The sequence below is a fragment of the Pseudomonas sp. NPDC087697 genome (assembly GCF_044743155.1).
In the GTDB taxonomy this organism is placed as follows: domain Bacteria; phylum Pseudomonadota; class Gammaproteobacteria; order Pseudomonadales; family Pseudomonadaceae; genus Aquipseudomonas.
Map to the genome: position 1 here is coordinate 14222 of NZ_JBIUVW010000043.1, position 44645 is coordinate 58866.

The 44645-nt window shown below is 58.8% G+C and carries 48 protein-coding genes and 3 pseudogenes; 23 read left to right on the forward strand and 28 right to left on the reverse strand.

Translation table 11 applies throughout. From position 1 onward, the window contains the following. The first annotated feature begins 332 nt into the window (after positions 1–332). From ACIPIN_RS23505 to ACIPIN_RS23520, 4 genes are all read left to right on the forward strand, one after another. Positions 333–1541 (forward strand): ammonium transporter, encoded by a 1209-nt coding sequence (locus ACIPIN_RS23505; RefSeq protein ID WP_401122769.1) that lies wholly within the window; start codon positions 333–335, stop codon positions 1539–1541. 178 nt (positions 1542–1719) lie between these two features. Further along, a complete protein-coding gene (locus ACIPIN_RS23510) occupies positions 1720–1956 on the forward strand; it encodes a glutaredoxin family protein (RefSeq protein ID WP_401122772.1) in 237 nt (78 codons plus the stop codon). A 123-nt stretch (positions 1957–2079) separates the two neighbouring features. Further along, positions 2080–2400 carry a transcriptional regulator gene (locus tag ACIPIN_RS23515; protein WP_401122775.1) on the forward strand — a complete coding sequence of 107 codons (321 nt, stop codon included), beginning with the start codon at positions 2080–2082 and terminating at the stop codon, positions 2398–2400. Positions 2401–2493: 93 nt separating this feature from the next. After that, positions 2494–3384 (forward strand): pseudouridine synthase, encoded by an 891-nt coding sequence (locus ACIPIN_RS23520; RefSeq protein WP_401122778.1) that lies wholly within the window; start codon positions 2494–2496, stop codon positions 3382–3384. Between the two features lie 138 nt (positions 3385–3522). Here the strand turns inward: ACIPIN_RS23520 and ACIPIN_RS23525 are convergent, their stop codons facing one another. Then, on the reverse strand, positions 3523–3744 hold the full coding sequence (locus ACIPIN_RS23525) for a YgdI/YgdR family lipoprotein (protein WP_401122781.1): 222 nt from the start codon (positions 3742–3744) through the stop codon (positions 3523–3525). 77 nt (positions 3745–3821) lie between these two features. Then, complete coding sequence (mobA, locus tag ACIPIN_RS23530; RefSeq protein WP_401122783.1) at positions 3822–4424, reverse strand: molybdenum cofactor guanylyltransferase MobA; 603 nt, start codon at positions 4422–4424, stop codon at positions 3822–3824. Positions 4425–4505: 81 nt separating this feature from the next. On the opposite strand from mobA, the gene moaB reads away from it, so the two are divergent. Together moaB and glp are read left to right on the forward strand one after the other, a co-directional pair. Further along, positions 4506–5045 (forward strand): molybdenum cofactor biosynthesis protein B, encoded by a 540-nt coding sequence (gene moaB / locus ACIPIN_RS23535; RefSeq protein ID WP_054596381.1) that lies wholly within the window; start codon positions 4506–4508, stop codon positions 5043–5045. Then, on the forward strand, positions 5029–6255 hold the full coding sequence (gene glp, locus ACIPIN_RS23540) for a gephyrin-like molybdotransferase Glp (protein WP_401122786.1): 1227 nt from the start codon (positions 5029–5031) through the stop codon (positions 6253–6255). The genes moaB and glp overlap by 17 nt, the downstream gene beginning before the upstream one ends. 70 nt (positions 6256–6325) lie before the next feature. Here the strand turns inward: glp and ACIPIN_RS23545 are convergent, their stop codons facing one another. Continuing rightward, positions 6326–6634: a hypothetical protein gene (locus tag ACIPIN_RS23545; protein WP_401122789.1), complete on the reverse strand. Its 309-nt coding sequence runs from the start codon at positions 6632–6634 to the stop codon at positions 6326–6328. A 194-nt stretch (positions 6635–6828) separates the two neighbouring features. Between ACIPIN_RS23545 and ACIPIN_RS23550 the strand changes: the two are divergent. Continuing rightward, positions 6829–7029 (forward strand): annotated as a pseudogene (locus tag ACIPIN_RS23550) (lipid kinase YegS); the annotation flags it as partial. Here the strand turns inward: ACIPIN_RS23550 and ACIPIN_RS23555 are convergent. The 3 genes from ACIPIN_RS23555 to ACIPIN_RS23565 all read right to left on the reverse strand — a co-directional run bounded on the left by ACIPIN_RS23555 (position 7013) and on the right by ACIPIN_RS23565 (position 9553). Next, positions 7013–7672: a response regulator gene (locus tag ACIPIN_RS23555; protein ID WP_401122792.1), complete on the reverse strand. Its 660-nt coding sequence runs from the start codon at positions 7670–7672 to the stop codon at positions 7013–7015. The pseudogene ACIPIN_RS23550 and the gene ACIPIN_RS23555 overlap by 17 nt on opposite strands. Further along, a complete protein-coding gene (locus ACIPIN_RS23560) occupies positions 7669–8562 on the reverse strand; it encodes a sensor histidine kinase (protein ID WP_401122888.1) in 894 nt (297 codons plus the stop codon). Before ACIPIN_RS23560 ends, ACIPIN_RS23555 begins: the two co-directional genes overlap by 4 nt. Positions 8563–9082: 520 nt before the next feature. Next, positions 9083–9553, reverse strand: coding sequence for a hypothetical protein (locus ACIPIN_RS23565; protein ID WP_401122795.1), 471 nt, complete (start codon positions 9551–9553; stop codon positions 9083–9085). Positions 9554–10119: 566 nt separating this feature from the next. Here ACIPIN_RS23565 and ACIPIN_RS23570 point away from each other — a divergent pair. Together ACIPIN_RS23570 and ACIPIN_RS23575 are read left to right on the forward strand one after the other, a co-directional pair. Next, the gene (locus ACIPIN_RS23570; RefSeq protein ID WP_071554432.1) at positions 10120–11055 is read left to right on the forward strand and encodes a chemotaxis protein CheV; all 936 of its coding nucleotides are present in this window, start codon (positions 10120–10122) and stop codon (positions 11053–11055) included. A gap of 101 nt (positions 11056–11156) precedes the next feature. Continuing rightward, entirely contained in the window at positions 11157–11963 is an 807-nt protein-coding gene (locus ACIPIN_RS23575; protein ID WP_401122798.1) for an MOSC domain-containing protein, read from the forward strand. A 69-nt stretch (positions 11964–12032) separates the two neighbouring features. Here ACIPIN_RS23575 and ACIPIN_RS23580 read toward each other — a convergent pair whose 3' ends face one another. From ACIPIN_RS23580 to ACIPIN_RS23615, 8 genes are all read right to left on the reverse strand, one after another. Beyond that, the gene (locus tag ACIPIN_RS23580) at positions 12033–12317 is read right to left on the reverse strand and encodes a pyrimidine/purine nucleoside phosphorylase (RefSeq protein ID WP_007940055.1); all 285 of its coding nucleotides are present in this window, start codon (positions 12315–12317) and stop codon (positions 12033–12035) included. Between the two features lie 80 nt (positions 12318–12397). Continuing rightward, the gene (locus tag ACIPIN_RS23585) at positions 12398–12940 is read right to left on the reverse strand and encodes an exonuclease domain-containing protein (protein WP_401122801.1); all 543 of its coding nucleotides are present in this window, start codon (positions 12938–12940) and stop codon (positions 12398–12400) included. A gap of 70 nt (positions 12941–13010) precedes the next feature. Next, positions 13011–14972, reverse strand: coding sequence for an acetyl-CoA carboxylase biotin carboxylase subunit (locus ACIPIN_RS23590; protein ID WP_401122804.1), 1962 nt, complete (start codon positions 14970–14972; stop codon positions 13011–13013). Between the two features lie 109 nt (positions 14973–15081). Further along, complete coding sequence (locus tag ACIPIN_RS23595) at positions 15082–15879, reverse strand: enoyl-CoA hydratase/isomerase family protein (protein ID WP_401122807.1); 798 nt, start codon at positions 15877–15879, stop codon at positions 15082–15084. Beyond that, positions 15876–17033, reverse strand: coding sequence for a citronellyl-CoA dehydrogenase (atuD, locus tag ACIPIN_RS23600; protein ID WP_401122810.1), 1158 nt, complete (start codon positions 17031–17033; stop codon positions 15876–15878). The genes ACIPIN_RS23595 and atuD overlap by 4 nt, the downstream gene beginning before the upstream one ends. A gap of 38 nt (positions 17034–17071) precedes the next feature. Continuing rightward, positions 17072–18688 (reverse strand): geranyl-CoA carboxylase subunit beta, encoded by a 1617-nt coding sequence (gene atuC / locus ACIPIN_RS23605; protein ID WP_401122813.1) that lies wholly within the window; start codon positions 18686–18688, stop codon positions 17072–17074. Between the two features lie 3 nt (positions 18689–18691). Next, positions 18692–19561, reverse strand: a complete 870-nt coding sequence (locus ACIPIN_RS23610; protein WP_401122815.1) for an SDR family oxidoreductase — start codon at positions 19559–19561, stop codon at positions 18692–18694. Between the two features lie 12 nt (positions 19562–19573). Then, the gene (locus ACIPIN_RS23615; protein WP_401122818.1) at positions 19574–21364 is read right to left on the reverse strand and encodes an acyclic terpene utilization AtuA family protein; all 1791 of its coding nucleotides are present in this window, start codon (positions 21362–21364) and stop codon (positions 19574–19576) included. A gap of 179 nt (positions 21365–21543) precedes the next feature. On the opposite strand from ACIPIN_RS23615, the gene ACIPIN_RS23620 reads away from it, so the two are divergent. Next, a complete protein-coding gene (locus ACIPIN_RS23620) occupies positions 21544–22167 on the forward strand; it encodes a TetR/AcrR family transcriptional regulator (protein ID WP_123428864.1) in 624 nt (207 codons plus the stop codon). A 141-nt stretch (positions 22168–22308) separates the two neighbouring features. Continuing rightward, positions 22309–23064 (forward strand): substrate-binding periplasmic protein, encoded by a 756-nt coding sequence (locus ACIPIN_RS23625; RefSeq protein ID WP_401122820.1) that lies wholly within the window; start codon positions 22309–22311, stop codon positions 23062–23064. 43 nt (positions 23065–23107) lie between these two features. On the opposite strand, the gene ACIPIN_RS23630 is transcribed toward ACIPIN_RS23625, so the two are convergent. Then, positions 23108–23656: an RNA polymerase factor sigma-70 gene (locus tag ACIPIN_RS23630; RefSeq protein ID WP_401122822.1), complete on the reverse strand. Its 549-nt coding sequence runs from the start codon at positions 23654–23656 to the stop codon at positions 23108–23110. Between the two features lie 150 nt (positions 23657–23806). Here ACIPIN_RS23630 and ACIPIN_RS23635 point away from each other — a divergent pair, with 150 nt between their 5' ends. Together ACIPIN_RS23635 and ACIPIN_RS23640 are read left to right on the forward strand one after the other, a co-directional pair. Beyond that, positions 23807–23914, forward strand: coding sequence for a phosphopantetheine-binding protein (locus ACIPIN_RS23635; protein ID WP_401122890.1), 108 nt, complete (start codon positions 23807–23809; stop codon positions 23912–23914). A 198-nt stretch (positions 23915–24112) separates the two neighbouring features. Then, positions 24113–24937, forward strand: coding sequence for an alpha/beta fold hydrolase (locus ACIPIN_RS23640; protein WP_401122825.1), 825 nt, complete (start codon positions 24113–24115; stop codon positions 24935–24937). A gap of 106 nt (positions 24938–25043) precedes the next feature. Here the strand turns inward: ACIPIN_RS23640 and dsbG are convergent, their stop codons facing one another. From dsbG to dsbD, 3 genes are read right to left on the reverse strand one after another with little or no spacing between them, the layout of a single operon-like run. Beyond that, the gene (gene dsbG / locus ACIPIN_RS23645) at positions 25044–25811 is read right to left on the reverse strand and encodes a thiol:disulfide interchange protein DsbG (RefSeq protein WP_401122828.1); all 768 of its coding nucleotides are present in this window, start codon (positions 25809–25811) and stop codon (positions 25044–25046) included. After that, positions 25787–26653, reverse strand: a complete 867-nt coding sequence (locus ACIPIN_RS23650; RefSeq protein WP_401122831.1) for a prolipoprotein diacylglyceryl transferase family protein — start codon at positions 26651–26653, stop codon at positions 25787–25789. Before ACIPIN_RS23650 ends, dsbG begins: the two co-directional genes overlap by 25 nt. After that, positions 26653–28389, reverse strand: coding sequence for a protein-disulfide reductase DsbD (gene dsbD / locus ACIPIN_RS23655; protein ID WP_401122834.1), 1737 nt, complete (start codon positions 28387–28389; stop codon positions 26653–26655). The genes ACIPIN_RS23650 and dsbD overlap by 1 nt, the downstream gene beginning before the upstream one ends. A gap of 153 nt (positions 28390–28542) precedes the next feature. Between dsbD and ACIPIN_RS23660 the strand changes: the two genes are divergently transcribed. The 3 genes from ACIPIN_RS23660 (at position 28543) to ACIPIN_RS23670 (ending at position 31192) form a co-directional block, all read left to right on the forward strand. Continuing rightward, complete coding sequence (locus tag ACIPIN_RS23660; RefSeq protein ID WP_262117143.1) at positions 28543–29223, forward strand: response regulator; 681 nt, start codon at positions 28543–28545, stop codon at positions 29221–29223. Continuing rightward, a complete protein-coding gene (locus ACIPIN_RS23665) occupies positions 29220–30545 on the forward strand; it encodes an ATP-binding protein (RefSeq protein ID WP_401122838.1) in 1326 nt (441 codons plus the stop codon). Before ACIPIN_RS23660 ends, ACIPIN_RS23665 begins: the two co-directional genes overlap by 4 nt. Before the next feature lie 161 nt (positions 30546–30706). Continuing rightward, complete coding sequence (locus ACIPIN_RS23670; protein ID WP_401122841.1) at positions 30707–31192, forward strand: GNAT family N-acetyltransferase; 486 nt, start codon at positions 30707–30709, stop codon at positions 31190–31192. A gap of 163 nt (positions 31193–31355) precedes the next feature. Here the strand turns inward: ACIPIN_RS23670 and ACIPIN_RS23675 are convergent, their stop codons facing one another. The 5 genes and pseudogenes from ACIPIN_RS23675 to soxR form a co-directional block, all read right to left on the reverse strand. Continuing rightward, positions 31356–32183, reverse strand: coding sequence for a class I SAM-dependent methyltransferase (locus ACIPIN_RS23675; protein WP_401122844.1), 828 nt, complete (start codon positions 32181–32183; stop codon positions 31356–31358). A gap of 124 nt (positions 32184–32307) precedes the next feature. Then, positions 32308–32505 (reverse strand): annotated as a pseudogene (locus tag ACIPIN_RS23680) (metal ABC transporter substrate-binding protein); the annotation flags it as partial. Continuing rightward, a pseudogene (locus tag ACIPIN_RS23685) lies at positions 32501–32614 on the reverse strand (metal ABC transporter permease); the annotation flags it as partial. The pseudogenes ACIPIN_RS23680 and ACIPIN_RS23685, both read right to left, overlap by 5 nt. Before the next feature lie 278 nt (positions 32615–32892). Continuing rightward, a complete protein-coding gene (locus ACIPIN_RS23690) occupies positions 32893–33351 on the reverse strand; it encodes a VOC family protein (protein ID WP_401122847.1) in 459 nt (152 codons plus the stop codon). Between the two features lie 209 nt (positions 33352–33560). Beyond that, the gene (gene soxR / locus ACIPIN_RS23695) at positions 33561–34019 is read right to left on the reverse strand and encodes a redox-sensitive transcriptional activator SoxR (RefSeq protein ID WP_401122850.1); all 459 of its coding nucleotides are present in this window, start codon (positions 34017–34019) and stop codon (positions 33561–33563) included. A 92-nt stretch (positions 34020–34111) separates the two neighbouring features. Here soxR and ACIPIN_RS23700 point away from each other — a divergent pair, with 92 nt between their 5' ends. The 5 genes from ACIPIN_RS23700 to ACIPIN_RS23720 all read left to right on the forward strand — a co-directional run bounded on the left by ACIPIN_RS23700 (position 34112) and on the right by ACIPIN_RS23720 (position 38802). Next, complete coding sequence (locus tag ACIPIN_RS23700) at positions 34112–34477, forward strand: antibiotic biosynthesis monooxygenase (RefSeq protein ID WP_401122853.1); 366 nt, start codon at positions 34112–34114, stop codon at positions 34475–34477. Positions 34478–34588: 111 nt separating this feature from the next. Next, on the forward strand, positions 34589–34858 hold the full coding sequence (locus tag ACIPIN_RS23705) for a hypothetical protein (protein ID WP_401122856.1): 270 nt from the start codon (positions 34589–34591) through the stop codon (positions 34856–34858). A gap of 97 nt (positions 34859–34955) precedes the next feature. After that, on the forward strand, positions 34956–35570 hold the full coding sequence (locus ACIPIN_RS23710) for a LysE family translocator (protein WP_401122859.1): 615 nt from the start codon (positions 34956–34958) through the stop codon (positions 35568–35570). 195 nt (positions 35571–35765) lie between these two features. Beyond that, positions 35766–36935, forward strand: coding sequence for a cysteine desulfurase family protein (locus ACIPIN_RS23715; RefSeq protein WP_401122862.1), 1170 nt, complete (start codon positions 35766–35768; stop codon positions 36933–36935). A gap of 58 nt (positions 36936–36993) precedes the next feature. Beyond that, positions 36994–38802, forward strand: coding sequence for an aminopeptidase P family protein (locus ACIPIN_RS23720; RefSeq protein ID WP_401122864.1), 1809 nt, complete (start codon positions 36994–36996; stop codon positions 38800–38802). A 15-nt stretch (positions 38803–38817) separates the two neighbouring features. Here ACIPIN_RS23720 and ACIPIN_RS23725 read toward each other — a convergent pair whose 3' ends face one another. After that, the gene (locus ACIPIN_RS23725) at positions 38818–39732 is read right to left on the reverse strand and encodes a LysR family transcriptional regulator (protein ID WP_401122866.1); all 915 of its coding nucleotides are present in this window, start codon (positions 39730–39732) and stop codon (positions 38818–38820) included. Between the two features lie 114 nt (positions 39733–39846). On the opposite strand from ACIPIN_RS23725, the gene ACIPIN_RS23730 reads away from it, so the two are divergent. Continuing rightward, positions 39847–40845, forward strand: a complete 999-nt coding sequence (locus tag ACIPIN_RS23730) for a zinc-dependent alcohol dehydrogenase family protein (protein ID WP_401122868.1) — start codon at positions 39847–39849, stop codon at positions 40843–40845. Here ACIPIN_RS23730 and ACIPIN_RS23735 read toward each other — a convergent pair. Together ACIPIN_RS23735 and ACIPIN_RS23740 are read right to left on the reverse strand one after the other, a co-directional pair. Further along, a complete protein-coding gene (locus tag ACIPIN_RS23735) occupies positions 40842–41432 on the reverse strand; it encodes a 2-hydroxychromene-2-carboxylate isomerase (protein WP_401122871.1) in 591 nt (196 codons plus the stop codon). The two genes, ACIPIN_RS23730 and ACIPIN_RS23735, sit on opposite strands and share 4 nt — an antisense overlap. Before the next feature lie 36 nt (positions 41433–41468). Then, complete coding sequence (locus ACIPIN_RS23740; RefSeq protein WP_401122874.1) at positions 41469–42209, reverse strand: SDR family oxidoreductase; 741 nt, start codon at positions 42207–42209, stop codon at positions 41469–41471. Positions 42210–42300: 91 nt separating this feature from the next. Between ACIPIN_RS23740 and ACIPIN_RS23745 the strand changes: the two genes are divergently transcribed. Further along, positions 42301–42870 (forward strand): TetR/AcrR family transcriptional regulator, encoded by a 570-nt coding sequence (locus ACIPIN_RS23745; RefSeq protein WP_401122877.1) that lies wholly within the window; start codon positions 42301–42303, stop codon positions 42868–42870. A 12-nt stretch (positions 42871–42882) separates the two neighbouring features. Here ACIPIN_RS23745 and ACIPIN_RS23750 read toward each other — a convergent pair whose 3' ends face one another. Both ACIPIN_RS23750 and rhtA read right to left on the reverse strand, forming a co-directional pair. Continuing rightward, positions 42883–43164 carry a hypothetical protein gene (locus tag ACIPIN_RS23750; protein WP_401122879.1) on the reverse strand — a complete coding sequence of 94 codons (282 nt, stop codon included), beginning with the start codon at positions 43162–43164 and terminating at the stop codon, positions 42883–42885. Between the two features lie 169 nt (positions 43165–43333). After that, positions 43334–44221 (reverse strand): threonine/homoserine exporter RhtA, encoded by an 888-nt coding sequence (gene rhtA / locus ACIPIN_RS23755; protein ID WP_401122882.1) that lies wholly within the window; start codon positions 44219–44221, stop codon positions 43334–43336. Positions 44222–44645 lie beyond the last annotated feature (424 nt).

Consider the following 44645-nt stretch of genomic DNA (forward strand, 5'->3'; position numbering starts at 1 on the left):
TGCTGGGGGGGGGGGGGTTCAAAATTTTGGGCCCCCCCGGGGGGGGCAAAAAATATGCCCCCCCGCCCCCCTAATGCCTGGTACAGCTTTTGCTATGTCGTGGTGCGTCAAACAGTGCTGTTGCGCTGAAACTGGGCGTGCTTCGCGAAAACCTTAACCTAAATAATAGAAACTCGCGCAAACACCCGAGCAATGATTGACCTCAATGAGTTTTTTGCGCCAAAACGGTTCGCCGGAATAAGGGTGGACGCCAAGGCTGGTGTCAACTTGGTGCGTAAATTGGCTCGGTGAACTGCTTTGGTGCTTTTGCGACTTTAAGGTCTGCCAACTCCATGGAAAATTTGCAAAGTGCTGTGGACAGCCTGGTCCATAGCTCCAATACGCTGTTCATTCTGATCGGCGCTGTCATGGTTCTGGCCATGCATGCCGGTTTCGCTTTTCTGGAAGTCGGCACGGTTCGGCAAAAAAACCAAGTCAACGCTTTATCGAAAATCCTCAGCGACTTTGCCATCTCAACGCTGGCCTACTTCTTTATAGGCTACTGGATTTCATACGGCGTCAATTTCATGCAACCGGCTGCGGTGATCAGTGCGGATCACGGTTATGGACTGGTGAAGTTTTTCTTCCTGCTGACCTTTGCCGCAGCCATCCCGGCGATCATCTCCGGGGGGATTGCCGAGCGCGCCCGATTCGTTCCGCAGTTGTGCGCGACGGCGTTGATCGTCGCCTTCATTTATCCGTTTTTTGAAGGTGTGGTCTGGAACGGAAACTTTGGTCTGCAGGCCTGGTTGTTGGCGCGTTTTGGTGCCAGCTTCCATGACTTTGCGGGATCTGTGGTGGTGCACGCCATGGGCGGTTGGCTGGCGCTGGCGGCGGTATTGTTGCTCGGTCCGCGCAATGGTCGGTATCGCGACGGGCGCCTGGTGGCCTTTGCGCCGTCGAGCATTCCGTTTCTGGCATTGGGTTCGTGGATTCTCATCGTCGGATGGTTCGGCTTTAACGTGATGAGCGCGCAAACCCTGCAAGGTGTCAGTGGTCTGGTGGCCGTCAACTCGTTGATGGCGATGGTCGGCGGTACGGTTGCCGCGTTGATTGTCGGTCGTAACGATCCGGGGTTCCTGCACAACGGCCCTCTGGCCGGGTTGGTAGCGATCTGTGCGGGTTCTGACTTGATGCACCCGGTTGGCGCACTGGTGACCGGAGCCATTGCCGGGGCCTTGTTTGTCTGGTGTTTCATCGCGGCGCAAAGCCAATGGAAGATCGATGATGTACTCGGCGTCTGGCCGTTGCACGGTCTGTGTGGCGTTTGGGGCGGGATTGCCTGTGGGGTATTCGGTCAGAGCGCCTTGGGTGGACTCGGTGGGGTGAGCCTGATCAGCCAGTTGATCGGCACCGCGCTCGGTGTAGCTGTGGCACTGATCGGAGGCTTTGCGGTGTATGGCGCGATCAAGCTGTTCCATGGCCTGCGCCTGAGCCAGGAAGAGGAGTATTACGGGGCGGATTTGTCTATCCACAAGATCGGGGCGGTCAGCCAGGATTGATTGCCTTCAGCGGATCGGCCGGGCTCGCGCAGAAGTTTTCTGGTTCTGCGCGAGCAAGGCCACAACGTCTTGTTACCCAGACAGCTCAAATTGGCTGTCCGCATGGGCGGTCCCGTCGCTCGACGAGTTTTCATCCCAGGCCTAGAATGATTACCCAATCCTCGTTGGTCTGTTCGTCATGTCCCCTGAATGCCAGTTGTTCAGCACCCTTGGTTGTCATCTCTGTGAACTTGCCGAAGCGGAACTGATGCCGCTGGTCGAGCACGGTTTGTTGGTGGAACTGGTCGACATTGCAGACAGCGAAGCGTTGTTTGAAGCCTACGGTTTGCGCATTCCGGTTCTGCGCCGTGTTGATACGGGGGCCGAGCTGGGTTGGCCCTTCGACGCCGAACAGGTCGTGGCATTCCTGCGTTAGACCCCTTCTCGTTTTTAGCGGCAGTCGTCCCGCCTGTCGCGATCCCCAGGTAATGCGTTGGCGTAACCCCGATTATTCGTCTACTGTATGCGCATACAGCTATTCGCGTTAGAGGGATGAAGCATGGTCAATGTTGAACAATTGAAAGCCAGCGTGAACCGGATGTCCGCCGATCTGGTACGCGAGGCGGTGCTGGAGTTGCGTCTGGATGGCCTGGTTACCGAAGGGAAAACGCCATTCAACAAATTGCACTTCAACACCTGCTTCGCTGAAATCGAAGCCTTGTTTCAGCGTGCGGGTTATCACCGTCAACTGGATGTCGTGGGTTATCAAGGGTTGTTGTATGCGCTTTATGATCCTGGCCGTTGGGAGGCTGTCGATGTATTGCGCTGGCTGAAGGAGTTTACCGACGCAGCGGCGCAGCGAGAGTCGCTGACCGCGTGACAATCGTGAGAACCGCTCGTGCGGAATCTCTCCTAGGATCGCTCAGGCCCTTGTTGGATAATGTACGCCTGCACTAAGGGCCAGAGCTTTCGTATGTCCACCTCATCTTTTTCCGCCGCACAGAATCAGGCTAGCACGCTGTACCTGCCGCCGGGCGTCTGGTTGACCGTGCTCGATTGTCTGTGCGAGCACTTCAGCGCCATTGGTCGCGAGCAATGGCTGGACAGGATCGCCCGTGGTCGTGTCCTGGATGGTCAAGGTCATGCGATTACTGTGGACCTGCCTTACAAGGAAGGTCTGCGGATTCACTATTTCCGGGAAGTTCCCGACGAAAAACCAATCCCGGTGCTAGAGACGATTCTGTATGCCGACGAGCATCTGGTGGTCGCGGACAAACCACACTTTCTGCCGGTGACCCCGGCGGGCGAATACGTCGAACAGACATTGCTGCGGCGCTTGATCCGTCGCCTGGATAACCCGCATTTGGTGCCTTTGCACCGCATAGACCGACACACGGCCGGGCTTGTGCTGTTTTCTGCCAACCCCCAGAGTCGTTCGGCGTATCAGTCGCTGTTTCCGACACGGCAGATCGAAAAACGCTACGAGGCAATCGCCCGCGCTTTGCCTGAGGTCTCGTTTCCGATGGTGCATAAAAGCCGCCTGGTCGATGGTGAGCCCTTCTTTCGCATGCAAGAGGGGCCCGGTGCGAGCAATACCGAGACTGCGATTGAAGTCATAGAGAAAAACGCTGATCTCTGGCGTTATGCGCTGTATCCGGTGACTGGAAAAAAGCACCAGTTAAGGGTTCACATGACTGCTTTGGGGGCGAGTATCTGCAATGACCCATTTTATCCTGATGCGTTGAAAGACGTTGAAGATGATTACGCCAATCCATTGAAGTTACTGGCCAAAGGGTTGTGTTTTATCGATCCGGTGACCGGGCTGGAGCGAAGTTTTGAAAGTGAAATCACCCTGCAGTGGTAAGTCCCCTACAGTGGTGATTCCGGAGTTTACGCGCGGCGCTCAGTGAGTGGCCTGGGCTGAGCAAGGTCTGCTTCTGCCAGAAACGATAAAACCCGCACAATGGCGGGCTTTATATGTACCAGGCTGTCGCCGTTAGGCTTACAGGTCTTTAACGGTGCGAACCTGATCTTTGTTGACTCGGGTTTGCTTGCCATCCAGCTGTTCGAATTCGTAAAAGCCTGACTTGGAATCGTATTTGGGGGTGTCGACAGACTGGATCTCGCGACCGTCGTTCAAGGTGATCACCGTAGGCGATGAGCAACCGGCAAGGGTAGCGAGGCCCAGTGTGAGCATGAGAGTGGCGAGGGTCCGTTGAGTCATGTGATGTCTCCGAATATGAATTCTTTTGAGTACTGGACTTGAGACGTATGCCTGGCGTGCAAGTTCCTTGGTTGGCGTCATTCTGGCACGCTACCGTGCAGGCTTAACAGCTCCGGTGTATTCAGGTTGGCCAGGCGTCGATCATTTTCGGGGCATTGCAGGGCGATGGCTCCGAGGTTTCGCATGATGCGTCCGGGGCTGCGCTCACCCTCGTTCCAGGCGTTTTCAAACTCGCCTGCCAGTGCTACAGGGATAATGCACAGCAACGGTTCCCAATGCTCGCCCTGGCGTAGCATCAAGGGTTTGTCCGGCTGTTGGCGGGCGGCTTCGCGCATGGCCGTGAGTAGTTCGGAATCAATACGCGGTACGTCACAGGGCAGGATCATCAGATGGGGATGTCGCGCGACCGCCAACCCGGCACGGATCCCAGCCAATGGGCCCGGGAAGTCACTATTGTCGTCATGGACCAACTGGTCGGCGTAAGGCGCGTATTTTTCCAGATTGCGGTTGCAGGAAATGATCAGGTCATCGCTTAAACCGCGAGTCTGGCGGTATAGATGTGCAATCAAAGGCAGGCCTTGCCACACCAGCAGCCCCTTGTCCTGACCACCCATGCGCTGGCCACGTCCTCCCGCCAGAAGCAGGACAGAGCAGGGTGGTAACGGGATGTTCGAGGTCATGGCACATCTCCATAGGTGCGGTGAAAAAATGAGGCGCTGTGATATAACACCGGGCTGTTTCTCCTACAACTGGACGAGCCTATGAAAGCCAAGGCTGATGTACCTTTCGCCCCGCTGAACATTGCGGTGTTGACTGTCAGTGATACCCGCACGCTGGAAACCGATACCTCGGGACAAGTCTTCGTTGACCGCCTGAGTGCCGCCGGACATAACCTGGCCGCACGTATTCTGCTTAAAGATGACCTCTACAAAATTCGTGCGCAAGTCGCAACCTGGATCGCTGACGACGTTGTGCAAGTGGTGCTGATTACCGGTGGTACGGGTTTTACCGGCCGTGACAGTACACCGGAAGCCGTCAGTTGCCTGCTGGATAAACAGGTCGACGGATTTGGTGAGTTGTTTCGGCAGATATCGGTTGCTGACATTGGCACCTCGACGGTGCAGTCCCGTGCGCTGGCAGGGTTGGCCAATGGCACGCTGGTTTGCTGTTTGCCGGGTTCCACCAATGCGGTGCGAACCGGTTGGGACGGGATTCTCGCTGAGCAACTGGATTCGCGGCACCGCCCTTGCAACTTCGTAGCTCACCTGAAACAGGCGGCACCCTGTGAATCCCGTGGGTAAGCCAGGCAAGACGGGCAGTTTGATGCCGGTCGAAGTGGCGCTGGCACGCTTGCTGGAAATGGCTGAGGCGTCGCCAATCCTTGAGCGCGAGCGATTGCCATTGGCTGCGACCCAGGGCCGTGTTCTCGCCGAGGATCTGCTGTCGACCCTTGATCTGCCGCCATGGCCTAACAGTGCCATGGACGGTTATGCCTTGTGCCTTTCCGACTGGACTGGTGAGCCTCTGGTGGTCAGCCAGAAGATATTTGCCGGGCAAGCCCCGGAGCCATTAGCGCCGGGTACCTGTGCACGGATCTTCACCGGCGCACCGGTGCCAGCGGGTGCAGACTGCGTTGAAATGCAGGAAAACGCCGAGGTTCAGGCAGACCAACGGGTACGTTTTAGCGAGCCGATGCACGCAGGGCAGAACATTCGCCCGCAAGGTCAGGAGACCACGGTGGGTGAGCAGGTGTTGACCGCCGGTACGCGCTTGGGTCCTATCGAACAAGGTTTGGCGGCCTCACTGGGGTGCGCAGAACTTGAAGTCGTGCGCAAGGTACGGGTTGCAGTGTTGTCCACCGGGGACGAATTAGTCGAGCCTGGGCAGGCCCTTGGCCCAGGGCAGATTTACAACAGCAATCGGGTATTGCTGTGCAGCTGGTTGCTGCGTTTAGGCTGCGAAGTGATCGATGCGGGGATTCTGCCAGACGATTTGCAGGCCACTCGCAATCGTCTCGCCGAATTGGGGAATGTCGACCTGATCCTTTCTACCGGCGGTGTATCGGTTGGCGAGGCGGATTTTTTGGGTATTGCGCTGCGTGAAGAAGGTGAACTGGCGTTGTGGAAGCTGGCCATCAAGCCAGGGAAGCCACTGACGTTTGGGCATTTTCGAGGTGTGCCGGTGATTGGATTACCTGGCAATCCTGCGTCGACACTGGTGACCTTCGCCCTGTTGGCACGTCCCTATCTGTTGCGTCGTCAAGGCGTAAGAGAAGTCCGGCCCTTGCAGTTTCAGGTTCCGGCAGGATTCGTCTGGTCCAAAGCTGGCAATCGCCGGGAATATCTGCGCGGCCGTCTGGAGCATGGGCGGGCAATCATCTACAAAAACCAGAGTTCGGGTGTTTTGCGCAGTGCAGCCTGGGCTGAGGGGCTGGTTGAAGTGCTGGAAGAGTGCACCTTGGCCGAAGGTGATTGGGTGAATTTCATCCCGCTGAGTGAAGTGCTGGGATAAGCCCTTTGCGCACTACAGACTTGCCAGGCCCGTTATGGATTACCTCGGGCCTGGCGTCTCGTGGCGCAGGTTATGAGTTAAGCAGCATCACGAGCTGATCGAAGCGGCTGTTGGCGATCCAGCCCAGCAGGCCAATGATCACCGCCGCAGCGCCTGCTGAGTAAGCAATCCTGTGCTTGATGGATTTGACGTCGTTTCGGACCTCTTCCATATCTCTGCGGATGTACTTGAGGTGGGTCTCCAGCTCTACAACGCGCGGTTCCATGTCGTTCCCTCCAGATGTGTTGATGGTGCAATTGCATTCAGTCGGGTGAGCGGGGTGACCGCCCTTGGGTGGCGAACCTCGGTTGACTGGAAATCGGAAGTCATGGCTTTGCATTAAGTGCATGGCTCCCTGCCCGATAGACACTGGTCATAATACGTGCACATCCTTGTGTGTTTTTTGCTGTTGCCTGATAACTGCAGTCACAAGGTGTACCAATACGAAATGACCGTCAATTGGGCTTATTCATCACGACTTGTAAGAAAAAAGTCGGCATGTAGGACTCTTCTGAAAGCACGTCTATTGTCGGGGGCATCGACAACATGTTCGTGCGGGCGCGCTTGCCGTGGGTCGAGATCAAGGTTTCGGAGGGGCTGTATATCAACCTTGATGGCGAGCCCATACAAGGTGACAGCTTGCGCTTTTCGATGCGTCCAGGCGCTTTGCGCGTACATCTGCCCGAGGGATCGCCGTTACTGGGGCGATCACTCCAGCCTAGTCGTCGAGACTGATGATTTGCTCGCGCACGGCAAACAGCACCAGGCCCGCGACATCGAAGATCTGCAAGCGCTTCATGATCTGAGAACGATGGGTTTCCACTGTTTTGATGCTCAGGCCTAAACCGCTGGCAATCTCGCGAGTGGATTTGCCACGCACGATCAAGCGCAGAATCTCTAGCTGACGTGCCGTCAGATTATGGTTGTCGACCGGTTCTGGCTGGCTTTTCTGGGCACGAATCAGTGCCTGGTTGATCACGGTGTGAGCGATGGCCGGGCTCAGGTAGCGTTCGTTGTTGCGTAAGGCTTCAAGCGCGTGTTCCAGTTCCGTGGCGGTGGTGTCCTTGAGCAGGTAGCCATGAGCGCCGGACTCCAGGGCTTGCATGATCAGCCCCGGGTCGGTGTGCATCGACAGTATCAGCACCTTGCTCTGCGGGCGTACCGCCTTGAGTCTTTGCAGAGCCTCAAGCCCGCCGGTTTCCTTCATGGATATATCCAGCAGGATGATGTCGGGGCTTAGCTTCTCGACCATTTCGAGCAGCTGTGCACCATCATTGGCTTCACCAATGACGGCGTAACCCGGAATATCCAGAACCAGCGCACGTACGCCGGCTCTGATCAGCGAGTGGTCATCCACCAGAAGCAAGTTACAAGTCAATGTTGAACCTTATTCGTACTGGCTCGTTCGAGCGCGCGGGGCGCCCAAGGGAAAAGTGCTTCGATCTGCGTACCTTTGCCGGGCTCACTGATGACGCTCAGGGTGCCGCCCAGTTGTTCGATCCGCTCTGACATTCCGGCCATTCCGCGCTGCCCTTCACGACCAGGATGGATGGCTGGAGAAAAGCCCAGTCCGTCATCGCTGATAAAAAGCGCAAGCCCTTGGGGCAGGCGTTGCAAACGGATCAACAGATTTTTGGCTTGGGCATGGCGCAGCATGTTGGTGACGGCTTCCTGAGTAATCCGAAACGCCGCCACCGCCATTTCTTCCGGAATACCGGTCAGACGCTGCTGGCATTCAAGGCTCCAGTTCACGGCAGTGTTTGCCAGTGTCTTGAGCAAATGCGCACGCAAACTGGCTTCCAGGCCAAGGCTGGTGAGTTGTCTTGGATTGAGAATGGCCGACACATCGCGAACTTTGGTAAGGGTTTCTTCCAGTGTGTCGCAGAGCACGTTGCAATGGCTTTGCAGTTCTTCGGGCAGACGTCGCTTGAGCCATTCACTTTGAAGCTTCGCCGCCGTCAGTAATTGGCCAATATCGTCGTGGAGTTCACGACTGAGCCGATGGCGTTCATTTTCCTGTACTTCCAGCAAACGGTCGGCAAGTTCCTGAGGCTGGAACTTGATCGATTTGCGCGAGTTGCGATGCTGCACCCAGACACCGGTGGCTGCCGCCAGATTCAGTACCAGCAGCGCAATTGGAAAGTGGCTGGACAGGCAATAAACCAGCAGGCTGCCCACTGCCGAACACAGGCACAGCAACAGAGTGAACCGGCGAACGTTTTTTCGGGAGGGTGGCCAAGAGGCGACTGACTTGAGGCTGGCGTACATAGCGGATGGAGCCAATGAATGTTCGCTGCGGGCAGACCGGTCAGGGTGGCTGACGGGTCTCTGTCTGGAAAATGCTGGTGATTGAATAGTTGGCTTCAAGTTAGCGCAGTCTGATTGTCAAAATCGAGTTTTGCAGTTTCCAGGGGATAGGCCCGGCCTGGAGTCAGAGTGCCATAAAGTAGAGCCAACTAATTGGGCCGCATAATACCACTTAACATACCGTTGGTCGCGTGCGCTATATATGTCCAGTGAGTCAGGAATTTTTTCGTTGTTGGACGGCTGTTCCACGTTTGGCGGGAATGCGCTGGCGACGGAGCGTCCAGCTTGAATCATTGTGTTACTAAACAGTTTGCAGTGCTCTAAACGGGGAGTTTCGGAGGTCAGAAGTCCACAACTAAATAGTTGGATTATTACGTTGATTCTGTCGTTAAAAGATATGAAATGTTCAATTGCGACACGAAAGGCTGTTGCGGGAAGTGCTGAAGATTATCAGGCGATCCCACGCAATACTTGATGAAACTCAGGCATGTCCTACCGAAAGCGTAGCGCATGCGAACGGCCTGGCAGGTGGTGCCAGACGTGTCGGGGCACGATCTATTTCCATGGCGAATGCTTCTATCAACGACATCTGCTCAGCGTCATCAAGGCTGAGCTGGCCGGTAGTCAGGTCGATGAGCTCAAGTTGCCAGGCCATCAAGGTGAAGCATTCTTTCAATGCGCAAAGTGCCTGGTCATTCAGATCGATTTGAGTGCGTGCATGGCTGAGCAGGCTGTGAATGCACATCGAGAACTCCGATACGGCCTGCAGCGCCAATGCATCGGCCCGGTTGGCCAGGGTGAACAGTGTGTTCAGCATGCAGTCGATGGCATCCTGATCATTGTTGATCAGTTGCAGGTGGCTCAGGCACTCCTCGGATTTGGCCAGCAGTGTTTCCGCCTCGATCAAAAATTCGGGCAGTCGCTGATTCCGGTTTTTACGATCGTTCAGCATGCTTCTCTCCACGACATCAAGTCAGGTGATGCAATTGGGCGTGTGGCGAACGAACGTAAGGTACTGCTGGACGACGACCGGAATCTGTAAGGCGATTCTGATTTTTTGTGGCTGGCGATGAACGGTATGTTTGCGTTCGACGCGAATTCTCCGATTGATCGAGCCTGATTTGCAGCGTAACGAGGTGCCGCAATAATTCGCCATGAGGCATGAGCGGCGTAACCTGGCGGGCTGAAAAACAAGCTCGACAACGGTTCTTCGATCACAAACAAAAGCCTGACTCCATTCATGCAGTGAGAATGGCGTCACATTAATGGCTATTGGATATCGCGAATATCAGGCTGGTCCTGATTGCGGCTAGGGGATTCCCTTATGCCACGGAACCTGACGCGCAAAGACGGGTCGCGCAGAGGATTGTGCAATGGGTGAGTTGACCGCATCAGTAGAGCATGATGTTAATGTGACATCAATTCCTTTGCGTGGCATTTTGTTTGCGGGTCAAGATTGCACGTGAACCGCCGATACCTTTCTTTAGTGAAATCATCAAAAAAGCCCAGGAGTCATTAATGGCCGGCATTCTCGACACAGTAGATCAACGCACACAGCTGGTGGGTGAGAATCGCCTGGAAATTCTCATGTTTCGTCTGGCCGGTCGGCAGTTGTTTGCGATCAACGTTTTCAAGGTACAAGAAGTCCTGCAATTGCCAAAACTGACCCTGATGCCACAGCGTCACCCGTTTGTCTGTGGTGTGGTCAATCTGCGTGGCCAGACGTTGCCGGTGATCGACCTGTCCCAGGCCATCGGTATGCGGCCGCTGGTGCCGGGGCCCAACAGCACCATCATCGTCACCGAGTACAACCGATCGGTGCAGGCATTCCTGGTCGGTGGCGTCGATCGCATCGTCAACATGAACTGGGAAGCCATTCTGCCGCCGCCAACCAGTGCCGGTCGCCAGCATTACCTCACCGCCATCAGCAAGGTCGATGACCAGTTGGTGGAGATCATCGACGTCGAAAAAGTACTCGCCGAGATCGTGCCTTACAACGCCAAGGTTTCGCGTGACAAGCTCGAAGACCCGGTGCTGGAGCGTGCCCGCGGTCGTGAAGTGCTGCTGGTGGACGACTCCAAGGTGGCCCTGTCCCAGTTGCGTGACACCCTGGGGCAGCTCGGGGTGAAAATGCACGTCGCCAGCGACGGCCTGAAGGCACTGAACATGCTCAAGGCCTGGGCCGATACCGGCGTGGTCATGACCGACAAACTGCTGATGATCTTCACCGATGCGGAAATGCCCGAAATGGACGGCTACCGCCTGACCACCGAGATCCGCAACGATCCACGTCTGCGTGGCCTGTACGTAGTCCTGCACACCTCGCTGTCCGGCAGTTTCAACGACTCGATGGTGAAGAAGGTCGGTTGTGACAACTTCCTCTCGAAATTCCAGCCAGACAAACTGGTCGACGTGGTGCGCCAGCGCCTGATGCTCGACGCAGTTCCGGCCTGACGGAGCATCACGGGCAGGCTTGGCGTCTGCCCGTGATGTGCTTCTTTGATTCGGCAGCCGGCTCGTATATCGTGGCGCTTTTGCCCTCCAGGGAGCTGGCCATGTTGCGTCTGAGCGCGCTTTACCGTTATCCACTCAAGTCCGGCAAGGGCGAAACCCTGCAACAGATCAGCCTGGATAAACTGGGGCTGGATGGGGATCGACGCTGGATGCTGGTGGACGAGGCCAGCGGACGCTTTCTGACGCAACGCGCGGTATCGGACATGAGCCAGTTGTCGGCGTTGTGGAATGCCGCCGGTGGCCTGACGCTCAGTGCACCCGGTCGCTCGCCGATCGATGTTGCCCTGCCTGCCAACGATGCCGAACTGCGTGGCGTGACCATCTGGCGCGATACCTTGCGGGTTCCTGATGCGGGTGATGCAGCCGGTGCCTGGGTCAGTGAATTCATTGGCAAGCCAACCCGACTGGTGCAGGTGCCCGAGGCGCTGGCCCGTACCACTCAGGCTGGCTATGGCAAGGATGACGATAAAGTCGCCTTTGCCGACGGTTTTCCGCTGCTGTTGATTGGTCAGGCCTCGCTTGAGGACTTGTCGCAACGCGTTGGCCGTCCATTGGAGATGCTGCGTTTTCGACCGAATCTGGTGATCGAGGGCAGTGAGGCGTTTGCCGAAGATGGCTGGAAGCGAATTCGCATTGGCGATGTCGAGTTTCGCGTGGTCAAGCCATGTTCACGCTGCATCCTCACCACCATCGACCCGCAGACCGGTGAGCGCAGCGACGACCGTGAACCCCTGGCCACGCTGCAGAAATACCGTGCGCAAGAGGATGGCGCGATGTTTGGCCAGAACCTGGTCAACGACGGCAATGGCCGGCTTGAAGTCGGTATGCCGGTGACGATTCTCGAATAACGCTGTAACGCTGGAATGAAAAATGCCCGTGTCTTTCAACACGGGCATTTTTTTATCGCGGTGAAACGCTTAGCCGCGGTATTCGCACAGGTAAGCGGTGTCGACGGCGACTTTCAGCTGGAACTTGCTGTTGGCCGGTACGTTGAACTGGCTGCCGGCGGCAAAGGTTTCCCAGTCGCTGCTGTCAGGCAGTTTGACGGTCAGGGCGCCGGAAACCACGTGCATGATTTCACGCTGGCTGGTGCCGAATTCGTATTCGCCCGGTGCCATGACGCCGATAGTGGCCGGGCCTTCAGCGGTGCCGAAAGCAATCGACTTGACGGTGCCGTCGAAGTACTCGTTGACTTTAAACATGGGCGATTCCTCGAAATGGGCTAAAAAGGCCGGCCAGTATGCACAAGGCTTTTTCGCCCGTCACCTGTTGCACTCAAGGATCAAGCCGGAAGAATCAGCGGTAACAAGCGCGCGGTATTGCGTGCATCTTCCAGGGCTCGGTGCTGTTGACCGGTAAATTGCAATCCCGCCAGTTGCAGGGCGCCGTTGAGCCCCAGCGGCCGTTCCAGTCGGCGGGCCTTGGCGAAGCGCTGCTTCAGATTCATGTGGGGGACACGGCTCAAGGCGCTGTCGAGTTGCAGACGCTGCCATTCCTGAAGCAGTTGTTTGCGGTCGTAATCGCCCCAGCTGGCCCAGCCTTCGAGGCGCGTGTGATGCTGGCCGAGCCAGCGCTCGAACAGCGGCCAGACCTCGGTCAGTGGCTGGGCAGTGTCGATATTGGCTTGGGTGATGTGGGTCAGCTCGCAACAGAAGGGTGTCAGCAGCGGCCGTCGCAGGGGCCGAACGAAGCGCTGGAAGTAGTCCAGTTCGCGGCCTTCGCGATTGACCAGGGTGGCGCCGATTTCGATGATTTCCATCTCGGTTACTGGCCAGCCACCGTCATCGGTTGTCGCTTCGAGATCAATTACCAGCCAATGAGGCATCGCAGGTTTCCTGGTATCCGCGTCCTGATGAGGCTGAGCGTAGCCAAACGCGGCGGATCCGCCTAGCGGCTTATTCAACCTCCAACAAAATCTGACGATTTTTTACCTGATCGCCGGGGCTGACCTGCAACCGTTTGATCACACCGTCGATGCCAGCCTTGAGCGGATGCTCCATTTTCATTGCCTCCAGCACCAGCAACAGTTGCCCTTTGCTCACCGGTGAACCTTCGCTGACCAGCACTTCGACAATCGCACCATCCATCGGCGCTTTCAGCGTGCCGGTGCTGGCGCTGACCTGGCCGCTGACGGGCGCCAGCGTCTGGTCTTGCAACAGCAGGCTGCCGGGGCGAGTGAACAACCACAGTTGTCCAGCGGCCAGTTGATAGGCGTAGCGGCGGCGAATACCGTTGATTTCCAGGGTGGCCGAGCGTGCGTTGATATCGAATAGTTTCAGTTGCAGCGTTTCCCCGGCGACCTGAATGCGTAATTGCCCATCGGGCAGGACGCTGACTTCGGTTGACCAGCGACTGTCGTTGAGGCCGATCTGTTGTAGCAACGGCGCGGTGGCGTTGTTGCGCCAACCGGCGAGTCCTGGTGTGTGTGGGCTGGCGGACTGCTGATAGAACAGCGCCGTGGCGATAGCCAGCTCTTCGGCCGTGGGCGCGTGCGGGTGAAGGCTCGGGTGATCGGCGAAGTGTTGCGCGATGAACCCGGTATTGAAGTCCCCGGCGATAAACCGTGGATGCTCCAGCAAACCGGTGAGCAAACGCTGATTGGTCTGCAGGCCCAGCAATGCGCTGTCTTCGACGGCCCGCAGCAACTTGCGCCGAGCCTCTTCGCGGGTGGCGCCGTAGGCGATGATTTTGCCGAGCAGCGGGTCGTAAAACGGACTGACCTGCTGACCTTCAAGCAGGCCGTGGTCGATGCGCACTCCGTCCGCCAGGGCCGGCTCCCAGCGCGTAATGCGCCCGGTCTGGGGCAGGGAGCCCTGCGCCGGATCTTCGGCGTAAAGGCGCACTTCCATGGCGTGGCCCTTGAGTTCGACCTGTTCCTGACGCAACGGCAGCGGTAATCCGGCGGCGACATCCAATTGCCAGGCCACCAGGTCCAGACCGGTGATCAATTCGGTCACCGGGTGTTCGACCTGCAAGCGGGTATTCATCTCCAGAAAATAGAATTGTCCCCGCGCATCGAGCAAGAACTCCACGGTGCCGGCGCCAACATAATTCACCGCGCGCCCGGCCTTCAGTGCGGCGTCGCCCATGGCTTGGCGCAGTTCGGCGGTCATCACCGGGCAAGGTGCTTCCTCGATGACTTTTTGATGGCGACGCTGGATCGAACAGTCGCGCTCGCCGAGGTAAATCAGGTTGCCGTGCTGGTCGCCGAATAGCTGAATTTCGACGTGGCGCGGCTCGATCAGCGCTTGTTCGAGAATCAGCTCGTTGCTGCCAAACGCGTGCAGGGCTTCGGAGCGTGCAGTGCGGACCTGCTCAAGCAGTTCACCCGCGCGGTGTACCAGACGCATGCCACGTCCACCACCGCCAGCGCTGGCCTTGATCATCAGCGGATAGCCGATGCGTTCGGCTTCGCGGCTGAGGGTGGCGTCGTCCTGCTCAGCCCCTTGGTAACCGGCGATGCACGGCACGCCAGCGGCGAGCATGGCGATTTTCGACAAGCGCTTGCTGCCCATCAGTTCGATGGCTGCAGGACCTGGACCGATAAAGGTGATGCCGGCCCGGGCGCAAGCCGTGGCGAACTCAGCGTTTTCCGAGAGGAAGCCGTAGCCGGGATGGATCGCGTCTGCACCGCTGCGCTGTGCGGCGGCGATGATCGCCGCGCTGTTCAGGTAGGACTGCGCAACGGCAGCGGGGCCGATGTTGACCGCCTCATCGGCCATGCGCACGTGCAGGGCGTCGGCGTCGGCATCGCTGAACACCGCCACCGTGCGATAACCCAGCGCCTGGGCGGTGCGCTGGATGCGGCAGGCGATTTCACCACGGTTGGCGATGAGGATTTTGCGCAGGGTGGGCATGGTTTGATCCTTTGTGTTGTGCGGTGTTTTTGAGGGCCTCTTCGCGAGCAAGCCCGCTCCCACATTGGAATGCATTTCAACTGTGGGAGCGGGCTTGCTCGCGAAGCTTTTAAGGCGCCCACCCCGGTTTGCGTTTCTGCACAAAAGCCATCGTCCCTTCGACACCTTCCGCCCCGGTCACGGCTTCGCTGAACCACTCGGCCGCCTGGTCGAGCAACGGCCCCAGCGGCTGTTTGGTGCTGGCCAGCAGCAACGCCTTGGTCGCGGCATTGGCGCCGGGAGCGCAACACAGAACATGCGCGAGCACCGCATCCAGACGTTCAGCCAGAGCTTGCGCATCGTGTTCGACAAAGTGCACCAGCCCCAGACGCCGCGCCTCATGCCCGTCAAAACGTGCGGCGGTGAGGGCCAGGCGTCGTGCCTGAGTCAGGCCGATACGCTGGACCACAAACGGTGCGATTTGCGCCGGCAGCAGGCCGAGGCTGGTTTCCGGCAAGCCGAACTGGGCATTGTGATCGGTCAGTGCAATGTCGCTGACACAGGCCAGACCGAAGCCGCCGCCGAGCACCGCACCCTGCAACACCGTGATCACCACTTGCGGCGCGTGCTGGGCCTCTTCGAGCATGGCGCCAAACGCGCGGTTCAACTCACGGTAAGCTTCCTGGCCTTGAGCACGGGCATTGGCCATGTCTTTCAAATCGCCGCCGGCAGAAAAATGGCCACCGGCTCCGCCGAGCACTAATGCGCGGATGTCCCGGTTATCGCGTACCGCCGCGAGTACCGCGCGCAATTCGGCGACCATCTGCAAGCTCATGGCGTTGCGGCAGTCCGGTCGGTTCAAGGTGATGTGCAGGACGCCGTTGTGCGGTTCCAGCAGCAGGGTCTGGCAAACGGGCAGGGTGTTCATTTTTTCTTCCCGGGCAGGATGCCCATCAGTTTGCAGATGATCCCCAGCATGATTTCGTCGGAGCCGCCGCCGATCGACACCAGCCGCACATCGCGGTAGGCGCGGGCCACCGGGTTGTCCCACATGTAGCCCATCCCGCCCCAGTATTGCAGGCAACTGTCGCTGACTTCCCGGCCCAGACGTCCGGCCTTGAGCTTGGCCATGGACGCCAGGCGCGTGATGTCCTGGCCTTTGACGTATTGCTCGGCAGCCTGGTAGACCAGTGCCCGCAGGCACTCGATTTCGGTTGAAAGCTCGGCGAGGCGGAAGTGGATCACCTGGTTGTCGATCAGCGCGTTGCCGAAGGTCTGGCGTTCCTTGCAGTACTCGATGGTGCTGTCGATGCAATACTCCAGGCCTTTGATCATGTTGGCCGCACCGAACAGGCGTTCTTCCTGAAACTGCAGCATTTGCATCATGAAGCCTGCACCTTCGTGGCCGATGCGGTTGCGTTGCGGCACGCGCACGTTGTCGAAAAACACCTGGGCAGTTTCCGAGCTGCGCATGCCGAGTTTGTCCAGGTGCGAGCCGAGGCTGATGCCGGGGCTGTTCATCGGCACGATGATCAGCGATTTGTTGATGTGCGCCTTGTCGTCCGAGGTGTTGGCCAGCAGGCAGATGAAGTCGGCACTCGGTGAGTTGGTGATCCACATTTTGCTGCCGTTGATCACGTAGTCGTCACCGTCCTTGCGCGCGGTGGTTTTCAGCCCGGCGACGTCAGAGCCGGCACCGACTTCCGAGACGCCGATGCAGCCGACCTGTTCACCGGTGATCGCTGGACGGAGGAATTCTTCACGCAATTCATCGGAGCCGAAGCGGGCGAGGGCGGGGGTGCACATGTCGGTCTGCACACCGATCGACATCGGAATCCCGCCGCAGTGGATGGTGCCGAACTCTTCAGCGGCGACAATCGAATAGCTGTAGTCCAGGCCCATGCCGCCAAACTTTTCCGGTTTGGAAATCCCCAGCAGACCAAGCGCACCGGCCTTGAGGAAAATCTCGTGAATCGGAAAACGTCCGGCCTTTTCCCATTCATCGACGTACGGGTTGATTTCGCGGTCGACAAATTGGCGAATGGTCCGGCGTAGTGCTTCGTGTTCCTGGGTGAAGATCATTTTTATTGTTCTCCCTAAACCTGGTGGTGATCAGAGCCTCAAAAACGTGCGATACCAAAACTGTTCGGTTGCAACTGACGAACCTCGGCTTCATGGCAGATATCCAGCAGGTAGCCGAGCAAGGTGCGCGTATCTCGCGGGTCAATCAGCCCGTCGTCCCACAGGTTGGCGCTGCCGTATAACGCAGTGGACTGGCTGTCGAGCTTTTGCGCGGTGACCTGTTCAAGCATGTCGAGCATCTTCGGGTCCGGGACCAAGCCGTCCTTGGCTTGCCTGGCTTCGGTGACAATTCGCAGCACCTTGCCGGCCTGGGCACCGCCCATGACGGCGGTGCGGCTGTTGGGCCAGGCGAAGATGAAACGCGGGTCAAGGCCACGGCCGCACATTGCATAGTTGCCGGCACCGTAAGAGCCTCCGACCACAATGGTCAGCTTCGGCACCCGCGCATTGGCCACTGCCTGAATCATCTTCGCGCCGTGTTTGATCACCCCTTGCTGTTCCGACTCGGTGCCGACCATGAAACCGGTGGTGTTATGGAAAAACAGCAGCGGTGTCTGGCTCTGGTCGCAGAGCTGGATGAACTGCGCCGCCTTGCTGGCGCCTTGTGGGGTGATCGGACCGTTGTTGCCGATAAAACCGCAGGGCCGTCCCTGGAGCTTTAAATGGCCGCAAATCGTCTGCTGATCGAACTCGCTCTTGAACTCGAGAAACCGCGAACCGTCGGCGATACGGGCAATGATCTCGCGCACGTCGTAGGGCTTTTTCGGATCGTCGGGAATCAGTCCCAACAGTTCGTCTATGGGGTAGAGCGGTTCGTCCCAGGATTGGGTGCTGTGCAGCGGCAACCGCGCATTCCACGGCAACAGGCTGACGATTTCGCGTACCAGGCGCACGCCGTCGGCATCGTTTTCGGCCAGGTATTCGGCGGTGCCGGCGGTTTGCGCGTGCATTTCGGCGCCGCCGAGTGCTTCATCGGTGGCGACTTCGCCGGTGGCTGCCTTGAGCAGCGGGGGACCTGCGAGAAATAGCTTGGCCTTGCCGCGCACTACCACTACGTAGTCCGAGAGCCCCGGCTGATAAGCACCGCCGGCCGTGGCCGAACCGTGCACCACGGTAATTTGCGGCAAGCCCATGGCCGACATCCGCGCCTGATTGGCGAAGCTGCGTGCACCCTCGATGAAAATTTCGGCGGCGTAATTGAGATTGGCGCCACCGCTCTCGGCGAGGGTGATCACCGGCAGTTTGTTTTCCATGGCGATCTGTTGCAGACGCAGGGATTTTTTCAGGCCGCTGGGGGAAATGGTTCCGCCCTTGATCGCGCTGTTGTTGGCGACCACCAGCACCCGCACACCGGACACATAACCAATCCCGGCGATCAACCCGCCACCGGCCTGGCTGCCGTCCTTGTCGTCGTGCAGTTTGTAACCGGCCAGGCTGGCCAGTTCGAGAAACGGCGCGCCGGGATCGAGCAGCAGGTTCAGCCGTTCGCGTGGCAAGAGTTGCCCGCGCTTGTCGAATTTTGGCTTGGCTTCGGCCGCTTTACTCAGCAGGTTGCGTTCCAGCTGACGGAACTGTTCGATGCAGCTCAACATCGCCTCGCGGTTCTGTGCAAACTGCGGGCTGTGGGGGTCGAGTTGCGATTCAATCAGCGGCATGGATCAGTCCTCGTCCTTCAGCACGTCTGGTAAGCCAGCGCGGTGGAAGCCATTGAAGGATTCACTGTGCTGCGCCTTGTGCAGCGGCCAGGCGCGACTGCCGAGGCTCGCCGCACCGTCGATCCGCAGTGTGCTGCCGCTGATAAACGACGCCGCTGGGCTCAGCAGGAAAACGATCGCTGCGCTGACTTCCGATTCGGTGCCGATGCGTTTGAGCGGCACGTGTTCACGCAGGGTCGGGATCAGTGCTTTGAACGCACCTTCGTAAGTGTCCATGCCACTGGAGGCGATCCAGCCGGGCGCCACCGCGTTGACCCGCACCCCGGCGTAGCCCCATTCGAACGCGGCGGTCTTGGTGAAGTTGTCCATGCCCGAACGCGCCGCGCCCGAGTGCCCCATGCCAGGCATGCCGCCCCACATGTCGGCGAGCATGTTGACGATGCTTCCACCGTGCTTGCTCATCGATTGATTGAACACCTCCCGAGCCATCAGGAAGCCGCCCACCAGATTGGTCCGCAGCACGGTTTCAAAACCTTTCTGATTGATCGAGGCCAGGGGGGCCGGGTACTGGCCGCCGGCATTGTTGACCAGACCGTGAATCGGCCCGTGCTCCTTGATCAGTTGCCCGATCAATTGCTTGACCGCTTCTTCATCGCGAATGTCACAGGCCTGCCAACTCGCCTGACCACCGTCTTCGGTAATTTCCGTCGCAACCTTCTGTAGCTTTTCGGGCTTACGCCCGACCAGTAGCACATGAGCGCCAAGGGCTGCCAACTCGTGGGCGGTGCAACGACCGATGCCGCTGCCACCACCCGTGACAATAATCGTCTGGCCAGCAAACAGATCGGGTTTGAATATCGAATCAAAGGCCACGGCAACCGTCCTCTACTTGACTTGGTCAGCGATGCCTTGTGGCACCGGGATCTGGATTTCCAATAGCTGCTGGGCGAACGCCTTGCCTTGCGGGTCGATCCGCAGGCTGGCCACGCCACCGCCACCGAGGGCGTTTTCCAGGAGAAAATTCAGGCTGTGAGTGCCGGGCAAATACCAGCGCTCGACCCGCCCGTGGATCGGGTCGAGAACGTGACTCATCCAGTCGACTACCACCGCAGGCGTCAGCGCTTCGGCGATCCACGGCAGGTACTCGGGGGCGCGGGCCATGACGCCGATGTTGCTGTGATTGCCCTTGTCACCGGAGCGCGCTACTGCGAGTTTCACCAGCGCCACACTGGCGTCGGCCCGCCCTTGGGGTTTGGGCGGATCAAAGGGCACCGGCAGGGTGGCAGTGTCGAGGTGATCGAGGGCGGGCAGGGCGCATGGGTGACGTTGGCCTTGCAGGTCGATTTCCAGTGCGCAGGTATTTTTGTCGATCAGGAACGAGAACAGACGGATCAATGGATACACCGTCGGCCGACCGCCGACGATTCCGGTCAGCCCTGGCGCCATGCCGGTGGCGGCCTGGGCGATCTCGCGGGAGAACAGGATCAGCGCCTGCTTGTTCGGATGCCGCACGGCCAGTTTGATCACCACTTCGCGGCTGTCCTGACGCTGGCCGTGAGGACCATAAGTCGCTTCGCTGCCGAGCAGTTCGATGTTCACTTCGCTGTAGGGCGCCCAGCCGCGTTGGCTGAACATTTTCGAGGTCTTGGCGATGATCGCCTGACTCACCCGACGCGCCTTGGCTACCGCGTCGATCCCGGCTATCAGACAACTGGCGGTGCAGCGAAACCCATCTGGATAAGTCGCGCTGACCTTGTATTGACGGGGCGGTGGCAAGCCTTTGGCGCCGTGAACGTGCACGGCGTGTTTGCCGTGTTGCTGGAGTTTGACCAGGCTGAAATCGCAGATCACATCGGGCAGCAGGTAAGCGCGAGGGTTGCCGATTTCATACAGCAACTGCTCGCCGACGCTGAGCGGTGTGACCAAGCCACCGGAACCTTCAGGTTTGCTGACGATGAACTGGCCATCGGCACTGACCTCGACGATTGGAAAGCCGATGTGTTCGTAGTCCGGTACTTCTTGCCAATCGGTGAAGTTGCCGCCGGTGCACTGCGCGCCGCATTCGATGATGTGCCCGGCCAGCGCGGCCTGGGCCAGTTTGTCGTAGTCCTGCCACGACCAGCCGAACTCATGCATTAACGCCGCGCTGACCACCGCGCTGTCGACCACTCTGCCGGTGATGACGATGTCCGCGCCCAGGCGTAGCGCCTCGACAATGCCGGGGGCGCCGAGGTAGGCGTTGGTCGACACGCACATCGCTGGCAGGGGCGCGCCGCTGAACATTTCCTTTACGCCGCAGGCAGCCAACTGCTTGAACTGCGGGTGCAGGTCATCACCCAGCAGCACAGCGATCTTCAGTGGCACACCGGCTTTATCGCACGCCGCTTGCAGTGCGGCTGCACAGGCCAGCGGATTGATCCCGCCGGCGTTACTGATCACGCGGATGTTCTGTTCACAAATTTGCTTGAGGAGTGGGTTGAGGACTTCGACGAAGTCGCTCGCGTAACCGGCCTGGGGGTCTTTCATCCGCGCGCCGGCCAGCAACGACATGGTGATTTCTGCCAGGTAATCGAACACCAGATAGTCCAGCCGAGCGCCTTCAACCAATTGCGCGGCGGCGGTTGAGGTGTCGCCCCAGAAGGCACTGGCGCAGCCGATACGAACGGTTTTGTTCATTGCAAGCCTCCGACAGAAGTGGGTGGAGACTACCAAGCAAGCGCTTGGTTTGTAAATGCTGGTTACATCTTCTGCCCAAGCGCTTGCTTGGTTTCCCCGGCCAGCTTAAATTGCCGTCGCAACCCACTGCTTTCGTGGTGAGATCGCACATTTGATTGAGCGACTGTAGGAGAGAACGGGTGGACGAGCAAAAAGCCCTGCTGGTAATGCGTGAGTTGGTTGATAACGGGCAATTGACCGATCCCGACAGCGCTCGCGGCAAACTGCTGCAAATGGCCGCTCACCTGTTTCGCAACAAGGGTTATGAGCGCACCACGGTGCGTGATCTGGCCAGTGCGGTCGGGATTCAGTCGGGGAGCATTTTTCATCACTTCAAAAGCAAGGATGAAATCCTGCGGGCGGTGATGGAGGAAACCATTCGCTACAATACCGCGTTGATGCGTGCGTCCCTGGCGCAAGCGACCAACGTGCGTGAGCGGGTGCTGGCGCTGATCCGTTGCGAATTGCAGTCGATCATGGGCGGAAGCGGCGAAGCGATGGCGGTGCTGGTCTACGAATGGCGTTCGCTGTCCGAAGAAGGTCAGGTCCAGGTGCTGGCGCTGCGTGATATCTATGAGCAGATCTGGCTGCAAGTGCTGGGAGAGGCGAAAGATGCCGGTTTTATTCGCGGCGACGTGTTCATCACTCGACGTTTTCTAACCGGCGCGCTGTCCTGGACCACCACCTGGTTTCGTGCGGACGGCAGCATGAGCCTCGATCAATTGGCGGACGAAGCCTTGATTCTGGTGCTGGAAGAAAAATGACAGTTTTGTCAAAACCTATTAAATAGCCATCACCAAGTTGTCTAAGTGGGTGAAACCGCCTAGCTTTGTAGTGAATGCATTTTTAAAGGTGGGTTTGTTTTGATCTCTTCATCAGTTCGGAAGATTTTGCGGATTTCGCTGATGGCGCTGGGTGCGCTGTTCGTACTGCCGACTTCGGCCGCACAAGTGGTGCAGGTGGGCGCTGCGCATTTTCCACCGTATACCGTTCGACCGGAGAAGGGCGACGATACCGGGCTGCTGCCGCAGTTGGTCGAAGCATTGAACAAGCTCCAGACCGACTATCAGTTTGTCCTCGTCCCCACCTCGTTGGTGCGCCGTTTCGGTGATTTCCAGGACGGTCGGGTCGACATGGCGATCTTCGAAAACCCGGATTGGGGCTGGAAGGATATCCCGCACGGCACCGTCGACATGGGCCTGGAAGATGCAGAAATCTTTGTCGCTCAGAACAAGCCAGACCGTCAGCAGAGCTACTTCGCCGACTTGAAAGGCAAGCGTCTGGCGCTGTACAAGGATTATCACTACGAATTTGCCAATTTCGATGCCGAACCGAAATTTCTCGCGGACAATTACAACGCGACGCTCACTACTTCCCACGACAGCAATATTTCAATGGTCCTTCGCGACCGTGCCGACATCGCACTGGTCACACGTTCGTACCTTTACGATTACCTGCTGCGCAATGAAAAGGTCAGGCCGCAGTTGCTGGTATCCGAGCGTATCGATCAGGTTTATCACCATTACGCGCTGTTGCGTCCGCAAGCGCCGATCAGCGCAGAAACATTCGGCAAGTTGCTGCAAGGCCTGCGGGACAACGGGCAGATGCTGAAGATCTTCGATCCGTACAAGATCGCCATCGTGCCGGTGCCCAAAAGCTGAAACGTCCGCAGGCTGCGATCTTTTTTGTCGAGACAACAATGCCTCAGCGGCGGGCGAAGGTATCGCTGCGCTTGTCCGAAACCTTGCGGCAATGCACCAGGGCATCACGGATCATGAAGTTCACCAGGGTCGGCGACACGCCGAGTTCCTTGGCGATGTCCTTTTGTGGGACGCCGTGCAGTCGATACATCTCGAAGGCATAGCGGGTGCGACTTGGCAATTCGCCGAGGGCGGCGGCGATGTTTTCCAGCGTCGAGAAGTTGATGTGCGAGGCCTCTGGCGAGGCACCGTGAATGACCACGTTCAAGCCTTCTTCTTCGGTACCCGAATACTTTTGCTGCAGCGCCTGTTTGCGGTAGTGGTCGATCGCCAGGTTGCGCACGATCTGAAACAGATAGCTGAGCTGGGCCTTGAACGAGGAGGTGATTTGCGGTGCTGATTGCAGCCTGAAAAACGCATCCTGAACGACATCTTCGGCGCGGGATCGGCAGCCGGTAATACGGGCTGCGATCTTGACCAGAATCAACCGATTATCAACGAACGCCTGGAGTAAGGGTGAGTCGCACCTGCTTGTGGTTACTGGTTCCGTCATGGAAATCACCTTGCTGCAAAAAGTAAGTGGGACGACCAGGGATTCGGAGCCGTCCTACGCATCGAGCGACAAGCTAGGCTTAATGATAATTATTGTCAATTGAAGGGGGGTTAATTATCTTCCTGGATTTCCTTTGTCGACGGCCACTCGCTGCTCGCCACGCAAATCGCCTCGCGGGTGCAAAAGGCCCTGCAACGCAGTGTGCCGCTGCGAACGATGTTCGAGTGCAGCACGGTGGAGGAACTGGAGGGGCTTTAACGTCAAAAGATCGCAGCCTGCGGCAGCTCCTACAGCTGCTCACATACCGTAGGAGCTGCCGCAGGCTGCGATCTTTTACTGAGGTGTAGTTCTCGAACGTCAGTGCAGTCATAGCAATTTGCGCATTGACTGAAAAAACTGACCGGCTCAGGCTGCCTATGCTTTTTTGGTTGACCCCATTCAGAAAGGAGACAGTGGATGCCCTTCGCTACGATTGATGGACAATCGCTTCACTACGTTGATCAGGGCTGCGGTCCGGCGGTGTTGTTAGCCGGCAGTTATTTGTGGGACCAGGCCATGTGGGCGCCGCAGATTGCGGCGTTGTCGCAACACTATCGGGTGATTGCCCTGGACCTTTGGGGGCACGGGGAGTCCGGGCCGATGCCCCAGGGCATGACTTCGCTGGATGATCAGGCGCGCCAGGCACTGACGCTGCTTGATCATCTGGATATTGACCGCGTCACCCTGGTCGGCCTTTCGGTCGGTGGCATGTGGGGCGTGCGCTTGGCGCTGTCAGCCCCGCAGCGCCTTAACGGCATGGTGCTGATGGACACCTATGTTGGTGTTGAGCCCGAGCCGACTCGCCAGTACTATTTCTCGTTGTTCAAACAGATCGAAGACAGTGGTGTGATCGCGCCGCAGCTACTCGATATCGTGGTACCGATTTTCTTCCGTCCGGGCATCGATCCTCAGTCCGCGCTCTATCAGGATTTCCGTGCCAAACTGGCCGCGCTGCCGCCTGAGCGTTTGCGTGAAAGCATTGTGCCGATGGGGCGCATTACGTTTGGTCGTGATGATCTGTTACCGCGTCTGGGCGAGCTGAATCCTGTAACCACGCTGCTGATGTGCGGTGATCAGGACAAACCGCGGCCGCCGTCGGAAACGAAGGAAATGGCTGAGTTGATTGGTTGTCCTTATCTGTTGGTGCCGGAGGCTGGGCATATCTCTAATCTGGAGAATCCTGAGTTCGTCACCGAGGCGTTGCTGAAGTTTCTGCGCGAGAGAACTCGCAAGACCGCGTAATCGTTCTTCGCGAGCAAGCCCGCTCCCACAGGGGATCGCATATCCCTGTGGGAGCGGGCTTGCTCGCGAAGGCGTCGGTGAGGCCACCAACACTCTAACGATAGAACTACTTCGGCCCGAGAATCTTCACCAGTTTGTCCGGTGACGGCGCGCCTTGCTGTTGTTGCAACTCGCCCTTGTCGTCCATGTAGAAGATTGCCGGGGTGGCGGACAGTTCGAGCTCTTCCATCAGCTTCATATTGGCGTCGAGTTTGGCCTGGATGGCGGCGGGAATGGTTGTCAGCGGTTTCAGCGAGCTTTGCTTGCCAGCCTTTTCGTGTTCCTCCAGGGCCTTGCTCGGATCCTTGGCGGCCAGCAGGGCAGCGGATTTGCCGGGGCTGTCTTCGCGGATGATCCCGACCATGATGTGCCGCAGCTGCACTTTGCCGGCCTTCACCCACGGCCGGGCCTGTTCCCAGAACATATTGCAGTAAGGGCAGTTCGGGTCGCTGAACAGGTAGACGGTGCGCGGTGCATCCTTGTTGCCGTCGGCGATCCAGTTGCTGGCGTCCATCTTCGCCCAGACTTCCTTGGCCATTGGCGCGTAGACCAGTTTTTGCAACGGTTCGGCGCTCAGGTCCTTGCCGTCGGCGTCGTACAGGTTACCCAGCAGCACATGTTTGCCGTCGGGCGTCAGGTACAAGGCCATGCCGCGGTTCTGATACTGCGCCGCATAACCACGCAGGCCATCAGGCGCATCGAAACTGCCGATGATTGTCGCGCCTTTCGCTTCGATCTTGCGGATCGCCGCGGGCAGTTCTTCGGCGTGCAGCAACGGGATTTGCAGCAGCGCTGCGCCCAGGGATAGCGTCAGCAGGTGGCGGAGGCGGGGCATGGTAGTTTCCTTGACGGTGTGGCCTGTATGGCCGAATTCGGGGAGTCGAAGTTTTCCAGGGCACGGGCCAGGCTGGCTTCCGATAATTCACCCAGGTGGCTACCGAGCATTCGGCCCTCGGCGCTGTAGAACAGCGTGGTCGGTAGCGCCATGGAGCCGACGGCTTGACTCAGTCGGCCGCCGCCATCGAACAGCACGTTGGAAAGGCTCAGGCCTTGGGTCGCGAGGAAGGTGCTGACGCTTTGCATGCTTTCGGCCTGATTGACGAACAGAAAGGTCAGGTCCGGCCGATGTTGCTGGGCGTTCTCCAGCACCGGCATTTCGCGCCGGCAGGGCGGGCACCAGGTGGCCCACAGGTTGATCACCAAGGGGCCGCCCTGATAATCGGCCAGTTGCACGGTTTCGCCGGCGGCATTGCGCAAGACGATGTCCGGCAGGCGCGTGCCTTGTTCGTAAAGGCTCAGGGACAAACTCGCCAGCAACCAGAACAACAGACCGCTGCCGACGCCGAAACCCAACGGTTTGCGCAGTGCTGGCCGACGCCAGGCCCGCAACAGCGTTGCCAGCAGCAGGGCAATCACCCCGGGCCAGGCGAGGAAACCGCCATCGCGCAGATCGATGATCTGCCACGGGTCATCGCGGTAGTGGGCCCAGTAGGCGAGCACAAAACCGATCCTGGCCGCGAGCAAACCCAGCAGGAACAGGCTGAACAACACCGACTCGGGGTTCTCGCCACCGCGCTTGGCCACCCGCCAGCCGACCAGGGTGGCCAGCGCCAAGGCACTGATCAGCAGCAGGTGGTTGAGCGCAATGGCAAAGGTGCCGAGGGTAAAGGTCAGCATCAACGAGCGTCCCGGGTGATGTTCCAGCGTTGGAGGAAACCGGCGGCATCGACCTCTCCGGTGATGCGCTGGCTGCGGCGCTCGATGCCGTCGGCGCCGATCCACAGCAAGCTTGGCGGCCCCGGCACTTTATAACGGCCGAGCAGTTCACGGCTGGCGGCATTGTCGGCGGTCACGTCCAGACGCAGCAAGCGGACTTCTTTCAGCGCGTCCACTACCTGAGGTTTGCCGAACACCTGTTTCTCCATGATCTTGCACGACACGCACCAGTCGGCGTAGTAGTCCAGCAGCACCCATTGACCTTGCTCGCGGGCAGCGTCGAGTTCGCGTTGCAGCGCGGCGGGATCCTTGACGGTGATGAAGGCGTCGTGGGCCGTGGGGCCGGCGACGCTGTTTGAGGCCTGCGCGCGGTAAACCTGCAATGGATTGAGCAGGTCATCACTGCCACCCGCGGCACCGATCAGCAGCAGGCTGCCCCACAACCCGGAAAGCAGCGCCATGCCACCAAACACATGGGCGGCGCGGCTGAATCCGCCGGTCTGGCGCCAGGCGCTGTAGGCGATGATCAACAACAGTGCGCCCCACAGAGCGACCCACAGCGACTCATCAAGCACTGGCCGCACCATCACCAGCGCGGTGCCGAGGAACAGGAAACCGAAGATGCCTTTGAGCAGGTTCATCCAGGCACCGGGTTTGGGCAGGAAACGGTTGCCGACAGTCACCAGCAGCAACAGCGGCAAACCGATGCCGATGCCCATGGCGAACAGGATCAGCCCACCGTGCAGTGCGTTGCCGCTCTGGGCGATGTACAGCAAGGCTCCGGCCAGCGGTGCAGTCATGCACGGGCCGACCAGCAAACCGGACAAGGCGCCGAGCACCCCGGCGCCGATCAGGCTGCCGCCACCTTGTTTGCGACTGGCGCTTTCCAGACGGTCACGCAGTGCGGCCGGCAGTTGCAGTTCGAAGAAACCGAACATCGGCAGCGACAGCAACACAAACACCACGGCGAAACCGCCGAGCAACCAGACGTTCTGCAGCAATGCCTGCAAGTTCGCGCCCAGCAACGCGGCCAGCACGCCCAACGCCGCATACACCAGCGCCATGCTGACCACGTAACTGCCAGCCAGGGCGAAACCGCGCTTGGGGCTGGCGCCACTGCCGACGATCAAACCGGCGAGAATCGGCAGCATTGGCAACGAGCAGGGAGCGAAAGCGAGCAACAGCCCCAGGCCAAAGAACACCAACAAACTCCAACCCAGCGTCCGCTGTTGCAGACCGCTGGCCAAGGCTTGATCCGGCGCTTCAGTGGCGCTGACCGCCGTTGCGCCGCCACCCAGATCAACCACCTGGGTTTGCGGCGGATAACACAATCCGGCATCGGCACAGCCCTGAAACCCCACTTTGATCTGGCCACTGGCGCCGGCCGGGATCTTCAACTCCAGGCCCTGGCGATAGACCTGCTGGTCACCAAAGAACTCGTCGCTATGGGCTTCTCCCGCTGGCAGCGGCGGTTTATGCGCGTCGGCCAAACCATCGAGCTTCATCCGTTGCTGATACAGATAATATCCGTCGGCAATTTGCCAGAAGAGCTGGGTTTCGCCGGATTCAAGGCGTTCGGAGGTAAAAACAAAGGCTTTGCCGACCGGCAGGAAATCCGGTTTGTTGTCGAATGGATTCGACGCCGCCTGGGCCAGCCCTGCGATGAAAAGAAAAAAAAGTAGAAACAGACGACGCATGGGTAAGCCTTATCGCGGTGCAAGTAGGGTGCACGATGATGGGTGGCGATTAACCGATGATTAACCGCGTTATCCTTGTGGCGATGGCGCGTCGGGCATAATGTCCGCTTAATCCGGCGTCTTCTTAATCAATACTTTTCTACAGGTCTCACCATGCATGTACTTGTCTGTGAAGATGATGAGCTGATCGCCAGCGGCATCGTCGCCGGCCTCACGGCCCAGGGCCTGACCGTGGAGCATGTCGCCACGGCTTCGGCTGCCCGGGCGATGCTCAAAGTCGCCGAGTTCGACGTAATGGTGCTCGACCTGGGGCTGCCGGACGAAGACGGCTTGAAGCTGCTTCAGCAGTTGCGCCATCACGGCCTGGAGATTCCGGTGCTGATTCTCACCGCACGGGATTCGGTGACCGACCGCGTCGATGGCCTGCAAGCTGGCGCCGACGACTACCTGCTCAAGCCCTTCGACCTACGTGAATTGGCAGCACGTTTGCACACTTTGTTGCGCCGTGTGGCGGGGCGCAGCATAAATCTGATCGAACACGGTGCCCTGACCTACGACCCGAGCAGCCGCGAAACGCTGCTTGCCGGTCAGCCAGTGGACTTGTCGCGCCGCGAGCAATCGCTGTTGCAGGCCTTGCTGCACAACCGTGGCCGAGTGCTGTCGACCGAACAACTCAAGGACAGCGTCTACGGCTTCAACGATGAGCTGGAAAGCAACGCCCTCAACGTTCATATCCATCACCTGCGACGCAAACTCGGCAACGGCATTGTTGAAACCGTGCGCGGGCTGGGTTATCGCCTCGGGCCGGCTGATGGCGGAGAGCAATCGAAGTGATGAGTTTGCGTTTGCGCCTGAGTCTGACCCTCGGCGCGGCCTTCGCGCTGATCTGGGCCCTGGCCGCGGCCTGGATGCTCAGCGACTTGCGCAATCAGATGATGTTTTCCCTCGACCAGCGGCTGGTGGCCTCGGCGCGCATGGTCGCCGGGCTGCTGGAGCAATTGCCGGCGCTGCCGAGCAAGGGCGATGGCACGCATTTCAGCGCTGAACAGTTGAATATTCCGGGGGGCATGGCCTGTCAGGTCAGCTCCTTGCGCGGCGAGATTCTTGCCCGCAGTCACAGCACTCCTGAACAAACCCTGGAAGCCGAAAAAATGGGCTTCCATGACCAAATGATCGACGGTGCGCGCTGGCGCAGTTTCACCCTGGCTCGCGGTGATGTGCGCATTACCACGGCCGACCGGCAAGTCGAGCGCGAGGCGCTGAACATGTCGGTGCTGCTGGCGGCGTCGGTGCCGGTGGGCGTGGCGTTGCTCGGTTGTCTGTGCCTGCTCTGGCTGGGGATCGGCCAAGGCCTGGCGCCGCTTAATCGCATGCGCGATGCCTTGATGCGTCGCAGTGCCGATTCCCTTGAACCGTTGCAGATCCAGCCGCTGCCGAGCGAACTGCAACCGTTGCTGGAAACCCAGAATCAGCTACTCCAGCGGATCGGCAAGACCATCGAGCGCGAGCGGCGGCTGACTGGCGACGCGGCCCATGAGCTGCGCAGCCCGCTGACGGCGATCAAGACGCACCTGCAAGTGGCGCGCATGACCGAAGGCGCCGCCCGTGATCAGTCCCTGGCCCGTGCCGAGGAAGGTGCCGACCGCTTGCACCGTACGCTTGAGCAACTGCTGTTGCTGGCGCGGGTCGAAGGCAGTTTGTCATTCGACGATGGCGTGCAGTGCAGCGCCGAGCAGGTGGCCCATTTGGCGATTCAAGACGCGGCCAGCGGTGATCGTCAGCGGATCAAATTGCACTTGCCGGCGAGTTACTCACAGGCGCCGGTGCAAATGCCTGCCGTGCTGTCGATTGCCGCCTTGCGCAACCTGCTGGACAACGCCTTGCGCCATACTCCGGCGGACGCGGCGGTGGAACTGAGCCTGGAAACCAGGGACAACCGCGTGCATTTTCAGGTGCGCGACCACGGTCCGGGGATCGCCGCCGAGGATCTACAACACCTGACCCAACGCTTCTGGCGCAACGGTGCGAGCACCGGTTGCGGACTTGGGTTGGCGATTGTCCAGGCGATTGTCCAGCGCTGCGGCTGCGTGCTGCATTTCGACAGCCGTGCCGACGGCTTGCGGGTTGAACTGACAATGCCGCTGCAGTCAGCCTGAACACCCTCACACACACATCCCTGTAGCAGCTGGCGAAGCCTGCGTTCGGCAGCTGCTACAGATCGGGCTACACCAAATGTAACGTCTCTGCGTTGGCTATCGCAGTCCGCAAAACGCTATTGTCTGCGCCAGCTGACTCAATGGATTGAGGTGATGGCGCTATGGATGCATCGATACACATCTGCAAAGCCGGGCCCGCGGATGCTGGGATTATCAGCCGGATCGTCGAGCGCTCGATCAAGGTCGGGTGCGCTGCGGATCACCGCAATGACCCGAAAGTCGTCGCGGCCTGGACCCACAACAAAACCGTTGAACATGTGCAGCCCTGGCTGGCTGATCCACGCCTGTACCTGAACCTGGCGTTGCTCGACGACAAACCGATTGGCGTGGCCATGGCGGCCGTCAGCGGCAAGGTCGGGTTTTGTTATGTCCTGCCGGAGTGGTTTCGGCGGGGTGCCGGGCAGGCGTTGATCCAGGGCCTCGAAACCTGGTTGATCGAGCATGGTTTCAGTCAGGCGCGCCTCAACAGTACCTGTACCAGTGAAGAGTTTTTTCAGCACCTTGGGTACCGACGCTGTGCTGAAACCTTCAGTGTGGCCGGGCTCACGGCGGTCCCCATGAACAAATCGCTGACAGCTCCCCCGTAGAAAGCCGCCCGAGGGTGTAAATCCTTGAGGTGTTGATGCGTCCCCTGAGCCTGCGCCAGAAAATGACCGAGCAGGCGGCCGTGAGTCACTGATCCCGCGCCTGACAAAAAGCCCGTTGAACCTTGCATTCAACGGGCTTTATTACGCCTGCACAGTACCGTTCTCAGCCCCAGCGCTTCACCGCCTGCAAGGTGTAACTCAGCGGCAGACGCCACGGGGCTTCCTTCAGGCGGTATTCGCCGTTGTCATCGCAGACCATCTGACCGGGCAAGGCGTCCCAGGGAATGCTTTGATGTTCCACCAACCCGGTGATTTCCAGTCCGTGGGTCAGTAACGCCGTGATGATTTCGCCCAGACCGTGGTTCCATACATGCGTGACCGAGGCCTTGAGCGACACATCGGTTTCGACATAGGTACTGTCGTCATCCCAGACCAAAGGTTCTTCGCGCTCGAAATACGCGAGCTCAACGGACAAGGCATCTTCGCGATCTTCGTTGATCGACCACAACATCGGGTGACCCTCGCGGATGAACAAGCGCCCACCCGGCTTGAGCAAATCACTGATCGTGCGTGCCCAGGCGTCGATACTCGGCAGCCAGCACAAGGCGCCGATGCCGGTGTACACCAGATCGAACGAGGCGGCTGGCAACACTGAAGCGGCGTGGTAAACCTCGGATTCGACATACTCGATTCGGGCGCCACTGCGCTCGGCTAATGCACGCGCCTGGACAATGGCGGCGGGCGAGAAGTCGAGCCCGCTCATCTGTGCGCCAAGCCGGGCCAGCGAGAGGGTGTCGGTGCCGATGTGGCATTGCAGATGCACGCCGCGCAGGCCCGAGATATCCCCCAGCAACGGCACGTCGAAGCGCACGACGTCGGAGAGGTAACGGGCGTCGTCGATAAAGGCCTGAATCGCGTATTCCGTTGAGGCGGCATGCAACGGGGCGCGCTCGTCCCAGTTGGCTTTGTTCAGCTTGATGTAGTCACTCATGGTGAAGACCTGTTCCTTGTCTGTCCGTAGGGTGCGTTGGGCAGACTAGCACCGGGGCGCTCAGGTTTTCTTGAGGTTTTTTGTAAGCGCGGACGGTAGCGTCCGCGGCTTCAGAGAGGAGGGCTCAGGACTTCTGATGGAGTGCGTCGAGCACTTGGTTGATGTTGTTTGAAAGCTCGGCCAGCGGATCGGCGCCGTCGGTTTGTAGCACCAACAACTGACTGCCGGCAGCCTGAATGGTGGCTTTCGCCGCATCGGATGACTGACGATGATGTAGCACCACAGCAACCTCATTGTCCTTGAGCGTGGTGCCCAGTTGTTGCCAGCACCACGAACTGATAGTCGAGGGTTTTCAACGCGACGCCGCGCACGGCCGCCAGTTGCGGGTTGAAGCTGGCCAGCATGATGCGGTTGTACAGCGGCAGGCTCAGGCCCATCACCCGCGAACCGACGATGGTCCGCGGTTCGGCCTTCTTGAAAGTCGAGCCGTGGCTTTTGCTTGCGCGGCCTGCTGCATCTAATTAAGACGAATGAGAATCGAAAATCCCGAAGGGATAAATGAAATAAAATGTTTCTTATGTGTATTCAGGGGAATTTTGAATGGAGCGCGTGCCTGTAGGAGCTGCCGCAGGCTGCGATCTTTGCGGCGGACACGCCGATGTCAAAGATCAAAGATCGCAGCCTGCGGCAGCTCCTACGGGGGGAGGGGTTATTGCGGTTTGAACATCTCCTTCGCCCGCTGCTCTATCTGCGCCTGAGTCAGGTTTTCCTTGCGTGTCGACAGGAACCACACATGGCCGAAGGGGTCCTTCAAGGTGCCCGAGCGGTCGCCGTAGAACTGATCTTTCACCTCCGAAACCACTGTGCCGCCTGCCTTGATCGCCTGGGCGTAGCGTTTGTCCACATCTTCAACATACAGATGCAGGCCTACGGACGGCGATTTGTCGGGGTTGCTCAGCGGACCTTGATCGCACGGTGTACCGAGCATGATGGGGCAGTCGCCAATGCGCAGTTCGGCATGGCCGATGCCACCGTCGGGCATCGTCAGGCGCATGACTTCCGTGGCGCCAAAGGCTTTTTTGTAAAAGTCGATCGCCTCGGCGGCTTTCTGGATTCCCAAGTAGGGCGTGATGCTGTGATAACCCTCGGGAATGGGTTTAACGCTCATGACCGTTCTCCATTTTTTGTTGGGGGGATGTAGCCAATCCTTCGCCGATTTCCGGTCGATTGACTATAGGCCAGCCCCAACAAGGCAACCGAGTGGCCGACGGGTTGCAGCATCGCCACTGTTCAGCCATCAACCGTCAACCAGCAGTTTGTTTCGATAGTTCATTCAGATGGTCTGATCCCCACACAGAGGTAGGAACGATCATTTGGTCATTTCGACGGCTCCAACAACTGCGCCCCTGACCCTTGCTCACCCAGCACATCCCCGTAATTGCGCAACGGGCACGCCTCCATCGACAGGCACCCGCAGCCAATGCAGCCGTTGAGTTTGTCGCGCATCAGGGTCAGCTGTTTGATCCGTTCATCGAGGTCGTTGCTCCACTGTGCGGACAAGCGCTTCCAGTCAGCGGCCGTCGGGGAGCGGTGGTCAGGCAGCGACTTCAGCGCTTCGCCAATTTCCGCCAACGGAATGCCCAAGCGTTGGGCAACCTTGATCAGCGCTACCCGACGCAGCACTTCTCGCGGGTAACGCCGCTGATTGCCCTGATTGCGATTGCTTTTGATCAGCCCCTTGGACTCATAAAAATGCAGGGCAGTGACCGCCACGCCGCTGCGCTCGGCCAGTTGGCCAACGCTCAGCTCTTTGTGCAGGTTTTCTTTGCTGATCATTTCAATCACCGCTTGACCTCTAGTTAACTGAAGGTTTTATCCTGCTGAGCTTCAAATCGCAAGATTCGGCTTACACGCCAGGGGGAGTCCTCATGCAGTCGATAGAGAGCAATCGCAGTTTCACCCAACTGATCGAATTCGAGATCGAACCTCAGCAGCAGCCGGGGCTGGTCTCAGCCTTGTCCGCACAAACCGAGCGTCTGGCTCAGCGTTACCAGGGGTTTCTCAGCGCCAGCGTACAGGTCAGCGAAGATGGTCGGCGGGTGCTCAATTACCTGCAATGGCAATCACGCGAGGCCGGCGAGGCGGCGTTCCAGAGTTTCGAGACCGGCGAGCAGGACTTCTGGCAACTGATCCGCACCTATCGGGCCAAAGGCGTCACCTTCGACTCTTACCAGGTGCTGCGCAGCATCGAGCGCAGCCCGGACAATGCCTTGCAATGCAGCCTGGTGAGCTGAACGGTTTTTGCCGAGGTCGATAGCGACTATCGAGAGCGATGATTTTTGTCGCTCAAGGGGCGGGAGTAGCCTGTGTCCATTGCTCAAGACCCGCTCGCAGGAAGCCTCCCCATGAACCATTTATTCGCCACATCCTTGTTGTTGGTTGCCTCGGTGCTCGCCGGCTGCGCCAGTCATCCTTCCCCGGAATTGCGTCCGTACACCGCCGAAGAGACCCGGGAACTGGCACTGGAAGCCTTGAATCGTCGCGGTTTGTCGTTTGATGAATACCAGGCCAAAAAAGCCGAATTGCTCGGCCAGCCGCAGAAAACTTTCGGTTTTGACCAGCATGGCGAGATGAACGCCGAGCGCGCTGTGCCTCTTCACGGCCACGCCAGCTAAGCGACTGTACTGCTCGAAGTTTCACGTAACTGTCCGTGGGTTTCACGCGTGGGCTGCGATAGGGTCAATACCTGACCGACCTTGATGGAATCGCCCCATGACACTCTCGCTGGATTTACTGCTGGGTTTTGCCCTGTTCGCTCTGGTGACCTCGATCACCCCGGGCCCAAACAACACGATGTTGCTGGCCTCGGGCGTCAATTTCGGTTTCAACCGTTCCATCCCGCACATGCTCGGCATCACCTGCGGCTTCTTCATTCTTGTGCTCGCCGTCGGTTTTGGCCTGGGTGCGGTGTTTCAAACCTATCCCGTGCTTTACAGCGTGCTGCGCTATGTCGGCGCGGCCTATCTGCTGTATCTGGCGTGGAAAATCGCCCATTCAGGTCCCGTCTCCGAAGCCGAACAAAGTCACGCCAAGCCCATCAGCTACTGGAGTGCGGCAGCGTTTCAGTGGGTCAACCCCAAAGCCTGGATCATGGCGATTGGCGCCATCAGTACCTACACGCCGCTGCAGGGCTATTTCACCAATGTGATCGTCATCGCTGCAGTGTTCGCCATCATCAACCTGCCGAGCGTCAGTGTCTGGGCAGCTTGCGGCAGTCTGTTGCGCAATGTCCTGCGTGATCGGCGCTGGTTGCGGGTATTCAATTGGGGCATGGCTTTGCTGTTGGTGGCTTCGCTGTATCCGATGCTGCATGAGAGCTTTAGCTGACTTGCGCTTCAACCCGGTGTCCGATGCCTGTTAAGCTCGACTTCAGGAGCGTTCCTACGCACTTTGAAATGAAGTCGTACTTCTTTAACGGCATCCGATCAGGTATTGCTGATTTCCCGCAGTTTGTACACCACCTCCAGTGCGGCGCTTTCAGCAAATACACCTGATCCCGGAACAAGCTCTGCGAGTCTTTTTATGAATAAGCGTCCTTTGTATTTTGATTACGCCGCCACCACGCCGGTGGATGAGCGAGTCATTCAGGTCATGGTCGACTGTCTGGGGTTCAGCGGTAACTTCGGCAATCCGGCCTCCAGTTCCCACGCTTTCGGCCAGCAAGCCAAGCGTTCGGTCGAGCAGGCACGCCAGCAAGTCGCCGATCTGGTGGGCGCGCAAGCGCAGCAGATCGTCTGGACTTCCGGCGCCACCGAATCCAACAACCTCGCCCTCAAAGGCGTGGCCCAGGCCCGCGGCCAGTCCGGCGGCCACATTATCACCAGCCAAATCGAGCACAAGGCAATCCTCGATACCGCCAGGCAATTGCAGGACGCCGGGGTCGCCGTCACTTATCTGCTGCCGGACGCCGAAGGCCTGATCACTGCGCAAGCGGTTAGCGAGGCACTGCGCGAAGACACCTTTCTGGTGTCGTTGATGCTGGTCAACAACGAACTCGGTACCGTCAACGACATCCCGGCCATCGGTCAGCGAGTGCGTGAGCATGGCGCGTTGTTTCACGTTGACGCCGCACAGGGCGCGGGCAAGGTAGCGATTGATCTGGCTCAATGGCCGGTGGACCTGATGTCGTTTTCCGCGCACAAGATCTACGGTCCCAAGGGGATCGGCGCGCTCTATGTCGGCCCGCGTGCCCAGCAGCGCTTGCAGGCGCAGATCCATGGCGGCGGACACGAAGGCGGTTTACGCTCCGGGACCCTGGCCACGCATCAGATCGCAGCCATGGGGGCAGCCTTTGCGTTGGCGGCGGAACACTTTGCTGAAGAGGCGGCCACTATCGCCCGGCTGCGCGAGCGCTTGCTTGAGCAACTCAGCGGCATTATCGGTCTACGCTTGAACGGCAGCCCGACCCAACGCATTCCCCATACCCTGAGCCTGACCTTCAGCGAGGGCGAGTTCAATTCCCAGGCCTTGAGTGCTTCGATCGCCTTTTCGGCGACGTCAGCCTGCAACTCCGCGAGCAATGCGCCGTCCCATGTGCTGCTGGCGCTGGGGCACGATGCTTGGACAGCAGGACGGACCATTCGCTTGAGTCTCGGGCGTTACACCACCGAGCAGGACATTGATCAGGCCGCACAATTGATCAAAGCAGCAACCGCCAGTGCACCGGCGTTCTGGGCTACCGCCCAACCCTGATGCGCAGACCAAAAGTCAGCGCCCTATAACAAAATAAAAGTGGTTAGCAGGAGACATGATGAGTACGCAGCCTTTGACCCACGGAACGGTTCCCCAGCGCCTGGCGCACACCCGCGAGCTGATGAGCCGGGAGGGCATCCACGCTCTGCTGGTGCCGTCGGCCGACCCGCATTTGTCGGAATACCTGCCAGGTTACTGGCAGGGGCGTCAGTGGTTGTCGGGCTTTCATGGCTCGGTCGGCACGTTGATCGTCACCCAGAATTTCGCTGGCGTTTGGGCCGATAGTCGCTACTGGGAACAGGCGACCAAGGAGCTCAAGGGCAGCGGCATCGAGTTGGTGAAACTGCAACCCGGCCAACCCGGCCCGTTGGATTGGTTGGCTGAACAAACTCCGGAGGGTGGTGTGGTTGCGGTCGACGGCGCGGTCATGGCCGTGGCGTCGGCACGTTCACTGAGCAGCAAACTTGAGGAGCGTGGCGCACGGCTGCGTACCGATATCGATCTGTTGAGCGAAGTCTGGAGCGATCGCCCAAGCCTGCCGAATCAACCGATCTATCAACACTTGCCGCCACAGGCCACCGTCAGCCGTGGCGAGAAACTTGCCAAGCTGCGTGAAAGCCTGAAAGCACGTGGCGCCGATTGGCACTTCATTGCCACCCTCGACGACATCGCCTGGCTGTTCAACCTGCGCGGCGGCGATGTGTCGTTCAACCCGGTGTTCGTGTCCTTCGCCCTGATTGGCCAGCAGCAGGCAACCTTGTTTGTCGCGCTGAGCAAGGTCGATGCGCCATTGCGCGCGATCCTCGAGCAGGACGGCGTCACCCTGCGCGACTACAGCGAAGTGGCCTCGGCGCTGGCTGCCGTGCCAAACGGCGCCAGCCTGCAAATCGATCCGGCGCGGGTGACTGCCGGTTTGCTGGATAACCTTGGCAGTGGCGTGAAGCTGATTGAAGGTCTGAACCCGACAACGCTGGCCAAGTCGCAGAAAAGCCTTGCCGATGCCGAGCACATTCGTCAGGCGATGGAGCAGGACGGTGCGGCGCTGTGCGAGTTTTTCACTTGGCTGGACAGCGTACTCGGCCGTGAACGCATCACCGAACTGACCATCGACGAACACCTGACCGCCGCCCGTACCCGGCGTCCGGGTTATGTGTCGCTGAGCTTCAACACCATCGCTGCATTCAACGCCAACGGCGCGATGCCGCACTACCACGCTACCGAAGAAGAACACGCGGTGATCGAAGGCGACGGCCTGTTGTTGATCGACTCCGGCGGCCAGTACCTGGGCGGCACCACCGACATTACGCGGATGGTGCCGGTGGGTACGCCGACCTCCGAGCAGAAACGCGACTGCACGCGCGTGCTCAAGGGCGTGATTGCCTTGTCCCGTGCGCAGTTCCCGCGTGGCATTCTCTCGCCGTTGCTCGACTCCATCGCGCGTGCGCCGATCTGGGCGGAGAGTGTCGACTATGGCCACGGCACCGGGCATGGCGTCGGTTACTTCCTGAACGTTCACGAAGGCCCGCAAGTCATTGCCTATCAAGCTGCGCCGGCGCCACAAACCGCGATGCAGCCAGGGATGATCACCTCGATCGAGCCGGGCACTTACCGTCCGGGTCGCTGGGGTGTGCGAATCGAGAACCTGGTGTTGAACCGCGAGGCGGGCAGCAGCGAGTTTGGTGAGTTCCTCAAGTTCGAAACCTTGACCTTGTGCCCGATCGACACCCGTTGCCTGGAGCCTTCATTACTGACCCAGGATGAGCGCAAGTGGCTCAACGCTTATCACGCGCAGGTGCGTGAACGTTTGAGCCCGTTGCTCGACGGTGCTGCGCTGGTGTGGTTGAACACCCGAACCGCCGCTATTTGAGTCGGTGCTGCGCCGTCAGTCTTCGGGCGGCGGCGCAAGCTCTGGCGCATGGGCGAGTGCTTCGCTCATGTAATCGACGAATGCCTTGACCCTGGCCGACTGGCGACGATTGGCCGGGGACACGGCATGGATCGGCAGCGCTTGTGCGCGGTAATCCTGCAAGATCGCGGTCACCCGACCGGCCTTCAAATCCTCGCTGAACAACCACACCGGCGACAGCGCAATGCCTAGCCCGCCCAACACCATCTCGCGTATGGCCTCAGAACTGTTGCTCTGGGCGTTGCCTTTGATTCGCACGTTGTGGCGCTGAGCGTTTTTTTCGTAGATCCACTGATTCTGGCTGCTCAACAGGTTGAACAGCAGACAGTTATGTTGGCTCAGTTCTTCCGGTGTTTGCGGTCGGCCACGGCGAGCCAGATAGTCGGGACTGGCGACGGTCACTCGATGGGTGATGCCAATCTGCCGGGCTATCAGACCGCTATCGCTCAACTCGCCAATGCGAAGCGTGACGTCCAAGCCTTCGCTGACCAGGTCCTGATTCTGATCGCTGAGCTGTAAATCGATGTCTACGTGTGGATAGCGCTCAAGGAAGTCCGGCAGCCGTGCGGCAATCTGCAAGCGCCCGAAGCTGACGGAGGAGCCAACCCGCAAAGGCCCGGCGACCGCTTCCCGCCCGGACTGAAAACTGTGTTCGGCGGCGTCGACTGCCGCAAGAATCTGACGACATTCGTTGTAGTAACGCAGGCCTTCGTCGGTCAGCGAAAGCTGGCGGGTACTGCGGGCAATCAGCTTGCCGCCGAGCTCGGTTTCCAGCGCCCGGAGGATTTTGCTGATGGTCGGTTGGCTGGTCTGCAGTTCCCGAGCGACGGCGGAGAAACTGCCGCGCTCGACCACACGCACGAAAACCGCCATTGCATTGAGTTTGTCCAAGAGCTACCTCATTGATGCCAATCGGGCATAGTCACTATAGCTATATAGCGTCTTATCGGCATGAATTGACGGGTGGATGATCAACGTAACTCTCCACTGACATGAGATTGCGAAATGACTGACTCACTTGAAATGCTCGCCCTGATCGTCGACTCGGCCAATGCACCGTTTCGTTTGGCCTCTATCCCAAAGCCGGTGCCTGAAGCGGGGCAGGTGTTGGTCAGAATTATCGCCAGCGGGGTGAATCCCTTGGATGGGAAAATCCGTGCCGGGCAAGCGGCTCACGCACGTCAGCCATTGCCGGCGGTGTTGGGGATCGATCTGGCGGGGATTGTCGAGACGCTCGGTGCCGGGGTCAGTGATTGGCGGGTCGGCGATGAGGTGTATGGCATGGCGACCGGGATTGGCGGTCAGCAGGGTTCACTGGCGCAATTCGCCGCCGTTGATGCGCGGCTGCTGGCGCGCAAACCGGCGAATTTGAGCATGACTGAGGCCGCAGCGCTGCCGTTGGTACTGATTACTGCGTGGGAAGGGTTAGTGGATCGCGCCCAGGTTCAGCCTGGCCACAAGGTGTTGATTCACGGTGGTGCCGGCGGTGTCGGGCATGTGGCGGTGCAGTTGGCGCGGGCATTCGGTGCCGAGGTATTCGCCACGGGGGCGGCCGGGCAGCAGGCGATTATCGAAAGCTTCGGCGCGACCTTTATCGACTATCGCCTGCAGTCGGTTGAACAGTATGTAGAACAACATACGGCAGGGGAGGGGTTCGATATTGTTTACGATACGGTCGGCGGCGAAACGCTGGATGCGTCGTTCAAGGCTGTACGCACTTATCAGGGGCACGTGGTGAGTTGTCTCGGTTGGGGGCAGCACAGTCTGGCGCCATTGTCGTTTCGAGCGGCGAATTATTCCGGCGTATTCACGTTGCTGCCCTTGCTGACGGGCAAAGGTCGCGAGCATCACGGACAGATTCTCGGTGAGGCCGTGAAGCTGATTGAAGCAGGGTTGTTGAAGCCTTTGCTCGATCCTCGGCGGTTCACGCTGCAAACCGCCGAGGCAGCTTATGACCTGCAAGCCTCGGGTAAGGCGCAGGGCAGACTGGCTATCGAGATCTAACTCAAGGCTTCACGGACAAAGTCCAGGCGATCCTGGCCGAAGAACATTTCGTTGTCGACAAACATGCTCGGCGCACCGAACACACCGCGTTGGATCGCTTGCTCGGTTTTGTCCTTGAGTGCGGCTTTGACTTCCTCATCGGCGGTCAAGGTCAGCACTTCATCAGGGTCAAAGCCATGTTCGATCAGCACCGCCGCGACGGTCGTCGGGTCGTTGAGGTTGCGACCATCAACCCAGAGCGCACGGAACAGGCAGTCGATAAAGTCGAGGAAGCGTTCAGGGTGCCGCAGTTGGATGCCAGTGACGGCGCGCATCAACAAAAGGGTATTGATGGGGAAGTACGGATTGAGCTGGAATGGAACACCGTAGCGCTTGGCGTAACGATCCAGGTCCAGGAACATGTAATGACCCTTGGCCGGGATCGTCGCTGGTGAGGCGTTGCCGGTGGCTTTGAATACGCCACCCAGCAACATTGGTTGGTAGATGAGTTGGCTCCCGCTTTGCTCACAGATTTTCGGCAACTGGGTATAGGCCAGGTAAGTGGCAGGGCTGCCGAGGTCGAAGAAGAACTCTACGCGTTTGCTCATGTTCGATGCGCTCTGATTATTGTTATAGGGGAGGGCTTACCAGCGTTCGCTCCAGGGCCGCAGATCCAGTTCGAAGGTCCAGGCATCGCGTGGCTGACTGTGCAGATACCAGTAGTTCTCGGCGATGTGTTCGGGGTCGAGAATCCCGTCCTGATCCTTGAGTGCATACTTTTCCGGGAAACTGTCGCGAATGAAGTCGGTATCGATCGCGCCATCGACCACGACATGAGCAACATGGATGTTCATCGGGCCAAGTTCCCGCGCCATGCTTTGGGCCAGGGCACGGATGCCATGCTTGGCGCCAGCGAACGCCGCAAAACCAGCAGCACCGCGCATGCCGGCAGTAGCCCCGGTGAACAGGATGGTGCCGCGTTGTCGGGTCGCCATGCGCTTGGCCACTTCACGAGCGTTGAGAAATCCAGAGAAACAGGCCATTTCCCAGATCTTGAAATACTTGCGTGCGGTTTCTTCAAGAATGCTGCACGGCACATTGGCGCCGATGTTGAAGACAAAGGCCTCGATCGGGCCGATCCGGCTTTCGATCTGTTCAACCAGCGCAATGACATCCTCTTCCTTGCGTGCATCACACGCAAAGCCGTGAGCTTCACCGCCACTATCCTGGATGGCGTCAACCAATGGCTGCAACTTGTCTGCGCTGCGACGAGTGACGCAGGCAACAAACCCTTCTTGCGCGAAACGCTTGGCAATGGCCCCGCCGGTGGCATCGCCAGCACCGACAACCAGTACGACTTTCTTGTTATTGATAGCTGTGGTCATAGTTATCGCTCTTTGGTAAACGGTCGTTAACCAAACGAACGTTATGCTACGATCCTGAAGACGTCAAGGCGATAGGTTCTCGGGGGAAGCGATGCGTTACTCAGCCAGTCACAAGTTGGAAACCAGGCAGAAACTGCTTGAAAGCAGCTCGGTGTCAGCCAAGAAAGAGGGTTTTTGCACGGTCGGTGTTGACGGCTTGATGAAAGCCATAGGGCTCAGTGGCGGCGCGTTTTACAGCCACTTTTCCTCGAAAGATGAACTCTTCAGTTCGATCGTCGAGCGTGAGCTGTGTCAGAGCCTTGAGCGATTGAGCTGCAATGGCGAGCTGAGTCGAGCCAGGCTGGAGCGTTGTCTCAAGCATTACCTGAGCATGGCGCATGTCGAGCACCCCGAGTCCGGGTGTGCGCTGCCGGCACTCGGTGCAGAGATCGCTCGCTCGGACATCGCGGTACGCCGGCAAGCTGAGCAGTGGATCTGCCGGTTACAGGAGAGTTGGGCACGCATACTGGAGAGTGACAGCCTGGCCTGGGCCATTCTGTCGCAGTGCATTGGCGCGTTGGTGGTTGCGCGAATGTTGGTGAATCCAGATGTCCAGCGCAGCGTATTGCAATCCAGCTATGAAGAAATCGGGCGCCAGATTGCTGCTCAAGGTGCTGACTAAGGCAGCGTCAGGCTATTTGCAGATAACGATCATGCTACGGCTGGTATAGCCGGCGGGGTTGATGCCAAACGGATAGTCACCCGGGTCTTCCACCGCGTCTCCGGATTTTGCAAGCACCTTGTAGCCTTTTGGGCCACATGAGTCGGCTGCACTGGTGTAGCACTTGTCCCAGGAAGACGAGAGGCCCGAGCAGTTGATGTGCAGACCTGTTTTCCCGCGCTTGACCTCTGTCTTGGAGGTCGCAGCGCAACCGGTGATGGTCAGTACAACAAGCAATACCAAAAATCGTTTCATTCCCATCCCTATTGCGGTCTCGGGTCTGGCGCCCGAGTCTGGCAGCATGCGCTTTCGCTTTTTATCGTTGGTGATATCCCTGTCTGAATAGAATCCATGTCTGGCATTGAGTTGCGGCTAAACATGGCTTAATTGAGCGGCAAATACCAGACCTTCGTAAAAGCGTGTATCAATCTACTGCCACCAAGGGCTTGGACTCGCTGCGCATGGTCATGGTCGCGCCTACAGATGCCAGAATGATGCAAATGATGGCCATCCACTGTGCCAGGGACAGATATTCGTGCAGAAACAGCAGCCCGGATAATGCGCCGAACGCGGGTTCGATACTCATCAGCGTGCCGAAGGTGCGTGCTGGCATTCGGGTGAGGGCGACCATCTCAAGCGTGTACGGAAGGGCAGTGGACAGAATGGCAACACCGATCGCAATGGGAATCAGCGAAGGTGTGAGCAATGCCGCCCCGGCATGGACGATACCAATAGGCGCGACGAAGAGTGCTGCAATCATCACGCCTAACGCGGCGGTCTGGACACCGTTGTCTGCGCCGGCCTTCTGACCAAACAAAATGTACAGCGCCCAACATACTCCGGCGCCCAACGCATAACCGGCACCTATCAGGTCAATGCTCGCGTTTGCAGCGTCTGTAGGTATCAGCAGCAACAAACCGACGATGGCCAGACCGATCCACAGAAAATCGATCGCCTTGCGTGAGGCATAGATTGCCACTGCCAAGGGGCCCGTGAACTCCAGTGCGACGGCAATTCCGAGCGGGACGCTTCTCAGCGACATATAGAAGAGGAAGTTCATGCCGCCCAGCGCCATGCCGTAGACGATGACGGTACGTAACGACTTGGCGGTGAGCTTGGCCTTCCAGGGACGCAATAGCAGCAACATGATCACGCTGGCGAAAATCAGTCGCAGGGTAGTCGTCCCCTGCGCACCCACTATCGGGAACATGCTTTTTGCCAGGGAGGCTCCAGACTGGATCGACGCCATGGCTATTAATAGCAGGCCAACCGGGAACAGAGTCGATGCAAGGCTGCGGGGTTGGTCATTCATTGCGTGGCGTCGTCCGAAGTAAGAGGCGAGAGAGTGTACGTGTGACACATCATGCTTAACTAATAGATATTGAGCAATATACTGCGCATTCTTTGTGGTGTTGCTTATATATAGGCCGTATCGAGTGCCGTTTTTCGATTTCTGATAGAAAAGCTGAATTAGGTGTTGACGGCAGATTCTGGAAGTCTATAATTCGCCCCACTTCTGGCGCAGTCGAAACGGAAAACTCCTTGGTAAACAAAGAGTTATGCGGTTTTCGGCAGCGGTTGCGCTTCAGTTCATCGAAGCCCGAAGGAGTTGGTAAGGCAGTGTGTTTTCGCCTTATTAACGGTTCGATCTTCTCGGTCGAAAGCGGAGAAAAAGAGGTGTTGACAGCAGCGAGTAACGCTGTAGAATTCGCCTCCCGCTAACGAGAGATCGGAAG

Coding starts and splice junctions, on each gene's coding strand:
- ACIPIN_RS23590 (WP_401122804.1), bottom strand. CDS start 14,972: ATGCCCACCCTGCGCAAAATCCTCATCGCCAACCGTGGTGAAATCGCC.
- ACIPIN_RS23565 (WP_401122795.1), bottom strand. CDS start 9,553: ATGCTGAACGATCGTAAAAACCGGAATCAGCGACTGCCCGAATTTTTG.
- ACIPIN_RS23750 (WP_401122879.1), bottom strand. CDS start 43,164: ATGAAACGATTTTTGGTATTGCTTGTTGTACTGACCATCACCGGTTGC.
- ACIPIN_RS23715 (WP_401122862.1), top strand. CDS start 35,766: ATGAATAAGCGTCCTTTGTATTTTGATTACGCCGCCACCACGCCGGTG.
- ACIPIN_RS23520 (WP_401122778.1), top strand. CDS start 2,494: ATGTCCACCTCATCTTTTTCCGCCGCACAGAATCAGGCTAGCACGCTG.
- moaB (WP_054596381.1), top strand. CDS start 4,506: ATGAAAGCCAAGGCTGATGTACCTTTCGCCCCGCTGAACATTGCGGTG.
- ACIPIN_RS23575 (WP_401122798.1), top strand. CDS start 11,157: ATGTTGCGTCTGAGCGCGCTTTACCGTTATCCACTCAAGTCCGGCAAG.
- dsbG (WP_401122828.1), bottom strand. CDS start 25,811: ATGCCCCGCCTCCGCCACCTGCTGACGCTATCCCTGGGCGCAGCGCTG.
- atuC (WP_401122813.1), bottom strand. CDS start 18,688: ATGCCGCTGATTGAATCGCAACTCGACCCCCACAGCCCGCAGTTTGCA.
- ACIPIN_RS23525 (WP_401122781.1), bottom strand. CDS start 3,744: ATGACTCAACGGACCCTCGCCACTCTCATGCTCACACTGGGCCTCGCT.
- ACIPIN_RS23510 (WP_401122772.1), top strand. CDS start 1,720: ATGTCCCCTGAATGCCAGTTGTTCAGCACCCTTGGTTGTCATCTCTGT.
- ACIPIN_RS23690 (WP_401122847.1), bottom strand. CDS start 33,351: ATGAGCGTTAAACCCATTCCCGAGGGTTATCACAGCATCACGCCCTAC.
- rhtA (WP_401122882.1), bottom strand. CDS start 44,221: ATGAATGACCAACCCCGCAGCCTTGCATCGACTCTGTTCCCGGTTGGC.
- ACIPIN_RS23660 (WP_262117143.1), top strand. CDS start 28,543: ATGCATGTACTTGTCTGTGAAGATGATGAGCTGATCGCCAGCGGCATC.
- ACIPIN_RS23700 (WP_401122853.1), top strand. CDS start 34,112: ATGCAGTCGATAGAGAGCAATCGCAGTTTCACCCAACTGATCGAATTC.
- ACIPIN_RS23740 (WP_401122874.1), bottom strand. CDS start 42,209: ATGACCACAGCTATCAATAACAAGAAAGTCGTACTGGTTGTCGGTGCT.
- soxR (WP_401122850.1), bottom strand. CDS start 34,019: ATGATCAGCAAAGAAAACCTGCACAAAGAGCTGAGCGTTGGCCAACTG.
- ACIPIN_RS23730 (WP_401122868.1), top strand. CDS start 39,847: ATGACTGACTCACTTGAAATGCTCGCCCTGATCGTCGACTCGGCCAAT.
- ACIPIN_RS23640 (WP_401122825.1), top strand. CDS start 24,113: ATGCCCTTCGCTACGATTGATGGACAATCGCTTCACTACGTTGATCAG.
- mobA (WP_401122783.1), bottom strand. CDS start 4,424: ATGACCTCGAACATCCCGTTACCACCCTGCTCTGTCCTGCTTCTGGCG.
- ACIPIN_RS23705 (WP_401122856.1), top strand. CDS start 34,589: ATGAACCATTTATTCGCCACATCCTTGTTGTTGGTTGCCTCGGTGCTC.
- ACIPIN_RS23580 (WP_007940055.1), bottom strand. CDS start 12,317: ATGTTTAAAGTCAACGAGTACTTCGACGGCACCGTCAAGTCGATTGCT.
- ACIPIN_RS23625 (WP_401122820.1), top strand. CDS start 22,309: ATGGCGCTGGGTGCGCTGTTCGTACTGCCGACTTCGGCCGCACAAGTG.
- dsbD (WP_401122834.1), bottom strand. CDS start 28,389: ATGCGTCGTCTGTTTCTACTTTTTTTTCTTTTCATCGCAGGGCTGGCC.
- ACIPIN_RS23560 (WP_401122888.1), bottom strand. CDS start 8,562: ATGTACGCCAGCCTCAAGTCAGTCGCCTCTTGGCCACCCTCCCGAAAA.
- ACIPIN_RS23720 (WP_401122864.1), top strand. CDS start 36,994: ATGAGTACGCAGCCTTTGACCCACGGAACGGTTCCCCAGCGCCTGGCG.
- ACIPIN_RS23735 (WP_401122871.1), bottom strand. CDS start 41,432: ATGAGCAAACGCGTAGAGTTCTTCTTCGACCTCGGCAGCCCTGCCACT.
- ACIPIN_RS23675 (WP_401122844.1), bottom strand. CDS start 32,183: ATGAGTGACTACATCAAGCTGAACAAAGCCAACTGGGACGAGCGCGCC.
- ACIPIN_RS23515 (WP_401122775.1), top strand. CDS start 2,080: ATGGTCAATGTTGAACAATTGAAAGCCAGCGTGAACCGGATGTCCGCC.
- ACIPIN_RS23505 (WP_401122769.1), top strand. CDS start 333: ATGGAAAATTTGCAAAGTGCTGTGGACAGCCTGGTCCATAGCTCCAAT.
- ACIPIN_RS23710 (WP_401122859.1), top strand. CDS start 34,956: ATGACACTCTCGCTGGATTTACTGCTGGGTTTTGCCCTGTTCGCTCTG.
- ACIPIN_RS23595 (WP_401122807.1), bottom strand. CDS start 15,879: ATGAACACCCTGCCCGTTTGCCAGACCCTGCTGCTGGAACCGCACAAC.
- ACIPIN_RS23650 (WP_401122831.1), bottom strand. CDS start 26,653: ATGCTGACCTTTACCCTCGGCACCTTTGCCATTGCGCTCAACCACCTG.
- ACIPIN_RS23670 (WP_401122841.1), top strand. CDS start 30,707: ATGGATGCATCGATACACATCTGCAAAGCCGGGCCCGCGGATGCTGGG.
- ACIPIN_RS23615 (WP_401122818.1), bottom strand. CDS start 21,364: ATGAACAAAACCGTTCGTATCGGCTGCGCCAGTGCCTTCTGGGGCGAC.
- ACIPIN_RS23630 (WP_401122822.1), bottom strand. CDS start 23,656: ATGACGGAACCAGTAACCACAAGCAGGTGCGACTCACCCTTACTCCAG.
- ACIPIN_RS23745 (WP_401122877.1), top strand. CDS start 42,301: ATGCGTTACTCAGCCAGTCACAAGTTGGAAACCAGGCAGAAACTGCTT.
- ACIPIN_RS23545 (WP_401122789.1), bottom strand. CDS start 6,634: ATGCAAAGCCATGACTTCCGATTTCCAGTCAACCGAGGTTCGCCACCC.
- ACIPIN_RS23585 (WP_401122801.1), bottom strand. CDS start 12,940: ATGCCTCATTGGCTGGTAATTGATCTCGAAGCGACAACCGATGACGGT.
- ACIPIN_RS23570 (WP_071554432.1), top strand. CDS start 10,120: ATGGCCGGCATTCTCGACACAGTAGATCAACGCACACAGCTGGTGGGT.
- atuD (WP_401122810.1), bottom strand. CDS start 17,033: ATGATCTTCACCCAGGAACACGAAGCACTACGCCGGACCATTCGCCAA.